The sequence below is a fragment of the Metabacillus sp. 84 genome, assembly GCF_050107715.1.
In the GTDB taxonomy this organism is placed as follows: domain Bacteria; phylum Bacillota; class Bacilli; order Bacillales; family Bacillaceae; genus Metabacillus_B.
This window is the reverse complement of record NZ_JBNILN010000007.1, coordinates 1-57,671: the sequence shown is the minus strand read 5'-3', so window position 1 is coordinate 57,671 and position 57,671 is coordinate 1. Positions and strand designations below refer to the sequence as shown.

At 46.0% G+C, this 57,671-nt stretch carries 53 protein-coding genes and 3 pseudogenes (1 of these 56 running past the window's edge); 18 read left to right on the top strand and 38 right to left on the bottom strand.

Annotation, left to right across the window (positions count from 1 at the left end; genetic code table 11):
• Positions 1–29: pseudogene (locus ACQCV8_RS13505) on the bottom strand (RHS repeat domain-containing protein) (its annotated part extends 1,018 nt beyond the left edge of the window); the annotation flags it as partial.
• A gap of 128 nt (positions 30–157) precedes the next feature.
• Between ACQCV8_RS13505 and ACQCV8_RS13500 the strand changes: the two are divergent.
• Positions 158–502 (top strand): hypothetical protein, encoded by a 345-nt coding sequence (locus tag ACQCV8_RS13500; protein ID WP_426845172.1) that lies wholly within the window; start codon positions 158–160, stop codon positions 500–502.
• 364 nt (positions 503–866) lie between these two features.
• On the opposite strand, the gene ACQCV8_RS13495 is transcribed toward ACQCV8_RS13500, so the two are convergent.
• The 7 genes and pseudogenes from ACQCV8_RS13495 to ACQCV8_RS13465 all read right to left on the bottom strand — a co-directional run bounded on the left by ACQCV8_RS13495 (position 867) and on the right by ACQCV8_RS13465 (position 5,661).
• On the bottom strand, positions 867–1,514 hold the full coding sequence (locus ACQCV8_RS13495) for a hypothetical protein (protein WP_426845170.1): 648 nt from the start codon (positions 1,512–1,514) through the stop codon (positions 867–869).
• Between the two features lie 521 nt (positions 1,515–2,035).
• The gene (locus ACQCV8_RS13490) at positions 2,036–2,458 is read right to left on the bottom strand and encodes a putative toxin (protein WP_426845316.1); all 423 of its coding nucleotides are present in this window, start codon (positions 2,456–2,458) and stop codon (positions 2,036–2,038) included.
• Positions 2,435–3,285: pseudogene (locus ACQCV8_RS13485) on the bottom strand (RHS repeat domain-containing protein); the annotation flags it as partial. The gene ACQCV8_RS13490 and the pseudogene ACQCV8_RS13485, both read right to left, overlap by 24 nt.
• A 110-nt stretch (positions 3,286–3,395) precedes the next feature.
• Positions 3,396–3,896 carry a hypothetical protein gene (locus ACQCV8_RS13480; protein ID WP_426845169.1) on the bottom strand — a complete coding sequence of 167 codons (501 nt, stop codon included), beginning with the start codon at positions 3,894–3,896 and terminating at the stop codon, positions 3,396–3,398.
• A 350-nt stretch (positions 3,897–4,246) separates the two neighbouring features.
• Positions 4,247–4,921, bottom strand: coding sequence for a DUF2750 domain-containing protein (locus ACQCV8_RS13475; protein WP_426845168.1), 675 nt, complete (start codon positions 4,919–4,921; stop codon positions 4,247–4,249).
• A 232-nt stretch (positions 4,922–5,153) separates the two neighbouring features.
• A pseudogene (locus ACQCV8_RS13470) lies at positions 5,154–5,354 on the bottom strand (GNAT family N-acetyltransferase); the annotation flags it as partial.
• A 163-nt stretch (positions 5,355–5,517) separates the two neighbouring features.
• On the bottom strand, positions 5,518–5,661 hold the full coding sequence (locus ACQCV8_RS13465) for a hypothetical protein (protein WP_426845167.1): 144 nt from the start codon (positions 5,659–5,661) through the stop codon (positions 5,518–5,520).
• A gap of 5 nt (positions 5,662–5,666) precedes the next feature.
• Between ACQCV8_RS13465 and ACQCV8_RS13460 the strand changes: the two genes are divergently transcribed.
• Positions 5,667–6,722, top strand: coding sequence for an alkene reductase (locus tag ACQCV8_RS13460; protein ID WP_426845166.1), 1,056 nt, complete (start codon positions 5,667–5,669; stop codon positions 6,720–6,722).
• A 141-nt stretch (positions 6,723–6,863) separates the two neighbouring features.
• Here ACQCV8_RS13460 and ACQCV8_RS13455 read toward each other — a convergent pair whose 3' ends face one another.
• The gene (locus ACQCV8_RS13455) at positions 6,864–7,730 is read right to left on the bottom strand and encodes a helix-turn-helix domain-containing protein (RefSeq protein WP_426845165.1); all 867 of its coding nucleotides are present in this window, start codon (positions 7,728–7,730) and stop codon (positions 6,864–6,866) included.
• Between the two features lie 123 nt (positions 7,731–7,853).
• On the opposite strand from ACQCV8_RS13455, the gene ACQCV8_RS13450 reads away from it, so the two are divergent.
• The gene (locus ACQCV8_RS13450; protein WP_426845164.1) at positions 7,854–9,221 is read left to right on the top strand and encodes an MATE family efflux transporter; all 1,368 of its coding nucleotides are present in this window, start codon (positions 7,854–7,856) and stop codon (positions 9,219–9,221) included.
• Between the two features lie 69 nt (positions 9,222–9,290).
• Here the strand turns inward: ACQCV8_RS13450 and ACQCV8_RS13445 are convergent, their stop codons facing one another.
• Entirely contained in the window at positions 9,291–9,482 is a 192-nt protein-coding gene (locus ACQCV8_RS13445; RefSeq protein ID WP_426845163.1) for a hypothetical protein, read from the bottom strand.
• A gap of 180 nt (positions 9,483–9,662) precedes the next feature.
• Here ACQCV8_RS13445 and ACQCV8_RS13440 point away from each other — a divergent pair, with 180 nt between their 5' ends.
• From ACQCV8_RS13440 to ACQCV8_RS13430, 3 genes are read left to right on the top strand one after another with little or no spacing between them, the layout of a single operon-like run.
• Positions 9,663–10,448 (top strand): carotenoid biosynthesis protein, encoded by a 786-nt coding sequence (locus ACQCV8_RS13440; RefSeq protein WP_426845162.1) that lies wholly within the window; start codon positions 9,663–9,665, stop codon positions 10,446–10,448.
• The gene (locus tag ACQCV8_RS13435) at positions 10,417–11,073 is read left to right on the top strand and encodes a lysophospholipid acyltransferase family protein (protein ID WP_426845161.1); all 657 of its coding nucleotides are present in this window, start codon (positions 10,417–10,419) and stop codon (positions 11,071–11,073) included. Before ACQCV8_RS13440 ends, ACQCV8_RS13435 begins: the two co-directional genes overlap by 32 nt.
• Before the next feature lie 16 nt (positions 11,074–11,089).
• The gene (locus ACQCV8_RS13430) at positions 11,090–12,565 is read left to right on the top strand and encodes a phytoene desaturase family protein (RefSeq protein ID WP_426845160.1); all 1,476 of its coding nucleotides are present in this window, start codon (positions 11,090–11,092) and stop codon (positions 12,563–12,565) included.
• A 280-nt stretch (positions 12,566–12,845) separates the two neighbouring features.
• On the opposite strand, the gene ACQCV8_RS13425 is transcribed toward ACQCV8_RS13430, so the two are convergent.
• The 6 genes from ACQCV8_RS13425 to asnB form a co-directional block, all read right to left on the bottom strand.
• A complete protein-coding gene (locus tag ACQCV8_RS13425; RefSeq protein WP_426845159.1) occupies positions 12,846–13,988 on the bottom strand; it encodes an MFS transporter in 1,143 nt (380 codons plus the stop codon).
• Positions 13,989–14,214: 226 nt separating this feature from the next.
• Positions 14,215–14,565: a DUF1516 family protein gene (locus tag ACQCV8_RS13420; RefSeq protein WP_426845158.1), complete on the bottom strand. Its 351-nt coding sequence runs from the start codon at positions 14,563–14,565 to the stop codon at positions 14,215–14,217.
• 72 nt (positions 14,566–14,637) lie between these two features.
• Positions 14,638–15,471 carry a phytoene/squalene synthase family protein gene (locus tag ACQCV8_RS13415; RefSeq protein ID WP_426845157.1) on the bottom strand — a complete coding sequence of 278 codons (834 nt, stop codon included), beginning with the start codon at positions 15,469–15,471 and terminating at the stop codon, positions 14,638–14,640.
• Positions 15,464–16,930, bottom strand: coding sequence for a phytoene desaturase family protein (locus ACQCV8_RS13410; RefSeq protein ID WP_426845156.1), 1,467 nt, complete (start codon positions 16,928–16,930; stop codon positions 15,464–15,466). The genes ACQCV8_RS13415 and ACQCV8_RS13410 overlap by 8 nt, the downstream gene beginning before the upstream one ends.
• Positions 16,927–18,453, bottom strand: a complete 1,527-nt coding sequence (locus ACQCV8_RS13405; RefSeq protein ID WP_426845155.1) for a phytoene desaturase family protein — start codon at positions 18,451–18,453, stop codon at positions 16,927–16,929. Before ACQCV8_RS13405 ends, ACQCV8_RS13410 begins: the two co-directional genes overlap by 4 nt.
• Before the next feature lie 484 nt (positions 18,454–18,937).
• Positions 18,938–20,779, bottom strand: a complete 1,842-nt coding sequence (asnB, locus tag ACQCV8_RS13400) for an asparagine synthase (glutamine-hydrolyzing) (protein WP_426845154.1) — start codon at positions 20,777–20,779, stop codon at positions 18,938–18,940.
• A 158-nt stretch (positions 20,780–20,937) separates the two neighbouring features.
• On the opposite strand from asnB, the gene ACQCV8_RS13395 reads away from it, so the two are divergent.
• Positions 20,938–21,498: a DUF2777 family protein gene (locus ACQCV8_RS13395; protein ID WP_426845153.1), complete on the top strand. Its 561-nt coding sequence runs from the start codon at positions 20,938–20,940 to the stop codon at positions 21,496–21,498.
• A gap of 39 nt (positions 21,499–21,537) precedes the next feature.
• Here ACQCV8_RS13395 and ACQCV8_RS13390 read toward each other — a convergent pair whose 3' ends face one another.
• A complete protein-coding gene (locus ACQCV8_RS13390; RefSeq protein ID WP_426845152.1) occupies positions 21,538–21,900 on the bottom strand; it encodes a YisL family protein in 363 nt (120 codons plus the stop codon).
• Positions 21,901–22,237: 337 nt separating this feature from the next.
• Here ACQCV8_RS13390 and ACQCV8_RS13385 point away from each other — a divergent pair, with 337 nt between their 5' ends.
• Complete coding sequence (locus ACQCV8_RS13385; protein WP_426845151.1) at positions 22,238–23,431, top strand: ornithine--oxo-acid transaminase; 1,194 nt, start codon at positions 22,238–22,240, stop codon at positions 23,429–23,431.
• A gap of 1,146 nt (positions 23,432–24,577) precedes the next feature.
• On the opposite strand, the gene ACQCV8_RS13380 is transcribed toward ACQCV8_RS13385, so the two are convergent.
• On the bottom strand, positions 24,578–25,480 hold the full coding sequence (locus ACQCV8_RS13380) for a fumarylacetoacetate hydrolase family protein (protein ID WP_426845150.1): 903 nt from the start codon (positions 25,478–25,480) through the stop codon (positions 24,578–24,580).
• A 118-nt stretch (positions 25,481–25,598) separates the two neighbouring features.
• The gene (locus tag ACQCV8_RS13375) at positions 25,599–26,450 is read right to left on the bottom strand and encodes a radical SAM protein (RefSeq protein ID WP_426845149.1); all 852 of its coding nucleotides are present in this window, start codon (positions 26,448–26,450) and stop codon (positions 25,599–25,601) included.
• Between the two features lie 93 nt (positions 26,451–26,543).
• On the opposite strand from ACQCV8_RS13375, the gene ACQCV8_RS13370 reads away from it, so the two are divergent.
• On the top strand, positions 26,544–26,840 hold the full coding sequence (locus ACQCV8_RS13370; protein ID WP_426845148.1) for an aspartyl-phosphate phosphatase Spo0E family protein: 297 nt from the start codon (positions 26,544–26,546) through the stop codon (positions 26,838–26,840).
• Positions 26,841–26,865: 25 nt separating this feature from the next.
• On the opposite strand, the gene ACQCV8_RS13365 is transcribed toward ACQCV8_RS13370, so the two are convergent.
• Positions 26,866–28,026, bottom strand: a complete 1,161-nt coding sequence (locus ACQCV8_RS13365) for a DUF418 domain-containing protein (protein ID WP_426845147.1) — start codon at positions 28,024–28,026, stop codon at positions 26,866–26,868.
• 119 nt (positions 28,027–28,145) lie between these two features.
• On the opposite strand from ACQCV8_RS13365, the gene ACQCV8_RS13360 reads away from it, so the two are divergent.
• The 6 genes from ACQCV8_RS13360 (at position 28,146) to ACQCV8_RS13335 (ending at position 30,157) form a co-directional block, all read left to right on the top strand.
• A complete protein-coding gene (locus ACQCV8_RS13360; RefSeq protein WP_426845146.1) occupies positions 28,146–28,367 on the top strand; it encodes a spore germination protein in 222 nt (73 codons plus the stop codon).
• Positions 28,368–28,378: 11 nt separating this feature from the next.
• Positions 28,379–28,606 carry a spore germination protein GerPB gene (locus ACQCV8_RS13355; RefSeq protein ID WP_426845145.1) on the top strand — a complete coding sequence of 76 codons (228 nt, stop codon included), beginning with the start codon at positions 28,379–28,381 and terminating at the stop codon, positions 28,604–28,606.
• Positions 28,607–28,699: 93 nt separating this feature from the next.
• Positions 28,700–29,314: a spore germination protein GerPC gene (gerPC, locus tag ACQCV8_RS13350; RefSeq protein ID WP_426845144.1), complete on the top strand. Its 615-nt coding sequence runs from the start codon at positions 28,700–28,702 to the stop codon at positions 29,312–29,314.
• Positions 29,311–29,487 carry a spore gernimation protein GerPD gene (locus ACQCV8_RS13345; protein WP_426845143.1) on the top strand — a complete coding sequence of 59 codons (177 nt, stop codon included), beginning with the start codon at positions 29,311–29,313 and terminating at the stop codon, positions 29,485–29,487. The genes gerPC and ACQCV8_RS13345 overlap by 4 nt, the downstream gene beginning before the upstream one ends.
• A 2-nt stretch (positions 29,488–29,489) precedes the next feature.
• Complete coding sequence (locus ACQCV8_RS13340; protein WP_426845142.1) at positions 29,490–29,897, top strand: spore germination protein GerPE; 408 nt, start codon at positions 29,490–29,492, stop codon at positions 29,895–29,897.
• Between the two features lie 41 nt (positions 29,898–29,938).
• Positions 29,939–30,157, top strand: coding sequence for a spore germination protein (locus ACQCV8_RS13335; protein ID WP_426845141.1), 219 nt, complete (start codon positions 29,939–29,941; stop codon positions 30,155–30,157).
• A 43-nt stretch (positions 30,158–30,200) separates the two neighbouring features.
• On the opposite strand, the gene ACQCV8_RS13330 is transcribed toward ACQCV8_RS13335, so the two are convergent.
• Genes ACQCV8_RS13330 through addB form a run of 5 tightly spaced genes read right to left on the bottom strand, consistent with a single transcriptional unit; the run spans position 30,201 to position 42,287 of the window.
• The gene (locus ACQCV8_RS13330) at positions 30,201–30,503 is read right to left on the bottom strand and encodes an HNH endonuclease (protein ID WP_426845140.1); all 303 of its coding nucleotides are present in this window, start codon (positions 30,501–30,503) and stop codon (positions 30,201–30,203) included.
• Positions 30,504–30,520: 17 nt separating this feature from the next.
• Positions 30,521–33,886: an AAA family ATPase gene (locus tag ACQCV8_RS13325; protein ID WP_426845139.1), complete on the bottom strand. Its 3,366-nt coding sequence runs from the start codon at positions 33,884–33,886 to the stop codon at positions 30,521–30,523.
• Complete coding sequence (locus ACQCV8_RS13320) at positions 33,883–35,064, bottom strand: exonuclease SbcCD subunit D (RefSeq protein ID WP_426845138.1); 1,182 nt, start codon at positions 35,062–35,064, stop codon at positions 33,883–33,885. The genes ACQCV8_RS13325 and ACQCV8_RS13320 overlap by 4 nt, the downstream gene beginning before the upstream one ends.
• 16 nt (positions 35,065–35,080) lie before the next feature.
• Complete coding sequence (gene addA / locus ACQCV8_RS13315) at positions 35,081–38,797, bottom strand: helicase-exonuclease AddAB subunit AddA (RefSeq protein ID WP_426845137.1); 3,717 nt, start codon at positions 38,795–38,797, stop codon at positions 35,081–35,083.
• Positions 38,790–42,287, bottom strand: coding sequence for a helicase-exonuclease AddAB subunit AddB (addB, locus tag ACQCV8_RS13310; RefSeq protein ID WP_426845136.1), 3,498 nt, complete (start codon positions 42,285–42,287; stop codon positions 38,790–38,792). The genes addA and addB overlap by 8 nt, the downstream gene beginning before the upstream one ends.
• A gap of 124 nt (positions 42,288–42,411) precedes the next feature.
• On the opposite strand from addB, the gene ACQCV8_RS13305 reads away from it, so the two are divergent.
• On the top strand, positions 42,412–43,554 hold the full coding sequence (locus ACQCV8_RS13305) for an MFS transporter (protein WP_426845135.1): 1,143 nt from the start codon (positions 42,412–42,414) through the stop codon (positions 43,552–43,554).
• 10 nt (positions 43,555–43,564) lie between these two features.
• Here the strand turns inward: ACQCV8_RS13305 and ACQCV8_RS13300 are convergent, their stop codons facing one another.
• The gene (locus ACQCV8_RS13300; protein WP_426845134.1) at positions 43,565–44,182 is read right to left on the bottom strand and encodes a TVP38/TMEM64 family protein; all 618 of its coding nucleotides are present in this window, start codon (positions 44,180–44,182) and stop codon (positions 43,565–43,567) included.
• 238 nt (positions 44,183–44,420) lie between these two features.
• Here ACQCV8_RS13300 and ACQCV8_RS13295 point away from each other — a divergent pair, with 238 nt between their 5' ends.
• Entirely contained in the window at positions 44,421–44,774 is a 354-nt protein-coding gene (locus tag ACQCV8_RS13295) for a hypothetical protein (protein ID WP_426845133.1), read from the top strand.
• On the opposite strand, the gene ACQCV8_RS13290 is transcribed toward ACQCV8_RS13295, so the two are convergent.
• Complete coding sequence (locus ACQCV8_RS13290; RefSeq protein WP_426845132.1) at positions 44,771–45,298, bottom strand: competence protein ComK; 528 nt, start codon at positions 45,296–45,298, stop codon at positions 44,771–44,773. The two genes, ACQCV8_RS13295 and ACQCV8_RS13290, sit on opposite strands and share 4 nt — an antisense overlap.
• Before the next feature lie 258 nt (positions 45,299–45,556).
• Between ACQCV8_RS13290 and ACQCV8_RS13285 the strand changes: the two genes are divergently transcribed.
• On the top strand, positions 45,557–45,793 hold the full coding sequence (locus ACQCV8_RS13285) for an IDEAL domain-containing protein (protein WP_426845131.1): 237 nt from the start codon (positions 45,557–45,559) through the stop codon (positions 45,791–45,793).
• A gap of 85 nt (positions 45,794–45,878) precedes the next feature.
• Here the strand turns inward: ACQCV8_RS13285 and ACQCV8_RS13280 are convergent, their stop codons facing one another.
• The 11 genes from ACQCV8_RS13280 to ACQCV8_RS13230 form a co-directional block, all read right to left on the bottom strand.
• A complete protein-coding gene (locus tag ACQCV8_RS13280) occupies positions 45,879–46,031 on the bottom strand; it encodes a hypothetical protein (RefSeq protein WP_426845130.1) in 153 nt (50 codons plus the stop codon).
• Positions 46,032–46,047: 16 nt separating this feature from the next.
• Positions 46,048–47,343 (bottom strand): isocitrate lyase, encoded by a 1,296-nt coding sequence (gene aceA / locus ACQCV8_RS13275; RefSeq protein WP_426845129.1) that lies wholly within the window; start codon positions 47,341–47,343, stop codon positions 46,048–46,050.
• A gap of 23 nt (positions 47,344–47,366) precedes the next feature.
• The gene (gene aceB / locus ACQCV8_RS13270) at positions 47,367–48,959 is read right to left on the bottom strand and encodes a malate synthase A (RefSeq protein ID WP_426845128.1); all 1,593 of its coding nucleotides are present in this window, start codon (positions 48,957–48,959) and stop codon (positions 47,367–47,369) included.
• Between the two features lie 275 nt (positions 48,960–49,234).
• Positions 49,235–49,771, bottom strand: coding sequence for a GNAT family N-acetyltransferase (locus ACQCV8_RS13265; protein ID WP_426845127.1), 537 nt, complete (start codon positions 49,769–49,771; stop codon positions 49,235–49,237).
• A 113-nt stretch (positions 49,772–49,884) separates the two neighbouring features.
• Positions 49,885–51,051 carry a GNAT family N-acetyltransferase gene (locus tag ACQCV8_RS13260; protein ID WP_426845126.1) on the bottom strand — a complete coding sequence of 389 codons (1,167 nt, stop codon included), beginning with the start codon at positions 51,049–51,051 and terminating at the stop codon, positions 49,885–49,887.
• 158 nt (positions 51,052–51,209) lie between these two features.
• The gene (locus ACQCV8_RS13255) at positions 51,210–52,472 is read right to left on the bottom strand and encodes a M48 family metallopeptidase (protein WP_426845125.1); all 1,263 of its coding nucleotides are present in this window, start codon (positions 52,470–52,472) and stop codon (positions 51,210–51,212) included.
• Between the two features lie 71 nt (positions 52,473–52,543).
• The gene (locus ACQCV8_RS13250) at positions 52,544–52,852 is read right to left on the bottom strand and encodes an AzlD domain-containing protein (protein WP_426845124.1); all 309 of its coding nucleotides are present in this window, start codon (positions 52,850–52,852) and stop codon (positions 52,544–52,546) included.
• Positions 52,845–53,564: an AzlC family ABC transporter permease gene (locus ACQCV8_RS13245; protein ID WP_426845123.1), complete on the bottom strand. Its 720-nt coding sequence runs from the start codon at positions 53,562–53,564 to the stop codon at positions 52,845–52,847. Before ACQCV8_RS13245 ends, ACQCV8_RS13250 begins: the two co-directional genes overlap by 8 nt.
• Positions 53,565–54,058: 494 nt before the next feature.
• Positions 54,059–54,835, bottom strand: a complete 777-nt coding sequence (locus tag ACQCV8_RS13240; RefSeq protein WP_426845122.1) for an enoyl-CoA hydratase-related protein — start codon at positions 54,833–54,835, stop codon at positions 54,059–54,061.
• Entirely contained in the window at positions 54,832–56,394 is a 1,563-nt protein-coding gene (locus ACQCV8_RS13235) for a fatty acid--CoA ligase family protein (RefSeq protein WP_426845121.1), read from the bottom strand. Before ACQCV8_RS13235 ends, ACQCV8_RS13240 begins: the two co-directional genes overlap by 4 nt.
• A gap of 129 nt (positions 56,395–56,523) precedes the next feature.
• Positions 56,524–57,168 (bottom strand): hypothetical protein, encoded by a 645-nt coding sequence (locus ACQCV8_RS13230; protein WP_426845120.1) that lies wholly within the window; start codon positions 57,166–57,168, stop codon positions 56,524–56,526.
• Positions 57,169–57,671 lie beyond the last annotated feature (503 nt).

The window sequence follows — 57,671 nt, the reverse complement described above, 5'->3', positions numbered from 1 at the left end:
TGCTCGTCATAGTCGAAACGGTAGGTGCTGTTCCGTCCTTAACGGTCGTATTCTATGTTGCGGGAAAAATGAACAATTTAGTAAAATAGGGGTACGGAATGAACTCAATTAAAGATACAGTTTTATTACAATTATTTTCATTGGAGGTTGTAATGTTATGTCAGAACAAACATTTGAGAATCTTGAAGAAGCATCTATGAATTTTGATATAGAGTATGTTACTCTTTTTTTGAAACGCATAGTCCTTTTGATTGAATCAGGTTTCTCAGAAACCGAATGTAAACAAGTCCAAAATAGGTTAGAGAGAATGGAACATGATGAAGAACTTGAGGTAGGTAGATTTGATATTGTTTACCAAAAGCAAAAAACCACACTTATTATCAATGCTTTTATGGACAGCCCTGAATCTCCGGATATTTACATTTACACTAAACCTGGTTTTGCTGGAAGGATACAAGAAGAGATGAGTAGATTTGCGGATGAAATAGAAGATGGATATTGAATAACTCCTTATAGAATGTCTTAATTAAATTATTAAACGTTTTTTAACTATTTACCTTTATTGTTAGAGTTTTACATAAATTCATAATTTTTTATTAAGCAATCTCAAACCTTTAAATTTAGATAAAAACCAAACCATATGCAGAGTAACTGGCTGCATATGGTTTGGAAAACAAAAACATTATCAACATACCATAATAGCCTTTTTGGATCAGTTTGTTAGCACAGCTACTTTATATATCCCTTCCACATCATTGATTTTTGGGCACCTTCCTTCTAATTCAATTAGAATCTCCTTATGGTTTTATCTAGAAGCATGACCCTTTAGGTTCTCATTAATCCTTTTTCGCTATATCGAAAGATTTTTATTTAAGTATTGAGCTTATCTTTTTATTTTCTTTATCAAAAAGCTGTTCATATTTTTCTGTTTTATCTTTAATGTTTAGCCATTTGGAAATATGCATGGCATCATGTAACTCATAAAGGGACAAATTTTTTTTAGTTTCTATATTTTCTAAAGCGCTCTTTACATCAGAATGTTTTCGTAGCCATTCCATTCCATCTACAGAAATAACTTCTGCAAGATTATTTATAACATGGTTTAAATTTGAGCCATCTTCCTCAATCCACCAAATATCATTTCTACCTCTATCTGCAGGAATTTCTAAAGTGTTCGTATATTCATTTTGATTAGAGTTGCACATCAAGGTTTCTTGAAGATGAGACTGGTAATATCTAGGTGTAAGTTGGCCGTCTGAACTCTGTTTGATAACGTCTTTTGTATTTAGTTCAGGAATAAAAGTAAAATAAATTGCACATTTTATAAAAAGAGACATAGAGGGCCAGCCTGAACCTTCGGAAAATCTCTTTCCTACAGGTTCATAGTCCATTATCCATATGCAATTATCATTATACTTCCAGCTTCCGCGGGAAGTTATTTTTGTGAACCCGCATTCTTTTAAAACTGGATAAAGGGTGTCTCTCAATTCTTTATTTAATTCTTTAGCTTCCATATTATTTTCACCTCAAATATTATGTTTAATTAATATTATCTTATTAAATTTAAAACTACTTTTAGGACAAAATTATCCCAAGAAACCGGGCAAGGGAAGCAAATTCATTAAGTTATTTATTGGTGTTTAAACGATAGATTTGGATAGAGAACTCTAACAAAAAGACTATATTTTTTCAGATAGAAAAGGATTTCTTGTGTAAGTATAATTTTATATCATTTTGAAGAAGGGAATGAAAGCATGCCTACTAGTTTCAATACAGCATATTGGCATTTCCTCCCCTATCACCGTAAAAACATTAGAGTCTTACAAACCGACGACTGGCTGCATAGGCATTAGTTATTAGTTTTTTGCAACTTTTTGGATAAGAAGAATAACTGGGGATTTTAGTCAGTTATTAGTTGTGATAAGTGATTATCCAATAAATGGTTATTTCGATTTATATATAATTTTGCAAAGATTCTACAACACAATTCACAAATAACTTCTCCGATGTTATCTACTTACTTGTGAGTTTGATCTTACTTTTCTCTAATAATGTACCCACCACTTTTTTGAATAGCTTTTACTAACGGCCCTGAAACTTTTGTATGTTTTCTGCAGATTAATATTATTGGCATCTTTGCGTTAACATAGCCCCTAAATTGACTTGATAAGTAGACTTTTTTAGCATCTTTAATTTCATAAATTCTTCCCCATTTTATACTGTCAGGTATACTTTCTCCTTTATGGACCCTTTGTGTGTTATTCGGAAGATTATATTTCTTCTTAATTGTTTTTTCCCATGCAATTCCTCTTAATAGCTGTGGTGGAGACCCTGACTTTTTAACATTAGGGTTCTTATTTGAAGGAACACTTCTAGGTGTTCGAACTGGAAAAGCTCCTCCACCAGCACTGCCCGTAACTTGCTTAGCTTGTCGACCATCTGAATCAAAATACTTTATCGGGTTGTTATGGGCGTAGTTGTAGCCATTTTGAGAAAGGAGATCATCATCCATTCCGGATTCAGGATCGATTGATAAAAATACTGCTTGCTTCGGCTCATAATACCGGGCAATCAGATAATACATCCCTGTTTCTTTATCATATTGATACCCCGCATACCGGGAAGGATTGTCCTTTACCGAATCCTGCTCCACTTCTTTCAGTACTTTTCCCCATGCATCATACTCGTACGAAGCCACAACATTGCTTTGGGCGTCCGTTAAAGCGATGACGTCCCCGCGTGCATTGTAATGATAGAAGTATTGGCTTGACCCTTTTTTCATCGAAAGCAGCTGGCCGCCTTCTGAATACGTGTAGGAGCGGACGACCTGGTTGCTGCCGTTGGTTTCGTACAGGACGTTCAGGCTGTCCCCATCGTAGAAATAGTTGGTGACGGTTCCGTTCACTGTTTTTTGGATGCGTTTGCCGTCCTCGTTATATTTGTACGTGGCAAACGGTTGGGATTCGCCTTTTTTCGTAACGGCGGTCAGCTGGTCGCGGCTGTTCCAGGTGTACTGGTATCGGCCATCCTGGGTTCGGTTTCCGTTGAGGTCATAGCTGAGTACTTCAGAGCCGAAACAGGTCAGCTGATTGGCCAGGTTGTACTGGGCATCGACCGTGGTGGTTTGTCCACCGTTTGTTTCTTTGATTGAGATGCGGTTCCCGAATCCGTCATAGCTGTACTCTTTACCGTTCCATTCGAGTAGGTTTCCTTCGTCAGCTGATCGAGTTCATCATATTGATAGTTTACATTGGACCCGTTGCCGTATTCAATTTTCGTCCGGTTCTTATCTGATATACAAAAAGAAAAGCCCCGTAGAGAGCTTCTCTCTTTTCAGAGCTTTCCTAGGGTGGGACAAGGAACATGTCCCCTTGTCCCTCTCATATATCTTCATTTTAGTCCTCTATACCATTTCCAGTAACTACCAAATCAAGATTTGCATCACTTCGATTATGAATCCTCCAAAATTCCTCATCTCCAGATTCATCAGGAAATATTTCTAATATCATTCTATTACTTAGGTAAATCTTTGCACCACCTAATTCATCTGCAGAAATTGAGACTACTTCTATGGGAAAAACACTTTCTGTAACTAATTTAATCTTTTCATCAAATAGGTTCATATCTTCTTCCCAATTAAATTCCTGATTTTCTATTTCTCCAGATGAAGGTAAATATAGGTCATGTGAGGCTGTAATAATTTTCGAAGAATTTGAGATCCTCCAACAACATTGGATGTTTAGTGACCATTTAGTCTCTTCAGTCTCATTGCCCCATTTATCCGTACCTCTCGTTACTTCTCCAAACTTAAAAACAGCCATAGAACCTGCTCTTGATGCAGCGCTGAATGGTAATCCAATCAATCTGCTTAAACCTTTTTCAATTTCTTTCTTCATAGCAATCCCCTCCTCTATGTTTACCACCTGCCTCTTTTTATTTCTCCTGCAATAGAATCTATTTGCTTCTATAAAGTAATGCTGGGGTTCCCAATAAAGGTCGAGGGAATTGAATTATACCGATGCTGTATAATACTTTGCATTCTTTGAGTGTAAACTGAACTTAATAGAGATCTCCTTCCTCGGAGATTTTTCACTAAATATTTGTTACCACGCTGAAGTTATACTCAAAAATAGTATAATCAATAAATTTAATCATAAGTTAAGGTCAATTGTTCTTTACTATTGGCTGCTTAGATTCATTTTTATCGTGTATCTGACTTGGATTTCCGTTTAGTATTGGTAAGTTTTTATTGGTCATCCAAGTACTTTAGTTGCTCTTGGATTCTTTCAAATACTTCGTTTGGAAGCATTTCATGTCCTATTAATTCCTTCCCGGACCAATTGATTCCTAAAAGGTAGTTATCTTTTTTCAGATCACCTATCCAATTGTTTAAAAAGGCATCCAATGGTATTTCCTTCAATTGATAATTACGGTAAGCCGGAACAAGATTTATTATTTTCTCAGCTTTTGTTATGTCAGACCAAAACGGAATGATTAATTCCCCTTCGTCATTGCTTGCGATAGAAAACCCCTCATCTATTGCGATTGTCCAAACCTTTAGCTGTTGAACAGCTTCCTCAAAAAAGGCACTGCCTTCATAATAGTCATCTACTAATCTTAACCCTTTATTTTCGGCTTCTAATTCATCGAATTCCCTGTCTTCTATCCATTGTCTGTAATGAACGATCTCGTGAGCAAAACTATTTAAAATTGCATAAACAGCGTTTATTTCTCCTTCTTCCTTTACTAATTCATCATAGTCTCCAGCAGCGACTCTGATATACGGTTCGACATTCTTATCGTATGGAGCAAAAAAGGAGGCACTAACCCACTCTTTTGTATAAAGCGTTTTTATTTGTTCATCTTTTTTTACATAGACAACGACTCGTATTGGGAACTCTAAATTCAGGCGAAGCCACACCGCAAATTTCAGACAGGCTTCTCTTACATTTACATCTACACCTTTTTAACACCTTACTCTTAAACCCGAACGGGATTTCATCTGCTTCACCTTTTCCCATCTAGTAAGATTTTGCGTTTATTTTAATTCACTGATTTCAACATTCTTTAGCTTTATGCTGTCAGGCAAAAAGCACGGTAACAACAATTCCCAAACCTTTTTCTGGAAAACATATCTTACCAGTCAAAACAGCGGCGCACTTCATCCTTCGCTCATTGCCGGACCATGTGGGAATCCCGACACGGGGTATGTCCATCGAAGCAAATAAGTGTTCAATCTAAATGGATAGAGCTTCAGAGCCTAAGCCTCCGCTCCAGTATATGACGATTCCAGTCTCAAGATGGTTAGGCATATGCTCCCGGCAATATACAACGGTTCCAATTATACTTCCATTGGCTGCTGGGATTTTGGCTTCCATACCCGCAGGTTTTTGAGACATTTGGTGCTTGTATCGATTTCTAGCGGAAAATAGGGGGCATCCCACTTTTTCCATTCCGGTTGTTCTTTTCCGATTAAAAGTCTTCCAAATCCTTTTCTTCAATCCGGCTAACGCTTATTTACTTTCCTTTTGCAATCGTTCCTTCACCTCTTTTTAAGGACTTCTCTTTCCCTGATGAATTTCCCTCTAAAATCAAAATAGTTGGATTGAAGATTTCTCCCTGATAAACTATGAAGTATTCTTTTAGATAAAGGAGCTGCATCACTAATGACTGCTTACCATAAATTATTTGAACCAGTGAAAATAGGAGCATTTGAATTAAGAACCCGCTCAGCTATGGCCCCGATGACCCGCTCTTTTTCGGATGATGAAACAGGAGTACCGGGCCCGGAGGTGGCTGAATATTACCGCAAACGGGCAGAAGATGGAATTGGCCTGATCATTACAGAAGGCGTCGTCATCAGCAATCGTGCGAAGGGGAATCCCGGGGTTCCCGGACTCTATACACAGGAGCAGATTGAAGGCTGGAAAAAGGTGACGGAAGCTGTTCATAAAGAAGGCGGCACGATTGCGGCACAAATCTGGCATGTCGGACGCCTCAGCCATCCTGAACTGATTGTCGGCCAGCAGCCTGAAGCCCCTTCTGCCATCGCAGCGGAAGGTCAGGTACCACGCTTTCGCAAGCCTTACGCGGAGCCGGAAGAGCTTTCGAAAGAGGACGTCAAAAAAGTCATTGGCCAGTATGCACAGGCAGCCCGAAATGCGATCCAAGCAGGCTTTGACGGAGTCGAAATTCATGGGGCACATGGATACCTCATTGATCAGTTCAACAGCTATCAATCCAACAAACGAGACGATGAATACGGCGGAGAGCTTGCTGAACGGTTAACGTTCATGAAGCAGGTAATCCGGGCCGTCATTGATGAAATTGGAGCAGAGCGCACAATCATCCGCTTTTCCGCTCATAAGGTGGATGCCCCGGATTACCGGTGGGAGGATGCGGATGCTGCAATGAAAACGTATGTGGAGGCATTCAAGGAGACGGGGATCCAAATCATCCATCCATCGATTATGGATGCGGAAGAGCACATTGCTGCAAACATGACGCTTTATGACTTGGCGAGAAAATACTGGGATGGCCCAATCATCGGCGTTGGCAGCCTGGATGCAGACAAAGCGGAAGCGGTGCTGCAAAAAGGTGTGATGGATGTGGCAGCGTTCGGACGCCCGCTCATCTCTAATCCAGACTTTCTGCATCGGGTGAAAGAGGGAAAAGAACTGGCTGAATACGAGCCAAAAAAACATTTAGTTGAACTTGTGTAATCGATTAACCCGCCCTGAATGAAGTTCAGGGCGGGTTTGTTGTGCGGGAATCCCTCAGCGGGCAAGAGAGTATTTCCGTATTTTCTGCGATTTTCCAGATACATTCTCCAATATTTCCGCAAACTTCCTATCTAACGGCCTCTAATCCTTCAGCCGGGTAATCGCCTTTCGGTATTCATTCGGTGTCATGCCTTCTATTTTCCGGAACAGCTTGGAGAAATAGGTGGCATCGGCAATCCCCGTTTCTTTCGCAATAAATGAAATCTTATCATCAGTTGTTGCAAGAAGCCTTTTCGCCTGGGACAGCCTGTATTGATTTAAATATTGGGAGGGGGTCAAACCAAGTGTTTTCTGCATGCAGCGCGTGATGTAGTCCGGGTGGAAGAGGATGCTTTTTGAGAGCTCATCCATCCGAAACTCTTCACCATAGTGCTCCTGTATGTACTGGACAGCCTCATTTGTGACTTGCTCGGCTGCTGAAGGGATGTTCAGGGCTTCTTTTTGTAAATGGACCATGAGCTCCTGAAAATAGAGCTGCTGTCGAAGCGGAAAATCAGCAGACTCGGTTGTAATGCTCACCAGATTTTCGAGCAGCTTTTCGGCCGCAAGCGGATGTTCAAGGCGGGCTTTCTGCTTGATCCGGAACTCGTACTGTGCAGCGTGTTCGAAATCTGCCTCTTGTTTACGGGCATCCAGCCAATGATCGTGTCCCTTTTCACCAAGCTTGAACTCACCTTCTGTCTTAAAATGAACCCATACGACTTCTGTGCTGACCATACTTTCCTTATGGCCGTAATGCTCGAGTCCGGGAATCAGCAGCATGTATTCTCCTTCCTGCACGCGGTAAGGAACTCCGTTTTCTGTCATGTACAGCTCGCCCTTTCTTACATAAAGCATATCAAATACACTAAAGGTTCTTTTAAAATGGCGGTTCCCTGCCTTGAAGGTAAACTGGCCGGCTTTAATGAAGGTAGGGAACGGAGGAATGCGAAAAGTCAGAAAAGACATACAATATCAAGCCCTCTCAGGTCGTATTTTTCCAAGTTTAATCGGTCTGCTCTCTTTCTATTATAACCGAGCCGCTGTAAACTAGGAATCGCTGTGTTACTCACAGCAAGGGAGGAATACAGATTGTCTAAAAATATAGAGAAAAAACAACTCACATTATTTGTCTTAACTTGGCCTATTTTTATTGAAATTTTTCTGCACATGCTTATGGGGAATGCCGATACGTTTATGCTGAGTCAGTACTCGGATGAATCCGTTGCAGCTGCAGGCGTTGCCAACCAGATTCTGAACCTAGTCATCGTTATGTTCGGATTTATTGCAACAGGGTCAGTCATTTTAATAACACAGAATATCGGGGCCGGCAGGGAGCAAACAGCGAAAGAAGTAGCCATCATGTCGGTTATTGCCAATTTGCTGATTGGAGTTCTGATCAGTGGTGTTCTCTTTTTATTCAGCGAGCCAATCTTGAACATGATGAATCTCTCATCGGCGCTTATGGAGGAGGGGCATAAATACTTAGGTGTTGTCGGAACCTTCATTTTCATCCAGGCGCTAATCATGACAGCCGCTGCTGTTTTACGAAGCTATGGCTATACGAAGGATACAATGTACGTCACAATCTGCATGAACCTATTTAATATTGCAGGGAACTATGTGCTGATTTTCGGCGCTTTCGGACTGCCTGAACTCGGAATCCAGGGGGCAGCTATTTCAACTGTCATATCCCGGGTATTCGGACTGGCTGCCGTCTCGATCCTTCTTGTGAAAAGAATCCCTGCCCTGCGGACAAGCCTTGACTTAAAATGGAACCATCTTAAAAGTCTTTTAAAAATCGGTGTTCCATCCGCAGGTGAGCAGCTTTCCTATAATATGTCCCAAATGGCGATTACGTTTTTCATTGCCATGATTGGCACCGAGGCCTTAACAACGAAAATTTATGCGCAAAATCTGATGATGTTTATTTTCCTGTTCAGCATCTCGGTAAGCCAGGGAACCCAAATCCTCGTCGGGCGCATGGTGGGGGCGAAAAAATACGAGGAAGCGTTCAGGCGCTGCATGAAAAGCCTATACCTCGCACTTGGCGCGTCCCTTCTAATGGCAGTCATTGTAAGCGCCTTTTCAGATTCTCTGTTTAACTTGTTTACAAGCAACGAGGAAATTATTCAAACAGGAGGCTTGCTGATTCTGCTTACTGTCCTGCTCGAACCGGGCAGAGCCTTCAATCTTGTCATCATAGGGGCTCTTCGGGCGGCAGGGGATGTTAAATTCCCTGTTTACATGGGGCTCATTTCAATGTGGGGCATCAGCGTTCCCGTCGCCTATTTTCTTGGAATCCATCTCGGCTACGGTCTTGCCGGCATCTGGGTTGCCTTCATCCTGGATGAATGGACTCGTGGAATTATCATGTATTTCAGATGGAAATCAAGGGTCTGGGTGAGCAAAGGATTTGTTGAAAACGAAAAAACCGCCCTGCGCGAGCAGACGGCTTAAGGAAGGAAGCGCCGGCATGTATTGTGCCGGCGCTTCTCTCATTCCTGAAGACCAAAACGCTGAAAACCTCTACTCCTTCTTTTCCTTGGACAAAATCCGATCCATCTTTTTTTCCATTCGTTCAAGACGGTTACTCCGTTTACGTGCATGCTGGATGAGGAGAATGACTCCAGCACCCATTCCGGTCACCATCAAATAGACAGTTAGCTGAAATAGCACATCGCCGCTGTTAAAACCACTTAGAGCGAAAGAAAACATCATGATGGTCCTCCGGCTTTATTCGCTTCATTATCTTATTCCTTTTCCGCCTGCCACTGACCTGATAGCCCTATTGGTCTGGATTCGATTAGAAAGAATATCAATTAAGATGGGGAAGAACCGCTCATTTCTTGTACTGTCCCCCCTGCTCTGCCTATAATGACGGTAAAGAGGTGAAAAAAAGTGAAAGCAGATCATGGGCTGTATATATTTTTTCTTATTTGGTACGGATGCGGCGTCATCCTTCTCGGGTTTGATATCCTGCCATCATGGCTTGAATGGGCAAATGTCGTCTTTCTTATCGCAGCCGGGGTAATCGGCGGTATTTATTTGTATCATACATATGGAGTAAAGCTTGGAGTTTTGCTGTCGCTTACGGTCATTGTCCTATCCATATTCATTGAGCATTTAGGGGCTGAATACGGGTTTTTATTCGGTGATTATGACTATACGGAAGGTTTTGGCCCGCAGGTGTTTGGGGCACCGATTACGATAGGATTTGCCTGGCTGATGGTGATCGGCGGGACTCATGCGATTGTGAAAACCCTCCTGCCTGAAGCGTCTGCGGTGGTCTTCAGTGCTGCAGGGGCGCTTCTGGCGGTTATGATTGACCTGATCATTGATCCTATCGCCTATGAAGTGAAGGAGTATTGGATTTGGGAAGCGGACAGCTTTTACTACAACATTCCCTTCTCGAACTTTAGCGGCTGGTTTATCCTGGCGTTCTTCCTTCATATGATTATTCAGCTTACAGGAAGAGCGCACTATAAAAAGAACCTGCTCTGGGAGAACCGAATGGCGACCGTTTTCTTTTTAATCCTTTTTATGTTCGTCCTGCTGGCAGTGATTAATTCGCTTTGGCTTGCTGTTGCGTTTTCCATTGTACCGGCGCTTCTTATGCTCGGGATCTATATGTTAACGGTAAAGAGGGGTTCGCATGATCAAAGCAAGCAAAACCAGGTGGTTTGATTTTGGATTTTCTCAGTATACGAAACATTTATTTAAAAAGCATTTCCGGGGAATTTACGTGCACACAGACTCAGAGCTCCCAGCGCATGCGCTATGGTGCGCAAACCATTGTTCATGGTGGGATGGTCTTGTTTTGCATTATCTGAACCGGGCAGTACTTAAGCAGGATTTTCATGTGATGATGCATGAAAAAGGGATGCGGGAGTTCCCTTATTTCAAGCACCTTGGCGCTTTTTCCGTTAATCGGGACCATCCCAGAGATATCATCCAGTCGGTCAGATACGGAGGGGAGCTGCTCCGCCGCGGAAAGAGTGTGGCAATTTTTCCGCAGGGAGATGAGAAGCACCTTGAGCAGCGTCCACTTGCATTTCTTTCCGGGCTGACGGCCATGGCGGAGATGAGTCCGGAAACTCCCATACTACCGATTGCCCTCTATTATTCATTCGGCTCCGAGAAAAAACAGGAGCTTTATATTCATGTAGGATCCCCGCTATCTTACCAGTCTTTAAAGGGCAGCCGAAAAGAAAAAACGAAAACAGTAGAAGAGGTATTCACAGCCCAGTTAGATGACCTAAGAGAAAAGGTGATATCGGGACAGGTGAAGAATTTTTCCAATGTTCTTTAAGGAAGAAGGGAAAACGATGAAAAAAGCGGTTGTTGCAGGGGCAGGTCTTGGCGGTCTGGCCTCAGCCATCACTCTGGCCAGCAAAGGCTGGGATGTGACGGTTATTGAAAAGAACAGCCATCCCGGCGGCAAGCTGATGCCGGTGGCGCTTGGTTCGTACCGGTTTGATTTCGGGCCGAATACCATTACGATGCCACAGGTTTTTGAACGGGTATTCCAATATGCCGGAAAAAGAATGAGCGATTACTTAGAATTCATTAAGCTCGATCAGCATACCGTAAATTTCTTCCCTGATGGAACTCATTTTTATTTCAGCAGTGATGCAGATGCCATGAAAAAGCAGCTGAAGAACCTTGATCCAAAAGGCTATGAAAATTACGACCGGTTTCTTGCAGAAATCACCAGGCTGTACAAGCTGTCTGAAACGCATTTTTTCCCGCGTATGTTTAAAAGTGTGCTCGATTATGCTTCTCCGAGCTTAAGCTATGCGTTTATGAAGGTCCGTCCGCTAGAAACGATGGATCATTTTTTCAGAAGGTATTTCGGCAATGAACATGTCGTTCAGGCTTTTAACCGGTATGCAACCTATATCGGTTCATCCCCTTATCAGTCACCGGCCACATTTGCGATGATCGCCTACCTGGAGCTTGTGCAGGGCGTATTTTATGTAAAAGGCGGAAATACAAGGATTGCGGAAGCATACTTCAGCCTCGCAAAAGAAATGGGCGTTCAGTTTTTAATGAATACGAAGGTTCAGGAGCTTCAGGTTTCCAATAAGAGGATTAATACGGTGCTGCTTGCAAACGGTCATGAGCTGACAGCGGATGAAGTGGTGCTGAATGCCGACTTGCTGAAGGCTTACCCTGAGCTGATCGCTGAGACAGACCGCCCGAAGTTTACTGATAAAAAACGAAACAGCTACTCGCCATCCATTTCCGCATTCGTTATAACCGCAGGGATAGAAGGCAAAATAGAAAAGCTGGCCCATCACAGCGTCTTTTTTTCAAGCGATTACCGAAAGGAGTTTGAAGACCTCTTCAGCAGCCAATCCTATAGTGAGGATCCGACCATATACATAAGCAACTCATCATTCAGTGACCCTGCGCAGGCACCAGATGGGAGCAATTTATTTATTCTTGTAAACGCCCCTCCCCTTACAGAGGAAGGACGGCTGCAAATTTCCCCTCAGCGCTACAAAACGCTCATCTATGAAACACTCGAAAAGAGAGGAATTTCCCTGACCGGCCGAATAAAAGAAGAGAGGCTTTTCACCCCGCTGGATATTCAGGATACATTTGGGGCTTACCGCGGGGCACTTTATGGAATTTCAGCCAACAAGAAATGGGATGCCTTTATGCGTCCGGGCAATTTTCCGGCGGACATCCAGAACCTCTCCTTTGCAGGGGGCAGTACTCACCCCGGAGGCGGATCACCGATGGTCACAATGAGCGGGATGAACGTTGGAGAAGAGATTGCAGGCAGGAAGAGATAAGGAGCCTGCTAAACGAGGAGCAGCGTGTAAAATCTTAATCTTAGACCTGAAAAATAAGACCTGAACAGGTGTCCATTGCGTCTCAGAATGGAACCTTTCAGGTCTTTCATTTTTTAGTTTTCCTGGCTTTCCTATTGCTGCTGTTTATAATAGGGTATTTTTCTGACCCGTGGCATACCTGAGCAGAATTCTACCGGAATCTTATTCCTGCAGCACTTCTGGAAATCCGCTATCCGACCCTTCGCTCAGGTAAAAGATTCGTGTAGAGAAGGCGGCCGGCCTAGCGCAATCTGAAAAAAACGAGCATCACAAGAACTAGAGCCAGGAGCTGAAACGCAAATTGGACCCCATACCAGTCTGCCGCATAACCGAAGCTGATGCCGATCAGAATGGACAGCACATTGCAGATAAAGGCGTCGATCGAGGCTACGGTCACTCTGTAATCATCTGCTGCCTTGTCCTGCACCATCCCCGAAAGAATCGGACTGATCATTTCAAGCAGAGCGATGGCACCGATCACAAATAAAATGGCGCTCCAATGAGTAAGAGACCCGAATAAAAAAACACAGACGGCGGCTGCAGCAAAAACCGGCCGCAGACCATATCCGCTAGTTTGATAATAACCGGATATCAAGTTGGCGGCTGCGCTTGAACCAGTGATGGCAAAACTGATATATCCGAAGTATAAAACAGAGATTCCTGCAGCGGGATACACAAGCATACTCATCTCATGCAATTCGCTGTGAAGCACCGTCCCTGAAATCCCGCTTACCAGCATGATCATAAGCAGGCGTTTACTTCTCACCGTATAGGCAATAGCTGCTTTCAGCTGAATCCATACATGTTTTTGAAAAATAGGTCCATCTGATGATTCTCTTTTCGGCTCTTCTAAAGAAAGGGCTAAATAGAGACAAAGGGGGAAACCGGCGAGAGATAGCCAGTATACTGCTTCAAACGATGTATAATATGCGATATAGCCCCCGGCGATTGAGGACAGGCCGAGCGCAGCATTTCCGGCAAATTGGCACCGCCCGTTCCATTTCACATACTCTTCTGCCCTGCCCTCTTCCTTTAAAGACATATATAGAATAGACTCCGTCACACCTGATTTCATCGATCCGCCTATTGCAGCGGCCAGATAGGCCAGGCTAAACCCGTACATATCATAAGCAAAAATAGAAAACAAAAATTCAAAGTAGCAGATAAATAACCCTGCAGCGAGCATGTATTTCTTTTTCCATATATCCGCCAGCGCCCCGCTCGGTATTTCCAGAAGCGCACTGATCAAAGCGTATAGGATTATCAGGTTTTGCATATCTAAAATGGATAAGCCGCGCGACTCTGCAAAGAGCCGCTCGATTACATAAGCAAATACGAGTGCTTCACATATTGAAATCCCCAGCAGTTTCCAAGTATTTTTCATCGTTTTCGTCCCCCTGATTTTTCTTTTTGCTAAAATCAATCAGGCGGACCCCGCACACGCGGTCAAAATCAGCTGCTGGATTTATTGCGGATCATCCTGCATCTCCTCCTTTTTCCTTTACTAAGCATTTATTCTGGAATGAACGGGATATTCCTTCTGGTTAAGCAAAAGAAAGAAACTGCCCTGCCTGCGTTAAGGGCGCCCTTTTTCCATTCATAGACTCCAGTCAGAAATGAATCCCAAAAGGGAGAATGAACCCCAGCAGCAGCGTGGCTCCAAGAAGGGTCAGACAGATGACCCAGAGAGCCTTATACGTTTCTCCCTTTACTTGATGGACTAGAATGATTTCCATAATTGCGATGGTTAAGCCCCCAAGAGCGGTCTTAACTAGATGGCCGAAGGAAATGGGAATTTGGGCAACCAGGTAGAATCCTGTAAACAGGACAAACATGTAGAGGACACGCAGCACGTAGTGAAGGAAAGCAGCCCTTTTTTTCAGGCCCTTTTGATTGAAACGGTAAACGGCAAAAAAGAGCAGGACTGCTGCCAGCCAGCTCAAAATATGATAATTTGTCACGTATTTTTCCTCCAATATTTGATTCTGACACAAGCTTACCATGAAAAAGGAAGCGTCCAAGAAACGCTTCCTTTAAATTTGTGACAATATAGAGATTTTCTCGTCCTGAGTCACATAGTTTCGTTTGCCGAAAACTTGATAGTGATTGCCACGGACCTTGTTTAATATAGCTTTGTAAAAAAATGCAGCGGCTTTTACAGGTGTTCTTGAATGGAGTGGATATTCGCTGATTGTGTCCATCGCTTCTTCGTAATAAGCTTCTGCTTCAAAAGCGAGGTATTCCCACACAGAAATAAAAGAATCGCTGATTATCCCTGATTCAAGCTCTCTTTCACTGTAGCCGAACTGATCCATTACTTCTTTTGGAAGATAAATCCGGTCACGATCCAAATCTTCCCCGATATCCCTTAGGATATTTGTGAGCTGCATCGCGATGCCAAGTGCTATAGCTCCGTTGCGCAGTGATTTCTTCTTTTTGGGAGCAAGAATCGGCAAAAGCATAAGTCCGACTGCACTGGCTACATGATAGGAATAGTCAAACACTTCTTCCAGCGTTTCGTATCTTTTTTTCGTCAAATCCATTCGCTGGCCTTTAATCATATCCCAAAATGCTTCCTCATCCATATCATAGCGGCTGAATGTGTCTTCGAGAGCGAGCCATATGTAGTGGCCGCGATCATGCCCGTTGTTTAAGAACCGTTTAAACTCCTCCTCGAACGCCAGCAATTCCTTTTCGGGATTCGTCCCTTCATCCACGATATCATCTACTGTCCTGCAAAAAGCATAGACGGCCCAAACCGCATTTTTCTTTTCTGAAGGGAGAAGAGAGAATGCTTTATAAAACGACTTGGAATGAATTCTAATAAGTTCTTCACATTGTGCATATGCGGTTTTAATCTTATCCACTTAAGCTCACCCCTTTATGTTTTTTTACATCTTCAAGCAGCTCGGATACCATCATTTTCGCACCCTGCATAACAAGCGGAATCCCGCCTCCTGGGTGAATGGATGCACCGGCTGCATACACATTTTTGAGCCTTGATGGCCGAACCTGCGGCCGGAACACACCGGATTGGAAGAGCGAAGGGGCAAGGCCAAAGCTTCCGCCTTCAAACAATCCCTCTCTATTGGCATCATTCGGAGTCTTGATTTTTTTCCAGATGATGTGCTCACGCAAATTTGGAAATCCTCTTTTTTCAAGACTGCTGATTATGCTTTCAACAAACTCATTCTGCTGTTCCCAGTCAATATGATTACCGGATGGAACCGGAACAAGGGCATAGAGGACGCTTTTCCCTTCTGGGGCAAGAGATGAATCAATAATCGATGGATGAAACGCATAGATGGATGGATCCGATGGAACTGTTTTTGAAGCAAATACCTCCCGCATATGCTTCTGAAAATCAGCACCCATAAAGAATTGATGCACAGAAGCCTCCTTATACACTTTGTCCAATCCCATGTACAGGAGCAGACAGCCTGATGAAGGCGTGTAGTCACGCTTCGGTACGTGCGGCTCCAGCATGTGGGAAACGGATGGAAAATCCCCGTTCATGATCAAGTAGTCGGAAGGGTGGTATTCTCCATTCACATAAAGTCCTTCAGCCCTTTCCCCATTGGAGGAAATAGACTGGACAAGGGCATTTTTTCTGATTTCAACCCCTGATTCAATGAGCACCTTTTCCAGAATCTCCACAAGGCGAGCATATCCGCCTTTCATATAATAAACCCCATGCTTATGCTCACTGTAGGAAACCAGGGAATACATAGCTGGTGATTCAAAAGGATTCCCCCCGATATAAAGGGTTTGCAGGGAGTAGGCCTGTCTAAGCCTGTCATCACGGAAATATGTTTTCAGCGAATGATGGACATTCCGGTATGCTTTGAGCTTCAATAGTGTTCTGATGTTATGTTGTGTCCAAAAGGACCGCCTGTCCACGAAAGCTTTCTCGAGAAACTGATCCTTGCCGAGCCGGAATCTTGTATCCATATCCTCCATAAATCTGGCAAAGCCCTTTTCTTCTCCTGGAAAGTTTGTTTTAAGCTCGTCCATTTGTTTTTTAAAATCTGAAAACTTGGAATAGGTTGTTCCGTCTGCAAAGTGAAGTTTGTATAGAGGGTCCAGTGAAACAAGCTCGTATTCTTCGTCCTCAATGCCGGATTCCCTTAAGATGCTCTGGAGCATCTCAGGCAGGAGAACGATTGTAGGTCCTTCGTCTACCTTGTAATCTCCCTCACTGACATAGGAGAGTCTTCCTCCAAGCCTGTCACTCTTTTCAAATATCGTAACATTAAACCCGTTCTTTTTCATCAATAAAGCGGTTATGAGCCCGCCTATTCCGCCGCCTGCTATACTTGCTTTCATAATGCATTCCCCAGTCTTTTGTCAGATTTGAAATCAGCCGGCTTTCCTCCATGCCGCTCATGAATCATATTCGTTGTAATCCGTGCTGACTCAAGGATGGTTGGCAGTCCGCTCCCGGGGTGAGTTCCCCCTCCAACAAGCCAAGCGTGCTCGAGCTCTTCAAATTCATTATGGGGTCTTAGAACCATCATTTGTGTCAGGTTGTGTGCTAGGTTAAAGGTAGCTCCCTTATATACGAAAATCTCTTTTTCCCATTCCTTCGGGGTAAGGACCCGTTCAGTTAGTATATGCTTATCCAAATCTTTAAATTCCGTACGCTCATGCAGGGTCTTCAGCATAAGGTCCCGAAACGCACCCTTTTCTTTATCCCAGTCAATCCCGCTCTTGTTGCTTGGAACAGGCGCAAGAATATATAGAGCGGACTGACCTTCAGGAGCAAGAGTCGGGTCTGTCACACTTGCATTCTGGATGTAAATCGAAAGATCATCAGGAAGGGAAAAATCTTTTGTGATTTTCTCCACATACTGTTTATAGTCTTTTGAAAACAGGATCGTATGATGCGGAAGATCGTATTTTTTATCCACTCCGAGATAGATCATAAATGTGGAGCAGGAGAATTTCTTCTTCTCAAGCTTTTGTCTGCCGTATTTTTTCAAAGCCCCATCTTCTACCAGATTTGTAACAGCATGCCCAAAGTCACCGTTAATGACGACCTCGTCTGCATAAACTTCCTCGCCGGATTCAAGCTTTACACCTTTTACCTGCCGTCCCTCCATAAGAAGCTTATCCACACCCATGCCAAGATGAACCTTCCCCCCAAGTTCTCCAAAAGCCTTCGCCATTGCTTTCGGAAGCTGGTTTACTCCTCCGATTGGATGGAAAACTCCATGTGCATGCTCCATATATGAAAGAATGGAGAAAGCACCCGGACATTCCCACGGAGACATCCCAAGGTATTTAGATTGAAACGTAAAGGCGAGCTTAACTCTTTCATCCTTGAAGTAGCTTGAAAGCACATCATATAAGCTCTTCGTTAACGTCAGCTTTGGAATGGCTTTTAAAACCCTCCAGCTTAAATAGTGGCGGAACCGGTCCATTCTGCTTTGCAGGATCGGGGTAAGCCTGTCCATCTTCTTTTCAGTATCTTTCATAAATGACAGATAGCCCTCCCCGTCTCCAGGGGCAAACTCTTCAATTCTCCGTTTCATCTCGTCCCGGTTCCTTGTCATATGCAAACTCTCATCCTCAAAAATGAGTTCATACATGTCATCAATCTCTTTTAATTCAAGGTAGTCATAAAGGTTCTTCCCTGCTGCTTCAAATATCTCTTCCGCCAGATGAACCATGCTCAAAAACGTTGGTCCTAAATCAAAGGTAAAGCCATCCATTTCCAGTGAAGAATTTCGCCCGCCTATATACTTTTGCTTCTCGTAAACATCGACATCGTAGCCTTTGCCTGCAAGCTGAAGCGCTGCAGCCATTCCGCCCGGACCAGCGCCGATTACGATTATTTTCTTTGTCATGATGGGTCGTCCCCCTGAAATTATACATTAGTTATACAAATATTATACGAATTAACGAATTAAAACACAACGAATAACTATTCTCTTCCACTATACCCTACCCTGCGCACAAGAGTTCAATTATGGCTGAACGGTCTTACCCGGAAATTTCATCCATAAGATCTTAGCCCTGAAACCGATTGAACGGCAGGAAGGACGGGCGAAATCTGATTGGGCCCTAAACGATTTATGCGGAGAATCAATAAAAGCTTTTTGAATCCGTTTACCCAGGTTCCGGGATGATGTGCGGTGGTGTTGCCTCCGACCCTGTTTTCCGATCTGACAGGGACGGAGAGGATACGCTGCAATGTACCGAACAGAAGGGGGACAGAGTTTAGTGCCCTGCCAGATTGGGGCCAGGAGGAAAAGGCAGAGGAATCATAAAATCATAGAATCACTGCCTGAGTGCGCGGGACCCAATTGGGAATAACGGCGGCCTGAAATCTTATAAACTGATTTGAACCCGGTATTTCTCTGCCCATACATGAATTTGACCAAGATGGGCAAGAAGCTGCGGACCGCTCATCAGCTGGCCGAACCAGGGAGTCCCAAAATCGCTGCCATTCGTTTCAATGAGGCGGTTTAGCTTTTCTTTTTCAAAAAGCTCATGAAGAATCGAATCCTTCTGCTTTAAAGAGTTCTCAAGCATAACCCTGACTGCTTTTGTGTAGGCAGGATGATACGTTTTCGGATAAGGACTTTTTTTCCTGTACAAAACCTCTTCAGGAAGAACGCCCTCCAATGCTTTTCGCAGAATCCCTTTTTCCCTGTCTCCGTGCATCTTCATTTCCCAAGGAATGTTCCACACATATTCTACAAGCCGATGGTCTGCAAATGGCACCCTTACTTCAAGGCTTGCTCCCATACTCATCCGGTCTTTTCGGTCAAGCAGAGTAGTCATGAACCAAATCATGTTTAAATAGAAAAGCTCGCGCCGCTTGGCATCCGTTTCGCTTTCCCCATCAAGTGCAGGAGTTTCCGCAGCTGTTTCATCAAATCTCGATTCGACATACTCAGCGAGATGCAATTCGCCCTTCCATTTATCATTGAGCAAACCGGTTCTTGCTGCAGTTGACCTCATCCACGGAAACACATCCGCTTCACCCGGGCGGTGAAACCAAGGATAGCCGCCGAAAATTTCATCCGCACACTCTCCGGAAAGCCCGACTGTGAAATCTTTCTTTATTTCACGGCAAAACCAGAGAAGCGAGGAATCAATATCCGCCATCCCCGGCAGGTCCCGGACTTCAACTGCCTCTTGTAAAAATTGGGCAAGTGTTTCCTGGCTGATGATACATCTGTGATGCTCCGTGCTGAATGCATCCGTCATCTTTTGAATCCACGGCCCGTCAGAATTCGGCTGGAAGTCGTTCGCTTTGAAAAATTTTTCGTTTTCCTCGTAATCAATGGAAAACGTATGCAGCTGTCCTTTTCCTTCTTTTTTATAAGATTCCGCAGCAATCGCGGTAATCGCACTCGAATCCAGTCCTCCTGACAGAAAGGTGCAAAGCGGAACGTCTGACACGAGCTGTCTTGTAACCGCATCGGTAAGCAGAAACCGGACTTTTTCTACCGTCTCATCAAATGAATCGGTATGAGGCCGGCTCACAACATTCCAATACCTCCATTTCTTCAGACCATCCCTGCTCAGGATTAAGGCATGGGCCGGACGAAGTTCAGAAATTCCGCTGTAGACCCCGTGCCCGGGAGTTCTGGATGGTCCGAGACCCATAATCTCAGCTAATCCCTCCCGGTTCATGACCGGTTTTGCATCCGGATGGGCAAGAATTGCTTTTAACTCGGACCCGAACAGCAGCGATCCATTGTCGTACCGGTAAAACAGCGGCTTGACCCCCATACGGTCCCTTGCGAGAAACAAACGTTTTTTGCTTGAATCCCATATCCCAAAGGCAAAGATTCCGTTTAAATGGTCCAAACAGTTTTCTTCCCATTCCATATAAGAGGCAAGGAGGACTTCCGTGTCTGAATGTCCCCTGAACGTATACCCTTTGCTTAAAAGAACTTTACGGATGTCCTCTGTGTTATACAGCTCGCCGTTATAGCAGATGGTATATTCTTTTCCGTCTCTCTCTTTTGTCATCGGCTGGACTCCGCTCTCCGGATCCACCACCGTCAGTCTCTTATGTCCGAACCAGACATTCGGCTGCCACCATAGGTTTGTGTCATCCGGCCCCCGCTTTGAAAGGGTTTCTGTCATGGCAGAAACGACACTGCGCTCTCCTGAAAGACTCCTCTTATGATCAGCCCACCCTGTAATACCGCACATATCCGCCATCTCCCTCAATCATATTTCATCAGCTGTTCCTATCCTATTCACAGTCTATGATTGATTGAATTGTCCTCATGAAGAACTTGTTGAATAAAGTTGTCCGATTACGGGTAAAAAGATATGTACATAGACAAATATGCTCTGGAGGGAACAACATGGCTTCTTCATTAAGAAAAAAATTGCTTCATACCCAGGAAAGGTCATGTATGATTGGCAGCATCTGCAGCTTAGAAGGAGAATGGCTGTTTTTTGAGGAGGATGCCGATGAAGGCAAGCTGATTGATTCAATGGATTTAAGCGACATGCATGTCATGAAAGACGGAAGGTGGACGCAGGCAATTTGGCTTTCTGATGGAAAAGTAAAAACTGATTCTGAAGAACTGATTTTGACAGATTCTCACTTAATCAGCGTTCGCAGAAGACTCCCCTTTGCTTTTGAACAAATGCTCCGCTCCCTTGATGACGATTCCTTCATCCGCTTTACAGGAGAACTGAATAATCTTGGTTTCTCCACATATGATTGCATTTATTGCTACAATCACCTTTTATTCGCCAATAATAAATTGAAAACATCCTGTACGTCCTTTTATCAATTTGATAATGAAGACAGCATTTGCGGGGTACAGCACCACCGCATGCCGGATCATGACATAATGGATCGTTATGAATTCACAACAAGCCTTGGGAAGCGGGCCATCCTGCTTTTAAAAAAATAAAAAGTCTGCCCCTGGATACTGCCGGGTGCAGACTTTTTTTCAGACGCCCATTTTGAGAAAACCAAGCGGCAATCGCCAGCCGAGCAGCAGAACGAGAACAAGCGCAATGATCAGCTGAATCCAAAAGCTGCGGACAGGCTTTCCTTTTTTCGAACGGACAAGAATCATCTCCATTGAAGCAATCACCCAAAGACCGGAAACGCCTTTAATAATATACTCGGCGTACATTCCATAAATCCCAAGTACTACAATAACCCCGGATACAATGATCAGAATATAGAACACCCGCAAAATCATATGAACAATTTTGGAAGCCTTCGCGTTCCCTGAAGTATGTAGGTAATACGCCGCAAAAAATAAAACAAGCCCAAGAATCCACGAAGTAATGTGCAAATGAATCATTCAATTCCCCCCTTTTTTGTCAAAATTCTACACACTCATTTTACCATGAATCAAACAGGCAGATAAAAAATTCGCAAAAATCTGCAAACAGATCCGCAAGGACGTCACCTTTGGCGATTACGGGCAGACTCCCGGGTGCGGGCAGCTTCTTGTCAGCCATTAAGCATGCATAGCTGATTTGACTTTGCTCCATCCCTTCCTATTAAAGTATGACCTTATCACTCTTCTTGCTGCTCTATTGTCATCTCCCTTCTACTAAGATATTGTATAGATAGGTGTTAATTTTCTAATTATTGAAAGCGCTACACACTCTATTCATATTAACGGAGGGATTTGTATGACGACCAAAACATCTCACGTCATTGAACAAACCGAAAAATTCGGAGCCAACAACTATCACCCGCTGCCGATCGTTCTCTCAAAAGCAGAAGGGGTTTGGGTGGAGGATCCTGAAGGCAACAAATACATGGATATGCTTAGCGCGTACTCCGCAGTAAATCAGGGGCACAGACACCCAAAAATTATTCAGGCGCTGAAAGAGCAGGCAGACCGGATTACGCTTACCTCCCGTGCTTTTCACAATGATCAGCTTGGTCCCTGGTATGAAAAGGTGGCGCAGCTGACCGGAAAAGAAATGGTGCTTCCGATGAATACAGGAGCCGAAGCAGTAGAAACCGCTGTAAAAACAGCACGGCGCTGGGCCTATGATGTGAAAGGTGTAGCTTCAGATCAGGCTGAAATCATCGTATGCGAGGACAATTTTCATGGCCGGACTATGACTGCGGTATCCATGTCCTCAAGCGATGAGTACAAACGGGGCTTCGGACCAATGCTTCCAGGCATTAAAGTAATCCCTTACGCAGATCTGGAAGCACTTGAAGCCGCCATCACGCCTAATACAGCAGCCTTTATCATTGAACCGATCCAAGGCGAAGCAGGCATCAACATTCCGGAAGACGGCTTCCTGAAAAAAGCGAGCGAATTATGTAAACATCACAACGTACTGTTCGTAGCAGATGAAATACAATGCGGACTCGGCCGTTCAGGAAAAATGTTCACATGCAACTGGGAACAGGTTGAACCGGATATGTACATTCTTGGGAAAGCGCTTGGAGGAGGAGTCTTCCCAATCTCCTGTGTAGCCGCAGACAAAGAGATTCTGGGAGTGTTTAATCCCGGCTCTCATGGCTCAACTTTCGGAGGAAATCCGCTTGCCTGTGCAGTATCTATCGCTGCATTGGATGTCCTGATTGATGAAAAGCTGGCAGAGCGTTCTCTTGAACTGGGAACCTACTTCCAGGATCGGTTAAGAGAAATAAAGAATCCGGTTATTAAAGAAGTTCGTGGAAAAGGTTTGTTCATTGGAGTAGAGCTTCACGAAGCAGCAAGACCATACTGCGAGAAATTGAAAGAAGAAGGACTTCTCTGTAAAGAAACCCACGATACCGTCATTCGATTTGCCCCGCCGCTAACCATATCCAAGGATGACTTGGACTGGGCGATTGAAAAGGTTTTTGCCGTTTTATCTTAAAGCGGATTTTTAGGAAGACCATTTCTGAAGATTTAAGCTGCCGGGAGAGCCGCTTCAATCAGGCAGAAGGTAAAAATAGGTTTTGCCGGGCATACATTTGAGGTCGGAGCACAGCTCCGGCCTGTTTTTGTATGGTCAGGACACAGCAGGGTATTAAAACTCGCTGTTTTTCCTAAATCTCGCTCGCTTTTTTTTGATTGGAAGCTTAATTTTTATTTTATTGTCCGTATTTTGATTTTATTGTCCGTACTTTGGTTTTATTGTCCGTACTTTGGTTTTATTGTCCGTATTCTGGTTTTATTGTCCGTACTTTCAATTTATTGTCCGTATCTATGAATATAAAGACTTTTCGACAAAATTCGCTATTTTACGAGCAGGCGCAAGCCGGGTCACCGACCGCTAAGCTGCGAGAGGCTCTCCTTGCTTGCTCTGTCACAGGAGCATTAAACCGGTTCCTTTTCAAAATCAAATCCCATTTTCGACTGAAAGTGGCAGTGATTCTGGCTGTTCTTACTTTCTACCTTGTATTAACCCCCATTTATAGTACCAGTCTCCCCCGCTTTTGTTCTGATTGGAAGCTTAATTTCTATTTTATTGTCCGTACTTTAATTTTATTGTCCGTACTTTGGTTTTATTGTCCGTATTCTGTTTTTATTGTCCGTACTTTCGATTTATTGTCCGTATCTATGAACATAAAGACTTTTCGACAAAATTCGCTATTTTACGAGCAGGCGCAAGCCGGGTCACCGCGAAGCTGCGAGAGGCTCCCATTGCTTGCTCTGTAACTGGAGAATTAAACCGGTTCCTTTTCAAAATCAAATCTCATTTTCGACTGAAAGTGGCAGTGATTCTGGCTGTTCTTACTTCCTACCTTGTATTAACCCCATTTATAGTACCTGTCTCCCCCGCTTTTGTTCTGATTGGAAGCTTAATTTTTATTTTATTGTCCGTACTTTCGATTTATTGTCCGTACTTTGAATTTATTGTCCATATTCTGGTTTTATTGTCCGTACTTTCGATTTATTGTCCGTATCTATGAATATAAAGACTTTTCGACAAAATTCGCTATTTTTCGATTGGCGGCTGCTATCTTAAGAACAAAAATAAAAGACCTCCTTCCATGGCTGGAAGAAGGTCAAACAAGTGTCAGTTCACACCGTTCTCAAGAGTACCGATTCCTGTAATGGATATTTCAACCATATCTCCTGATTTTAAGTACCTTGGCGGATTGAAACCCTTTCCTACTCCGCTTGGGGTACCGGTGGCAATGATATCGCCGGGTTCCAGTGTTGTCCCTTGAGAAATGGTGGAAATAATCGATGCGATGGAAAAGATCATATCTTTTGTATGGCCGGATTGGCGGACTTCTCCGTTTACCCTCGTCTCAATTTGCAGTTCTTGCGGATCGGGAACTGCAGATTTATGTACGGCATAAGGTCCGAATGGACAGGAAGTATCCAGACTTTTTCCGAGCAAAAATTGTTTATGGTTTGCTTGCAGATTTCTAGCGGTTATGTCGTTTACAATGGAGTAGCCGAACACATAATCCATCGCCTCTTCAACCGGGATTTGCTTCCCCTTTTTCCCTATGATCACCGCGAGTTCTCCTTCGTAATCCAGCTCCTGCGTCAAATGCGGATGCGGATCAATCAAATCCCCATGGGCGATTACGCTTGTCGGTGCTTTGGAAAACAGCATGACAAATTTTGGTATATCCGCCTCACTGCCCATTTCAACAGCGTGATCGCGGTAGTTTTTCCCGACACAGAAAATATTTTTTCCGGGTCTTGGAATCGGTGCGAGCAAATCTACGTCAGACAGCGAGTAAACCAGTTCCTGGTGCTCATCTGACTTTTTAAATCTCTGCTCCATCAGCTGAGCCTGACTGATAAATTGATCCCCGTCTTTAATACAGTCCTCAAGATTTGCCGGAATGGTGTCCATATCAAAAAACTTCTTTTCTGCTCTTTGTAGATCCAATATCTGCTCGTCTTCCAGAACCAATCCAATAAACGTTCTCCCATTAAGCCTGGCTGCAGCAAATTTCATATACGTTTACCCCCATTGCCGTTCTGTCTGTTCTCTAATCATTCCAGAATCAATCTTACTCTGTATCTATTCTTTCGACATTCTCCTCTTGATTTCCTTCTTCCGAAACTTACTGCACTTAATCCTTCGTTCGAAACGGAGCAAATCCATCCTGGCTGATGCGCACATTGTTCTTCCCGAAAACAGCTTCGAACCTTTTCTTCTCTTTATTAAGCCGTTCCGGTTTAAACCACGCCTCTTCATTAAGCTCCTCCAGGATGTTACGGACTCCTAAAGAAACAGATCGGCGCCCGCCTGCTCCATCGCCCTGGAAGAAATCATCCAATGTAACGATCCCGGCCGCCTGTTTAAGCGTTTCGGGGAAATCATCTGTGAAAGGAAGCATAGGCGCAACAGCCGCCTGTGACGGGACTCCCGCCTCTGCCACCTGCTTTAATGCCCTGATTCTGGCTGCAATCGGAGGAGATGCCGGAGCGAATGCTTTGCGGACTTCGTCACGGTCTGTTTCAATCGTCATGCTGAATAACATGCCGCTGCCAAGTTTTTTAAACAAATCAAGATCTCTGGCAGCGAGAGGACTTCTCGTTTGCACGAATAGAAAATCAGGCTTTTCTTCCGTCATGGCCGAGAGCAGGGTCCTGGTAATCTCTTCTTTTGCCTCCTCACCCTGATAGGGATCTGTGCTGGAAGACATAAAGATACGAAGCGGGCCTTTCGCTTTCGCCCTCTTTAATTCGTTCTTAAAGCGTTCCTTTTCCGCCTGTTTAATATCGACCCACGTCCCCCACTCTTCACTCCGGAACAAGGAGACAGGCAATTTTCTTACATAGCAGTATGAGCACCCGAACGCACATCCTGTAAAAGGGTTTAAGGAGTGGGTATAATCATGCAGAAATCCACTCGTCTTCGTTAAAAATGCTCTGGGAGTCTTTTTTGTGACCTGCACATTTTCATCCCCTTTTTGTAACATTGTGTAACATTTTATGTTTTTTTATCGAAACTGGATACTTTTTCAAATTCCATTGTATAATAGTCTTATCCATTTTTTAGGACGAGCTGTTTGGTGAAGAAGATAGGTTTGCAACCGATTTCCCGCTCCTGTGTTTCCGATTTGAAAAGGACGGCTTGCCTGCAGCTTCTGATTAACGAAAAAGTACCTTTGAAAGTTGGAGAAGAAATGGCCTTTTTTAATGAAATTGAATCGAAAAGAAAAAGTTTAATTGATCTCGCATTAAAGCATGGTCTTAATTCCGACGTGACTCTCAAGTGCAGCCAGGAGCTGGACCATCTTCTTTTGCAGGAAATCAAACACCGGCAATCTCATCTGCAGAACATACACAAGAAATCCAAAACGAGCTGAAATCAGCCAATTTCCCCTAGTACAATCACACGTTTCGGTAAGTAAACCGCCTCCACCACTTTTCTGCCGGTCCCTGTTCAAAGCGCTTAAACCATAGAAAACTCATAAAAACCAGCACTGCATAAACAGATAGACCAATGAGAAGCGCCTGCAGTGAACCGGTTTTTCCATACAGTCCCAGTCCATAAGAGTAGAACAGGGCCGTACAAATCACTGACTGAAGCAAATAATTGCTCATTGAAGCTCTTCCCGCATATGTGAACAGCTGAAACAAAACGATCCGCTTCTCTCTGAATGTGTAAGAAGCGAGAAGAAGGATGGAAATATAAAAGAATGCCAAAAGAGGTCCCCCTATGGATTGGTGCATGTAGCTCCAAAAGACAGAGGCAGGAAAAAAGACCGGCATCCCTTTGATCAGCAAGCCTGCAGGACCCGCTGCGGCTGCAATCTTTATCCACTTCTTAGCCGTTTCCACTGATGGATTTTTCTCAAACCACCCGCTTTTCATGGCATATCCTCCAAGCAGGAACATCGGCAGGATCGAAAGAAGCAAAAATGGCGCCATTAAAAAATTGTTTACATAATACCAATCCTCTGCCCGCTGCCTGATCAGCTCTAAAAAGGTGCCAGTTTGATAAACATCCGTTATTCTTTCCGTTCCATTTTCTTCCACCTGTAACCCGTCTTCCCCTATCATCAATAAGCCGAATAGGGAGGAAGGAATCAAAATGAGCGACAGCCCCCATTTTGCCAAAGATCGGGCACTTCTCTGGATAAACAGCATAAAAATGAATCCGATAACCGCATATGTAATGAGAATATCTCCATGCCATATCAGAAAAGCGTGCAGCACCCCGATAATGAGCAAGCCTGTCATTCGTCTGGAAAAATAACGGCTGGGGGATTGCCCTCTTGCTTCAAGCCTGCTGTAGAACATAACGGCTCCAGCTCCAAACAGAAAAGCAAACATCGGATAAAAGCTTGTCTGAGCAAAAACGAATACAAAAACTTCTGCGATTCTGTCTGCTGCTCCTGTACTGTGAATAAGAGAGTTACGGTACAGTGCGGGTCCTGAAAAATCAAGAATGTTAACCAATAAAATTCCTAATAAGGCAAACCCTCTTAATAGATCCAGCGATTGAATTCTCTCCCCCTTTGAAATGGAGGCTGCTCTCTCATTTCCCATCTTTTCATCACCTCCGCGTTTATCACAAGTCTCCGCTCTTGTCATAAGATAAAGTAACTTTATGATTCATTCTACATCTGCGGCCGCCGCCCTTCAAGAAAATGAAAAGGATGTTAGCCATGCCAGCCATTGTCGGTGTTTTTAAGGTGAACAGTCTTGGTTCAAGCAGTGTGCTTCACATTGGAGACGTGTTTACGATTGCCCCCGTCAGCAGCGTCAAGACTTTCTCAGGGGCAGGTTCTTTCAATACAGGAGACGGGATGACCATTTTTAATCAAAATAGTGTCACGAATACATTTGACCAGGACGTAGTGGATCAGCCTGTTGTTGGAAACGCATAGAGGTGAAATGGATGAACTTTTATATTAATCAGTCAATTTGTATTAACTACCTGCGTGTAGGAGCTGTCAATAACTCATCCGTCCTCCAGATTGGAAGTGCCGGTTATATCAAATCACTCTCCAACCTCTACAATACCGGGGGATTTTTTGAAACAGCTCCGCCTGCGACCAGACGCGCAGAGCTTGGGCAGGTTCTCTCAAGGCCGCTAGTCCCTCTCGCACCTCCTCCCTCCAGATAGCAGTGAACCGTTTAACCTATAGGCATTCACCCAATTTGCTTTCACTGCATACGATGCATTAAGCAATGATCGTAGGATTGAGAGGTGTTTGCTATGTATTACGGTAACGATGTAGGCTCCTATCTTCAGCAGCTGTGCCAATGCATTCAGTCCCAGCAGAATAAAATCCAGCAGCTGGAGACGATGATTGTGCAAATGTCTGCCGATTTGAAGGCCCTCAAGGATAAACCTTCCACAAGCATTGAGAAAATCGAGTACAAATTCGACCAGCTCAAGGTTGAAACCTTGGAAGGGACACTGAATATCGGCTTAAATCCTACTGATCCTGAACAAATTGAAAATTTCGAAGTCATCCAAAAGGGTCAGCAGGTTGGAAAATTGGAGCGTGAGTACAGCGGCGAAACGTATGCTATAGCACTTGACCAGCTGAATACGTATTTAAGTGAAGAATGCATCATGATGCTTGAAGCGCAGGAGCAGCGCCATAACCGAAAACTGAATGATGAGCAGCGGAAAATGGTCATTGAAGATATCCGCAAGCAAATAGATACGAGAGTCCAATATTATCTAAAAACCGCAAACTTCCAGGAGGGCGATCCAGAGGCCCAGGCCGATCAGATTACTGCAAGAGTAAAGGAAGAGATTGCTCAATCAGTTGACCATTTTATTAAATACCTTCCTGTCGAAGTGAAAGGAGATCAGCCGTGAACTTTACCGTCGTAAACAAGGATATCAATGTTGTGTTCTGCAGAGTAGCCGCTGTTGCTACTTCGTCTGTATTTTTAATCGGGGATGCGAACAGCATTGCAGGTTCTGCTGTATTTGACACTCCTCCGGAATCGCTGATTATCGGACCTTTTGTCCCGCTGGCGCCGCAATAAGAATGTATAACCGGAATTCGATTGTCGACGCGGCCTATGTAAATACTCTTGGTCTTTCTTCTGTCTTTCAAATTGGCGACTCAAGGGAAATTGTTCCTAAAGCCAATGTTTTCGCCGTGCAGCGGGAAGCTGAAATCTTCTATGACAACGAGGGGGATTTCAGCAGGTATGAAATTTTCCAGATCCCTATTCCAAGACCGGTTAGGACGGAGACCGTCATCCCGTCTTACTTCCATGAAAAACCTTTTATCCGAGTCAAGTTTGTAAAATTGCTGGCCGTTTCGACCTCCGGTGTCTTCCAGATTGGTTCAACCGACTTAATAGATGCGGAAGCAAGGGTGAAGCATACGCGCCAGCTTTTCCGGCCGGGCGGAGCATTAGATGCGGAAGCACAATCCGGCCAGGACTGAATATACTGGTCATATGACTTAGAGAATAAAGGGTGCTTGCCATGCCAGCTATCGTCGGTCCTATTAAAATCAACACCGTTGCCGGCGGGGTCGTTAACTTTGGTGATACGTTTTACCTATCCCCTAAAAGCTCCTCCAAATCAGCTGCAGGCTCGGGCGGAGGAAACACAGGTGACTTCTGGATCTTAAATAATGGAATCAGTGCCACAAATATGATTGATCCGGATGTGGCGGATCAGAATATTGTTGCCAATAATTGATGAAAAAGAGCACCTGCGCAAAAAAGCGGTGCTCTTTTTCATCCTATTTACGCTTCCGTCTTTCAGCGGATTTTCTCGTCTGGATCAGCTTTGTAGACGGCTGCTTCCGGATCCATTTAATAAACTTGGACAGCTTTTCATCGCGCTGCAGATCCTCAATGGCAGAGAGCCTTGCTGCCAGCTCATCATTCGTGTAGAGGGCATGAATTTGCTTATGGCATGGTATGCACAATGGAGCTGTCGGGAGAAACGTCCCGCCCATTTCTTTCGGAACAAGATGGTGGATGGTGATCTCCACGTCCTTTCTTCTGCAGAGCCTGCATGTTCCAATTGTTTTTTTAGCCATATGCTGCCCCCTCCCCTTTACAATGTTTCCAATGCTACTGATGTCCCGTTTCCAGCTGGATCAGCCGGGGTTACGACCAGTTTTTTTGAAAGCCGCGCCCGAAGCTCCGGCACGTGGCTGATGACTCCGACAGACAGATTGTTTGATTGCAATTTCTCAAGCGCTGTCACGACAGTGTCGAGAAGGTCTGTATCCAGAGTGCCAAACCCTTCGTCAAGGAAGAAGAATTGCAGAGGAAATTCACCGCGCAGCTGAATTTGCGTCGACAGGGAAAGAGCCAGTGCAAGTGAAGTCAGGAAGGTTTCTCCTCCGGAAAGACTTGTTACCGGTCTTCTTACCCCGCCGTTTGCATCATCTCTCATAATGAACCCGCCCTGCGAATCGACTTCAATCGCATACCTTTGCCTCGTCAGCAGCCCCAGCCGTTCGGAAGCATCTCTTGACACATGGTGAAGCTGTTCTTCTGCAATGTATTCAACAAAGCTGTTGCCTTTAAAAACCGCCTGCAGCTGTTCGAGATCGGCTGCTTTTCCCGATATTTCAAGCCGCTGCTCCTCTAATTTTTCATAGCGGCTGTGCTTTTCTTTTAAAAGCTCAAGGGATTTTAACGCTGCTCCCCTGAGTCCCTCAGCCTCACTTACAAGATTCTCATACTCCTCTGCAAGCTGATTGGTTTGCTGCCACGCTGCCTCATCCAGCGTTCTGCCGTCAAGTTCGCCGCTGATTCGTTTTAAGTCTGCCTTGCATTGCTTCCAATTATCCAGGAACGCTTCCGTTTTAGCGGTATAGCTTTCTTTTACCTGATGATTGAGAAGACTTTGCCGGACATCGAGGATGGAGTTCATAGCAGATTGACTCAGCTGTGCCTGCCAGCTCTCTCTGGCCTCCTGAACGGTTTTCACGGCATCCTGAAGGCTTTTGAGGGCGGCTGAATGTTCTTTTTCAGCATTCCGCAGCTTCTGAGCTGTTTCTTCATATTTCTGCGACAGCTGTTTTTCCTGTTCGCCCAATTGGACCAGCCTGCTTTGAATGGCTTTAAGCTGGACTGGAATCGGGTCATTTCCCGCTTCTTTTGCAAGCATGGCTTCCTTTTCAGCCAGCCTCTCCTTGACGGACTGCTTCTTCTCGGATGTTTGGATGTATTTTTTTTCGAGCTCTGCCAGCTGATCACCGGCATTTTGACGTGCCTTCTCCTGCTGATCAATGTATTCGACACTCTTGTTTACTCGCAGCTGGAGGCTTTCAAACCGGGCGTCCTTCTCCTCCATGTCCTTCATTAACTCTGGGAGCTGCTCCAGGTTAAAATCAGGGTGAGCCTTTTCCCAGCTTTCCTTCAGGCTCTCTTCCTTCTCTTTCGCGCTCTGAAATTTTCCTAATGCATTCTGAACTTCCAGCCTCAACCGCTCTTCCATTTTCGCCGACTGCTGCTCCTCCGTTTGGAGCTGATTGAGAATTTTCATATGAGAGGATGCTTGTGTCCGAATGTGCAGAAAATCCTGCTTCAGCATCTTTAGTTCAGGTTCCTCGTTTTCCTGAATCTGTTCCATGGAGGCTGCACTCTCTTCCTGCAAGGACATTTCATGAAGCCATGGAAAGTCGCTGATCAGCTCAGAAGACAGTTCTTCCATTTTCAGTTTAAGATTTTCTGCTTCCATAAGCCAGGCGCGGCTTGCTTCCAGCTTTACTTCCTGCTCTTCAAGATGGTGTTTGCCTTCATCGCGGGTTCCGCCTTCGACTGGTGAGGGATGGCTCAGCGATCCACAAACCGGGCAGGCTTCTCCTGCTATCAAAGAAGCGGACAGCTGGATCGCAATCGAGTGAACTCTCTGCTGCTCCAGTTCAGCCCGTGCCTTTGCAGCCTTCTCCTGATAAGAGGTGATCTTCTTTTCCAGGCGGTTTCTGAGTTCGCTTGCTTTGGAAAACATCTGAAGCAGTCCGCTGTACATAAGCGTCACCTTCTCTTTTTCCAGTTCCTGTTTTTTCTGCCGGGCCCGTCTCTCTTTAGAGGCTGCTTCTTCCTGCTGACAGGCATAATCATAAACCTTTTCGGCTTCTCTCCGCTGTTCCTCTGCGTAATTCCATTCCTTGCGTAAATCTGCGGCTGAATGGACACTTTTTCTGTAAACCGATGAAACGGTTTGGGTTTCAAGCTCCTGCTTTATTTCTTGCTGTTTTTGCTTCGCTTTTTGCAGGAGATTGCCAGCGCGGGCAAGCTCGTGCTCAGCCTGTTTCCGTGACTGTTCAAGTTCAGCGAGCTCCATGCTGAGCTTTTCCATTTCACTTTTCCGCTCATCGCGCTCTTTTTCTGTTTGAAGCAGCTGGGTTAGCTGCTCTTTCCTCACAGCGAGAACCGGTTCACTTTTCTCTTTTTCCATTTTCGCCTGCTCGTAGGAGCCCTTCGCTTCAGATGTTTTTTCCTTTTGAAGCGCCTGCTCGGCTGCCCATTTTTTTTCGGTTTCCAACAGAGCGTTATGCTTTTTTTCAGCCGCTTCAAGGTATTCCAAATAAGGACTCAGCCGTTCTGCCTGATCCGAAAGCTTCAGCTGTTCCTTCATTCTGCTGATTTCTTCCGACTGGCTTTCAAGCTTCCTTTCCTCTTCCTTCAGCCGCTCCAAATCGAGCTGGAGTTCCCAAATTCTCTGCTGCTGAGATAGCTTTTCACGGACGGCTCTTCTTTCCGCTGTCCTTTTTTCAAGTAAAAGCGAATGGTTCTGCCACTCTATTTCTGCTTGTTTCAGCGCTTCCTTAGAGGCATCCCCGAGACCTGCCTGCTCCGCTTCTGTTTCCCTGAGCCGGGATTTGGCCTGTCCGAGCCTCGTGCGGAGCTTTGAAAGCAGCTCATCTCCATACTGCTCCAGATGAAAAAGCCGCTGAAGCATCTGTCTCCGTTCCGATCCTTTAAGAGAGAGAAATTCTGCAAATTTTCCTTGAGGCAAGACGACGGCGCGGGTAAAATCATCGATTGTCAGTCCGAGCAATTGGTGTACCTTTTCATTCACTTCACTTGCTTTATCTGCTAGAACAACGGGTTCCGCCTCCAAATCAATCAGGCGTGAAATAGAGCCTTTTACCCGGTGCTCATCCGTTCTTTTATAGGTTCTCTCCACCTTGTACCGTTTTACTTTGGCTCCATTTCGAAGCTCGAATGTGTAGGAAACGGAAAGCTGGTCTTCTGCGTGATTCAAAATGCCATGCGTATTATTTGCAGCCCGTTCCACTTTTCCATACAAAGCGAGAGTGATGGCATCCAGAATGGAAGACTTGCCGCTTCCCGTCGGACCGAAAATCCCGAATACACCACCGTCACACAGCTCTTCAAAATCAATGGTCTGTTTTTCTCTGAAGCTATGCAGTCCGGTTATCGTCAGCTCTATCGGCTTCATGCAAGCTCCGCCTCCTCTTTTTCCCCTTCGCTCACGAGCTCACGAAAAAGGGTAACGAGCCTCTCGTCCGGTTTCGCTCCGCCGGTCTGCTTTTCATAGAAACGGACAAACAATTCATCAATCGGAACACTCGACCTCGATTCCGGCTGAAGAGCTTCTTCTTCTGAATGGAAAACCGGCCGGATATGAACAATGCCCGAATGGTTTTTTCTCAGATTCTGAATCTCTTCGATTGAAAGTGCTTCTGTTAAATGAATCTCTAAATCTACCCATGCATTTCTATCTTTTCCCTGATTAAACCATTCATGCACCTCGGCCAGCCCTCCTGAAGCCTTCCATCTTACAAGCGGCTTTCCGCTTGTAAGAAACACCTCCGTTACCTTAGCCTCCTGGCCAGGATCTGCATCGATAATGGTCACGGATTTTGCATATCCTGATTCGGAAAAACTGTAGGCAAGCGGAGATCCCGAGTAACGGGCATGGGTGAGGGCCCGCTTTATGGTTTGCGGTCTGTGCAAATGCCCGAGTGCCACATACTGCGCTGAAGCAGGCAGGCTGTCTGCCGCTACAGTATAAGCCCCTCCTACTTCAATCGGGCGCTCAGAGTCAGAGGTACTTCCACCGGCAACATGAAGGTGGCTCATCGCAATGTTAACTGCGCCGGTGCTGAACGGACTGCACATACTCTCAAAAAGCCCTTTAATTTTGGCATCATAATGGTTTCTCATTTGAAGCTCGTCAAAATTATCTGACAACACCTGTTCAAGTCTTGATTCTGAAGGATAGGCGAGGGCAGCCATGTTCATCGTCTGCCCTGCGATCGGTACGTCTACACGGAGCAGTCCTCCGGCTGGATAGCCGATTAGATGAATGCGGTGATCCCCGGCAAGGGGTGCTGCAGCTGCAAGCCGTTCCGGGTTATCATGATTACCCGCGATAACAACCACCGGACGTTTCCCTTTATCGGACAGTCTTGCAAGACTTTCGTAAAACATTTTCTCCGCAGCGGACGGAGGATTTACCGTATCGAACACATCACCTGCCATAATGACCGCATCGATTTTTTCTTTTTCCACGATTTCAGCAAGCTCGTCCAAAAAGGCGGCCTGCTCAGGCAACCGGCTCCGTCCCTCGAGACTCTTCCCGAGATGCCAGTCGGCTGTATGCAAAATCCTCATTGTCCATTCCCTCCTTTTACACGTCCAAAATACTGCCGGTATCAAAGAAAAACAGCACTCTTCTAATGACCGGTCTTCTATATATCGCTTCTATCGCTTCGCTGTAAAGCCTGAGCTGAATTTCGTAACGGTCTCTCATTGTACTCTCCGCATCCGCAAAGCCCCCTGGAAACCTTCCTTTTATCGCATCGGTTTTGAAATCGACGATCGTTAAGCCTTCTTCATCTTCAAAAAGACAGTCAATGACCCCTTGTACAAGCACGTTATCCGGGACAGCTTCTTGCTCTGGTGCCCGGGCATAGCTGAAAGGCACTTCTCTTAGGATCCTTTTAGCTGAGAGCATGGTTTTCCCGATTTCCGAGGAAAAAAAGGCAGCAATCGCATCTGGATCTACAGCATTTGCCTGTTCTTCTGTCAGCAGCTCCCTGATTTTCATGTCTTCAGCAGTTTGAAGAACGTCTTCACGTGAAACGGGGGCTTCCAGGGAAATATGCTGCATAACGGCATGCATGGCCGTTCCGCGTTCCGCTGCCGTCAGCACTTTCTGCTGCAGAAACTTTGGCCGCTCATAGCTGATGCTTTGGTTTCTTCTCCCGCCTGGTATATGCTCTGCATATTCGTCCTTATAGGCTTGCTGTCTTTTAATCTCTGATACGGACTGCTTCGACCGCTGCCTGGACGCAGCGGCATAAGGATACGACCAGGTCAGTTCCTTCTCAACCGCTTCTCTCCATCCGGATATGACAGGAACTGGACGGTTTTCGGAAAGGGCTTTTAAGATTTCCGCTTCCATATCCTCCCGCTCTGAACCGGATTCAGTCAGTTCGCTCTGATGGACAAATTGCACTTTCCATGCAGACGAGTGGCTTGAAAGCTCATTCATGCCTGCCTCTCCCTCATGGAGCTCATGTGAATCGCGGTGGCGGACAAGAGCAGGTCCAATCCAGTCCAGATAGGATTTTGCCTGCAGCCGGTCTCCATCAGGCAGCAGCCAGTCCTCCTTGAGAAGTGCTCTCTTCCAATTTTGTAGTGCTTTTGCTCTGTCCTTGACCGTTCCGATCAGATACAATTTTTCCTTCGCCCTTGTTAACGCTACATACAGGACTCTCAGCTCCTCTGACAGCAATTCAATCTTCAGTTTCTTCTTCATCGCAAGCAGCGGGAGGGTCGGATAGCTGAAGCGCAGTTCAGGATGAATATATTTCGTGCCGAAGCCCAGATGCTTATCGAGAAGAAAGCTTTTATTCATGTCCATCATATTAAATTGCCTTGCAAGTCCTGCCGTAAAGACAACCGGAAATTCAAGTCCTTTGCTGCTGTGAATCGTCATAATCCGGACGACATCCTCTTGCTCTCCAAGAGCTCTGGCAGCCCCTAGATCATCCCCGCGTTCCTGCATTCTTTCAATAAACCGCAGGAACCTGAATAATCCGCGGAAGGAGGTTGCTTCATATTGGCGGGCACGGTCATAAAGGGCGCGGAGGTTCGCCTGGCGCTGTTTCCCTCCAGGCATGCCGCCTGCAAAATCAAAATATTTGCTCTCTCTGTATATTTTCCAAACCAGATCAGACACCGATCCTTTTCTTGCATCGCTCCTCCACTCATGCAAGCGGCTGAAAAAGCGGTTCAGCTTTTCTGCAAGCGGCTGATCGGAGGCTATCGCGTGCTGCATGGCCGCTTTGCACGCTTCGTAATAGGTGCCTTTTTTGTCGTAGGTCCGAATGGCTGCCATCTCCGTCTCGCTGAGTCCGACGATTGGCGACCGCAGGACAGAGGCAAGCGGAATATCCTGTGACGGGTTATCAATCACCTTAAGCAGTGACATCATGATGTTCACTTCTGTTGCTTCAAAATACCCGCCTGAAAGATTGGCATAAACGGGAATGCCCTGCTTTTTAAGCTCTTCGATCATTTGAGGGGCCCAGGGCATTGAGCGCAGCAGGATCACAATATCCCGGTACATGATGTTCCTCGTCCCGCCTTTTTTCCGGTCATAAACCTGAAACCGGCTGTCCGTCAGCTCACGGATTTTTCTAGCAATCAGCCTTGATTCAAGCTGAACCGTTTCAGCCTCCGGCTCATTAGGAATGCCTGCTGCCTCTGTTTCTTCCGTATCATCCAGCCCGCTTCTGTCCGCAAGCAAAAGCTCAGTTTTCATACCGCTGCTTTCAGGATATGAGGCACCAAGCTTCAGTTCAGCCTGCTGGTCGTAATCGATCTCTCCCACCTTTTCACCCATGAGCTGTTTGAAAAGAAAATTTGTGCCATCCAATACTTCTGAACGGCTCCGGAAGTTCTTATTTAAATCAATTCTCTGGCCTGTAAGCTCTGGAACCGGCATAAATCTTTTATATTTCGCCAAAAACAGCATCGGCTCTGCCAGGCGGAAGCGGTAGATGGATTGTTTCACATCCCCTACCATAAATAAATTCCCGGTTTCTTCTGTCTCTTTTTTCACGAGCTGGAGAATGGCCTCCTGCACCAGGTTGGTGTCCTGGTATTCATCCACCATCACTTCCGTGAATTGCCGGCGGCAGGCAAGCGCAGGCTCACCGGGCAGAAGACGGCCAGCTTCGTCTTCTACAGACAGAATGGAGAGGCATAAATGTTCAAGATCTGAATAATCCACAAGCCCTTTTTCTTTTTTCTTTTTCTGAAAATTGGCCCCGAACTTTTTTACAAACTGAACGAGTGTCTCCATTACCGGCTTCAAATCCCCCAAATCCTTCATGGAACGGCGGATATCCCTCTGGAACCAGTCTTCTTTGACTTTATCCAGGTGCTTTTTGGCGCTCTCTCTTAACGCCTTCACTTCCTCCGTCAGGGCAGGATCATATTCGTCCCCTTTGACGGGTTTCGCGCGCTTAGGTTTTAGGGCCTGAAATCCTTCTGAGAGTTCGTCCCACGTACCTTCCTTTTCCAGGAGCCTGTTTACCTGGTCCAGATAATCCGATACATCGTCCGCTCTCGGTGCAGGTCCCCCAGGCATTCTGATGAGTCTCATCGCCTCTTCAAGCCGCTCTTTAGCCAAACCTGTGCTGATGGCAATGTCTTCTCTGATTACCGGAAAATACGGCTGCTCTTCCAATCTGGAATCTTCGTTCACATCATAAAGCTGAGGAAGCCGGTCAAGCCATGCATCCGGATTCGGATTGGATCTTGAAAAATCATAGAGAGTCCGAATCAAGTCCTGCAGGGCTAAATCACTCCTGTCAGAGGAATAGCGGTCGGCGAGGTCGAAAAATGGTTCATTGTCCTCTTTCCCATACTCCTCTTCAAACAGATCATCCAGGACTTCATCCATCAGGAGCGCCCCCTCAGTCTGATCAGCGATCCGGAAGCCCGGATCGAGGTCAATCATATAGTAATATTTCCGGATCATGTTCAAGCAGAAAGAGTGCAGGGTCGAAATGGATGCTCTGTTCAAAAGGCTGAGCTGCCTTCTTAAATGCAGAGAGGCCGGGTTGCTTTTTAGGGCCTGTTCCAGCGCTTCCCCTATCCGGTTTTTCATTTCGGCAGCGGATGCGTTAGTAAAGGTTACGACAAGGAGCCGGTCCACATCGGCCGGGTTATCTCTGCTTGTAATTTTCCGGATCATCCGCTCTACCAATACAGCTGTTTTCCCTGAACCTGCTGCAGCCGCTACAAGAATATCCCGGCCGGAGGAGGCAATGGCCGACCATTGATCATCCGTCCACTGGCTCTCTGCGGGCTTCGGTATGTGATTAGTCATGATAAACGCCCTCCTCCTTTAAGCGCTGCAGAACCTGTTCGTTCTTTTCATCGGGCAGCATCCGGTATTCATTATCCTTGAGAGACTGGTCAAATTGACAGACTCCTTTATAAGGACAAAATGTGCAAGGCACTTTATCCTTCATTCGGTAAGGGCTGATTTCAGTCGTTCCATTCGTTATCTCTGTGCCGATTTTTTTAAATTCGTTTCGGACATGACTCCGAAGCAGGCCGAATTCTTCGCTGCTGGCAATGGCTGAAGAAGCACTGAATCCGCCGCTTTTCTTAAATCCCGCGGATATGATGCTGGAAGAGGCTCCGCTCTCGAGCGTCTGATCCATCAGCTGGATGGCTTCTTCTTCTCCGAGAAGAAGGCCCTTCATTTTATATTTCTTAAAAACCTCCTCCTCCAGATCATCGAGGGAAAGCGGAGAGCCGGTCTGGATCATTGGATCATGAACATGGAAATACAGAACGCCGGCCGGGCTTGCTTCAACACCAAGCCACGACTTGGAATACGAGATAATGACATCCAGATACGTAAGCATCTGCAGAGCAATGCCGTAATAGACCTCGCTCAGGTTTAGGCCCCGGTCACTTGACTTGTAGTCAACAATCCGCAAAAGGAGCCCCTGGGAGCTCTCAGCGGAATCGACCCGGTCAATCCTCCCGGTCAGCTCCATTGTATAGCCGTTTTCAAGCTTGAATCTCATCGGCGGGAGCGGCCCGCCTTTTCCGAAGCCGAGCTCGAGGCCGATTGGCGCAAACAGAGAAAGCTTTGCCTGTTCCGCTATGGCGCCTGCTGCCCTCGCAATGATTTTTTCAAGCTTCCGCTTTAAATATTGATGGCGGCTGGAGCTGAGGAGCACTTCCTTTTGAAGCATTGGTGCAAGACGGGTTACAGCTTCATTTGACAAGCTTTTGCACTGCTCTTTTGTCAAATCCCGCCATGGCACCTTTAATTCCGTGATCCGGTCTGAGATCATCTTTAAAGCCGAATGGAACAGCTGTCCTACATCCGGCGCTTCAAGCCTGAACTGCTCCCTTTCCTTCAGCTTTAATCCGTGGCTTGCGAAGTGTGAAAAAGGACAGCTTCTGAACTGCTCCATCCTTGAGACACTGCCGAGAATGTGCCCGCCGTAAAGCTCTTTTGTTACGTCCGGCTTCAGAGGCTTCGCTCGGTTTTCGTAGAATAAACTGCTGACCACCATCGCTGCGCTGCCGCTTGGATCATTCTCTATGAGATAGTTGTAGGCGTCCCACCAGCTGTCATGCACCGGGTATTGTTTTTTCCATGTTTGAAGCTGGGCGCTTAAATAGGTAAGCGCGATGGATTCGTTCGGCATAAACGTGAGCTGCTCCTCTTCCGGCAGCGATTCAGGTTCATTGACCAACCACTCCCTGGAAGCCTTCGGGAACAGCTCCTCCAGCCTGCTGACCATCATAGACGGAAGCAGGGTTTTCCCTTCTGGATCTGCAGCCGGGTAGGAGACAAAGAGATGCTCTGATCCGCTGACAAGCGCCATATAAATAACAAAGTTTTCATCCAGAAGCTGCTGTCTTGCAGAAGGTGCCATAGCAACACCGTTTCGTTCCAGAAGTTCCCTGTCTTCATCTGACAGGATGCCGTCTTCCACCGGTTTTGCAGGTATCACTCCATCATTCACCCCGGCCGCAAATGTATACTTCAGCCCATAGAAACGTGAACGCTCCATATCTCCAATCAAAACCTGATCCATTGCTGGAGGGACGAGGGAAAACTTGAGGCTTTCGAGACCTGTATCCATCATGTCGGCAAACTGTTCGGCTGATACGCACTGCTCCCCGATCATTTCTGCAAATTCATCCAGCAGCCCCATAACAGCGTCCCATACTTGCGCATGCTCGCGTCCCTCAATAAGCCGGCCGCCGCCTTCTGCCTCTTCCCGCAGCTGCTCAAGCTTCGCCGGAATGTTCAAATTCTCAAGAAACATGTAAAGTGCAGAAGCTTTTCCCACTCCAGTTTTTGCTTTCCTGAGACCGTCGGCCAGTCCTTTGAGCGGCTCGGATACCATATGTTTCAGTTCGTTAATCTGCTCTTCTTTCTCCAATTCTTCATCTGTTACAGCATTGCCGCCTTCTAATGAACGGAACCTTCTGTAAGTCCACCTCTTATCTGAGGTCCACCTTGATCCATTGATTCCGTAGGCAAGCACATAGTTTTCGAGAAAATCCATTTTTTCACGGTACAGCTGCCGGTCTGATCCCTCCGGAAAAAGAAGATCCGTTTTGACGGCCCGGAAAACAGCTTCATATCTAAAGCTTCCAGTCACCGCCTCTACAGCAGAGCGGATCAGCTCTATGAGAGGATGATGGAGCATGGAGTGCTTCTGGTCTATGAAAAATGGAATCCCGTAATCTGTAAAAACCTGTTCGATTAAATCCTGGTAGCTGGAGGGGTTTCGCAGCAAAATTGCCACTTCCCGGTAGCGGATCCCTTTTTTCCGGACAAGATAATGAATCCGGCGCGCAATTCCCTCCACCTCCGCACGGTGGCTTGCCGCCTGGCATATCGAGACATCTGCGGCTCCCTTAAAGGGCACCGAAGGCCTTGTATCGTAATTCTGCTCTAAATGCTCAAGCGAAGGAGAGTATGCGAATCTCGGGAGTTCTTTCAGCAGAACGGGTTCTTCTATTTCAATATGAAGCTCCTCTGCCATCCTTTTAAAATCCGCATATGTCATCCCCGTCATTCTGAAAAGATGAAGCTCATGCGGCAAATGCCGGTCAAACAGCTTGTCTGCTGTTATCGTAAGCGTTACCCGTTCCGCCTTGGCAGCCAGGCTCTTTACTGCCTCCCTCTCCATTGGCGTAAATTGATGAAATCCGTCTATGTAAACTTCCGCCTTTTCCAGATAGGCAGATTCTTCAATTCGTTCTGTAAGCATCCTCAGTGTATCCTCAGAATCCACGTACCTCTCTGCAAGGGCTTCCTCAAGCCGCCCGTAAATGATATGCAGGTCCTCAAGCTTTCCTGACAGCACTCTTTCTTTTTCATCCATATGCTGCTGGATGGAACGGATGCTCCCAATCAGCCCATCAGGATCCAGGTTATACCGTTTAAATTCAGTCAGCATCGTTTCCACATGCTGAATAAAGCCGGCTTTATCACTGGCTTTGCCATATACGTTAAAATTCTGCTTTTCCTCTTCAATGATTTTCCTAAGCATCATCTGCACGCCCGAAGACGTGATCATCTGCTTGGCCGCTCCGGATGTTTCCTGAAGAATCCTTAAACTGAGACGTGAAAAGCTGAAAACCTGCGCCCTGATCATTCCGCTCAGACCAGGGGTTCCAGCCAGTTCATATTCCATTGCGAACGTCATTTGATCAGGGACTAGAAAAATAATCGGCGGTCCATCAGGCCGTTCCATCAACTTTTCCCTGATTTCATTCAGAACCATCGTGGTTTTGCCGCTGCCTGAACGGCCTGCCAAAAACCGGATTGTCATTCCATTTGCCTCCTCTGGCCTTAGTCGTTTCTTTATATTATATACGAATACACGTTCGATTTCATCTGGTGGAAAACCGGACAGAATCTGCTGCATATAGTGTAACAGAGATGGGGGGATGCCAGTGAACGCATCAGGCCGGATTGCCGCGTTCTTCCTGCTTGCCGCTGCCGCCGCTGCAAGCAACCTGTATTTGCTTATCCCTATTTACGCTGAAGTAGCTGCGGGGCTTCGCGGGAGTCCCGAGGAGATTGTGTGGAGCGCCTCTCTTTTTACCTTTTTTTATTCGATCGGACTGCTCTGCTTCGGCCCTGTTTCAAGTCTTTTCGGACGAAGGAGGACGATGGCGGCCGGGCTGCTTATCTGCGCTGTACTTGCCTATTTGCTGACAGGCTCGCAGTCTCCCGCTTCCTTCCAGATGATAAGGGGGCTGCAGGGATTTTTTCTGGCAAGCTTTGCGCCAGTTGCCTACTCCTACTGCTTTGAGACATTTACAGAGGAAGTCAGAACTCATCTTATCTCCTTGATCAACGGCGGGTTTCTTTTAGCCGGTGTCGCCGGCCAGATGATAAGCTCGCTTCTCACTCAGTTCTTCGGATGGCAGGCCGTATTCTGGTTTTTCTGCGCTGCTTTTTCAATCATAGCCCTAACGGCAGCGCTGCTCCTTCCGGCCTCCAAACGACGTGCTTCGGGAGATGCTCTTGATTTATCGGTTCTTTTCCGTTCGGATCTTTTCCCATGCTATGTACTTACGTTTAGTCTGCTGATGGCCTTTGCAGCCTTTTACGATTCGTTCAGCCGGTATTTCTCAGATGCAGGCGATGAGATTCTCTTTTTAAGCCGTACAGCGGGACTTGCAGGGGCCCTTCTTTCCTTTTGGAGCGGTCCCATCATGAGGAGAATCGGCATCAAATCGGCATTGACCGGGTCAGTCGCTGCCCTTTCTGCTGTTCTCGCTGCAGCCGCCCTGCTTCCTTATCTGCCTGTGGCAACGCTGCTTTCAATATGGTTAACCGCCTCTATGGCCATGTTGCTTCCCGCTCTTATTACCAGGATTGGAGAACTTGCGGGGGACAGCCGTGCCTCCGCGATTTCCTTTTACTCCTTTATTCTTCTGGCGGGTGCTTCAGCAGGCCCGATTCTGGCTTATCATTTTCCGTTTAAAGCCCTGACTGCCGGATTCAGCCTCTTTTTTGGAGCATTCGCCCTATTCTTTTTTAAGCAGGCTGCCGGGCCGCTGCGGGAAAGAAAAAACCCGGACTCATAAGTTCCGAGCTTTACTCCCTGTCCAATTTTTGCTTCATTTTCGCATTGAGTCTCTTTTCAAGAATTTTGCCGACAATCCACATGAGGATCAGCACGCCTGCAGCGGTCAATGACTTAACCGGATTTGTAAACATGGCGTGTAAATCCTGCCCAACGTAGCTCACAATAAAAATCATGACGAGCTTTCCCGTAAAAACCGCCAGCAAAAAATTCCAAATGCTGATTCTCGACAGGCCTGCCACCACATTCACTGCAGCCGATGGAGTAAATGGAAAGCAAAGCAGAATGAACAAGGGCCCAAACCCTTTCTCTTCCACCCAGTCCACCATCTTTTTGATTCCTTTATGCCTGCTTAAAAACCGCATAAACCGCTTCTGTCCGTATTTTCTTACAAGCAGAAACACGATAAATGCCCCTGCAGAAGCCCCGATCCAGGACAGAAAAAAACCAAGCCCGAGCCCAAATGAGTTCACATTGGCTACAATGAAAACCACTAGCGGCAAAAAGGGCAGAAACGCTTCTAAAAGCGGCAAGGCCACTCCAAGAAGGGGACCGAATGAGCGATACTGTTCAAATAGCTTCATCATGTTTTCGAGCGTAAACGAATCAAAAAACGCATGCAGGTCCATCCCGAACTCCTTAACAATATGAGGTATCCTCTTATTTTACCGTTTTTCGGGAAAAACTTAAATAAGCAGGTGCTGGAAAACAAATCCCTCTTGAAAAATTTTTTAAATCGGAATAGAATAAGTTACGAACAAACGTTCTATACTTAAGAAAGACCTTCTCTGTATGGAAAATCCGCACCAGGCGGCGCAATGCCTGTCAAAGAGGAAAAAAACAGAGGATAAAGCGAGGCCGTGAACTATGACAAGAATACCCGAAGAAGTGAGAGACATCATCGACCAAGCCATCTACCTGCCTATGACCATCTCAATCCTGAACCGCGATCTCTCCGTTGTGGAAAAGAGTCCATTTAAACTGAAACAGCCGTATCTCCATCTTATTGAAGAGTCCCTTAAGCTTGCCCAAAAGGATCTTCAGCAGGTAAAGCGCGAATTGCACCGCCAAAAAATAAAAGTCAGCAAAATCAAGCATGATGAAGCCTTCACCATGTACTCCTTCCTGTATCAGGGGTATGAGGAGCAGCACAGCTACTTTAACCCGAGAATCCGGAACAAAGTATGCGAGCTGCTGCAGGAGTATTTAATCAAGGTTTAAGCATGAAACGTTTCACCCGGACTTCTGCTGTATAAAAGCTGGGTGAAGATCCGCTTTTCATTTTCAACGCGTGAAGTGATGACGGTCCGGAGCTGCGCGGTTCTGTAAAGCTGGTTTTCAAAGGAGTGAATGGAAACCGGGAGAACAAGCGATTTTCGGTTCGAAAAGGTCACAATCGTTTCCGCATCGCCTGTAGAGGAATAATCTTCAATGTACTGGTGGGAAATCCACGAGCATTGGGGTCTTGATGAAGCGGCGGTCGGGAACAGGTAAATAGCGTTTCCGGCATCTACCACTATCGGGGGCTTATGCGTGATTCCGATGGTATCTTTTGTGCCCGTTTTTCTGCCCTGGTAGCTGGAGCCGAAATAACGGCAGCTTCTATCCACTATATCAAGGGGCTTCATGGAAACCTCATACTCTTTTTCCACTTCTAATACGCAGGAAGTCAAGCCTCCGTTCTCCGGACTGCTTACAATGGCCATTGTTAAACGATTCGCTTCATACTGACTGATTTTCTCCATGCTACAATCACCTCAAATTTGTTAGGTATATTTAACCAAGAAAAATTTACCATGCCTTCTCACTGAGTTTCTACAAATTTACAGAAAGCAAATAAAAATGTAATGTTTTAACAAATAACCGTCTGAAATTGCCTTTTTTCCTATGCTTGTCCACCGGAAATATACCCTGTAGGTTAAATTATCTAAAAATTATAAATATTTAGTTGATTTTCTCTCCCTCAGTCCATATAATAAAAAAAAGGCATCAGGGGTGATCCTATGAAAAACAAAAAATCGTATGCAGAGCTTATGAAGTCCCGCCACAATATGAAGGTTGAAGCAGAAGCCGCGACTATGCTGGACATCTACATTCAAATGATTCTGGACGAAGCAGGACTGAAACGAAAAATGGCGCTCCTCGAATCTCAGATCAACGATGCACTTGACCAAAGAAACAAACCGCTGTTTATGGATTTGTCCAAGCAATATGCTGACGTGGTTCACTGTCTAAAATAACGAAGCCAATCCTCCCCGGATTGGCTTTTTATTGCTTTCAACGGCTCAGGTTGAAGTGTTGACTGGGTTTGGCCCTGCTTTTCCGCTAATGGCTGATATTCGACAGAATCCCGATCGTATTCGACAGTATCCCGATCGCAATCGACAATATCCCGATCGTATTCGACACTTGTGTACGCTCTTTGTGGCCTGCGGCTTTTTTCGGCTGGTGCAGGACGGCAGAAAAGGCGGGCCCCATCCGGCCCGCCTTTTACTCATACCCGTGAGGTTTCTGACGTGAACTGCTCGGCTTCTGTTGACCCTTTCAAAGCAGTTGTTGAGGATGTTCCGCCGCTCACCGTTTGGGACACTTCATCAAAGTAGCCGGTTCCGACTTCACGCTGATGGCGGGTTGCGGTGTAGCCGTACTGCTCACTGCCGAACTCAGCCTGCTGCAGCTCGGAGTAGGCCGCCATGCCATGATCTCTGTATTTGCGTGCCAGCTCAAACATGCTGTGGTTCAATGCATGGAAGCCCGCGAGTGTTACGAACTGGAATTTGTAGCCCATTTTGCCGATTTCCCGCTGAAACGCTGCAATGGTTTTTTCATCCAGCTTCTTTTTCCAATTGAAGGAAGGCGAGCAGTTGTAGGCGAGCAGCTTGCCCGGGTACTGCGCATGGATGGCATCAGCAAAGGCTTGAGCCTGCTCCAGGTTCGGCTCGCTCGTTTCACACCAGACGAGGTCAGCGAAGGGAGCGTATGCAAGGCCGCGTGCAATCGCCTGATCAATTCCGGACTTCGTACGGTAAAATCCTTCAGGTGTGCGCTCTCCAGTGATGAACGGATGATCGGCAGGATCGACATCACTTGTTATCAGGTCCGCTGCATCCGCATCTGTGCGGGCTATGATTAATGTCGGGACGCCCATTACATCCGCTGCAAGTCTTGCAGAAATTAGGTTCTTCACAGCTGTCTGAGTAGGGAGCAGCACTTTTCCGCCAAGATGGCCGCATTTTTTTTCAGAGGAAAGCTGATCTTCAAAGTGAACTGCTGCAGCCCCCGCTTCGATCATGCCTTTCATCAGTTCAAATACGTTCAGCTGACCGCCAAATCCTGCTTCTGCATCCGCTACGATTGGGGCAAACCAGTCAATGTCTCCTTCTTCCTCCAGGAATTGAATCTGATCTGCACGCTGCAGCGCCTGATTGATCCGTTTGACAACGCTTGGCACACTGTTTGCAGGGTATAGACTCTGATCCGGATACATATGTCCCCAAAGGTTGGCGTCTGCCGCCACCTGCCAGCCGCTCAAATAAATGGCTTTCAGTCCCGCTTTGACTTGCTGAACCGCCTGATTGCCAGTAAGAGCGCCAAGAGCGTGCAAGTAATCCTCTGTGTGAAGAAGATTCCATAGTTTTTCAGAGCCGCGCCTTGCCAGTGTATGCTCAATATCCAAAGATCCGCGCAGTCTGATTACTTCTTCTGCTGTATAGGTGCGTGTTACACCTTCCCATCGTTTATCCATTTCCCATTGTTCATTCAGCTGCTGAATCCGTTCATTTCTCCCCATTTTTCGCATCCCCTTTGCTTTCATTAAATTTTTTCGTAGCTTGGCAGTGTCAGAAAATCAATAAATTCGTCCGCTTTTACCAACTGATCAAATAAATCAGCGGCTTCAGGGAACTTCAGCTTCGCATAAAACGAATCTCCCAATTCGTCTGCGATTTTTGCCGTCTCTTCTTTCTTCAGCTGTTCGTACAGCTCTGGCGTTACCGGTCTTCCGTCCGCCAGCACCCCTCGTTCATGGCGGATCCATTGCCAAACCTGCGCTCTGGAAATTTCAGCCGTCGCCGCATCCTCCATCAGGTGATGAATAGGCGCGGCCCCCCTTCCGCTAAGCCAGGAGGCAAGATAACGGATGCCCACTTCAATGTTCATTCTGAGCCCCTGCTCAGTAATGGTGCCTTCTGGAACCTCGAGCAAATCAGCTGCGGTGACGTGCACGGAGTCCAGCTGTTTGGAAAGCTGATTTGACTCCGGCATATAGTCATCAAACACTTCCATGGCAATTGGGACGAGGGCCGGATGGGCAACCCACGTTCCGTCATGGCCATCACTCGCTTCACGGAGTTTGTCCGCCTTGACCTTGTTCATAGCTGTTTCATTGGCTTCCGGATTATTTTTAATCGGGATCTGGGCCGCCATTCCACCCATTGCCGGGGCCTTGCGTTTATGGCACGTTTTAATGGCAAGCAATGAGTAGGCTCTCATAAACGGCGTGGTCATCGTCACCTGCGCACGGTCTGGGAGGATAACGTTCTCCCGGCTGCGAAGCTTTTTCAAATAGCTGAAAATGTAATCCCATCTGCCACAGTTTAACCCTGCAGAGTGCTCTTTTAATTCATATAGAATTTCATCCATTTCAAACGCCGCAGGCAAGGTTTCAATTAAAACGGTTGCCTTAATCGTCCCCTGCGGAATTCCCAATTCCTCCTGCGCAAAAACGAAAACATCATTCCAAAGCCTTGCCTCCTCATGACTCTCAAGCTTTGGCAAATAAAAATAAGGTCCGGTGCCGTTTTCAATCAGCTGTCTCGCGTTATGGAAAAAATAAAGGCCGAAATCAAAAAGACTCCCTGAAATTCGTTTTTCATTCAGCAGCACATTCTTTTCCTCCAGGTGCCAGCCACGAGGCCGGACCTTCAGCACGGCAGGATTGCTGTTAAGCTTATACACCTTTCCGTCCGGCTGCTCAAGATGAATGGTTCTTTTCACTGCATCCCTTAGATTCAGCTGCCCTTCCATCAGGTTTTTCCATACGGGTGAAGTGGCATCCTCAAAATCGGCCATAAAAACCTTTGCACCCGAGTTAAGGGCATTAATGATCATTTTCCGGTCAACAGGCCCTGTGATCTCAACCCTCCTATCCTGCAAATCAGCAGGGAGCGGAGCGATTGTCCATGTTCCATTGCGAATATCCTCTGTTTCCTTTAAAAAATCCGGAAGAATTCCGTGATGGCTGATCTGATTTTGGCGTTCTTTTCTTTTTTCAAGCAATGCCTTGCGCACAGGTCCAAATCTTTCCTCCAGCTTCCCGATAAAAGAAAGTGCTTCAGGTGAAAGCACCTCCCGGTATCGGTCATTCCATTCTCCTTTAACACGTATGCCCGCTGTTTCCGTTGCCACATAATCACCTCTCTAAATTGTTATAATACAGATTAGTAAATCTAAGATTAATATATAACAGTTGATTCAAAAAAGAAACACTTTTTTTGAAAATATCCTCGAATTTTCAGAAAATGCACAAAATGGAGCTGTTGAACTCTCCCAACTGTCTGAGATAGCTAACAGCTTCCTTGCCTTTCCTAAAAATAGCCCCTCCCTATAAAACTCTCGAAACGTTCAATGCAAAAAAAACAGCTGACGGAAAGAATCTGTCAGCTGCTTTTCTAGACCTCATGTCAATCAGCAGGGTTAATGATCGCCAGCAGCTCATGATCCTCCCAGCGGCCGTTGATTTTCACATTTTTTCTTGCAAGGCCTTCTTTATGGAAGCCCGCTTTGAGCAGCACCTTGATCGAAGCAGCATTACGGGGCATGACGCCCGCTTCTATCCGGTGAAGCTTCAGCTCTTCAAATCCATACTGCACCATTTGCTTTACTGCCTCTGTCGTATATCCTTTACCGTTATGCCTCTCATCAAGAAAATAGCCGATAAATCCGCTTTGGATGGCTCCACGGGCCACAAAAAACAAATTGATGGTCCCAATCAGCTGATGTTCCTTCGTGTAGATTCCAAAGTGATACTCCTCATCGTTTTCCCGGCCGTGAATCTGCTGTTCAATTATTTTCCGCTGTCCTTCGAGCGTATAAAAGCTGTCCTTCCGCTCCATGGAATACTGTTCAAAAAAGTTTCGGTTTTCAGCCTGCAGACGCAGTCTTTCAGGAGCGTCCTCCAGGGTGAAAAACCGGAGATAAACCGAATGACCGTGCAGCATGATTACTCCCCCTCAATCATGGCGATTCCCGTCCCCAGGTGTTTTTGCTGTTTGCAGGGAAGAAGCGCCCTCCAGTGAATTTTGTGCAAATATATTTTTCTTTCACAAAAATATTAAAAGAAATCGTAAAAATAAGGGGTATGTTCCGGCAAGGTCCGCTCCAGCTGCCGGATTTCTTCCGCGTCTCCCTCGGCAAGGCCCAGCTGTGCAAGCGCAGAAGGAGACTTATAGCCAAATAGAATGGCAGCAAGACTATTGATGGACAGGTCCACCCCTTTTCTATCTGACTCCAGCGCCTCTTGATCTGACAGCCTTTTGGCTGTTCCGTCTTTGCTAATCAAGTAGGAACCGTTATTCCATTCAGCATGCGGATCGGTCACATGGATGAGCACCTCTGCACCTTTAAGAAACTCATAGGCTTCCAAAAAGGCCTCTGCGTCAATAATCCGTGCCATAAAGTAGGGCTTGCGTTCGGATTTGAGCCTGGGCTCCGGCAGAAGGAAGAAGAGCGGTTCACCTTCATGCGTATCCATGACCGCTTCTGTTACCATGGAATCGTGCTGGCAAATAAAATTCCAAAGTCCGTGCCTCGCCTCTGTATTCAGCGGAACAAATTCATCAACCATCAGCTTTTTATCCTTAAACTGATATAGAATATATCCTTGCGGCTGTCCTGTTTCGTCGTAGTAGACTGCGGTGGTTTCTTCATCGTAAATGGCGCGCATCCACCATTCCCGGTCACGGACAAGCATCCCTGTAAAATTGGAAGCGAATTGGTCATAGATTCGCTCAATGTCTTCGTTATGTGTTTCTTTATCGAAGCGCTTAATCGTTCCGCTCACCTGCCGCTGGATTTTAAAGTCACTGGCAGGCACCGTTGTCTTCTGGCGGCTGCTGAACAGCTCCCAGCCGTACTTTCTGTAAAAGGAGACATTAAACGGATGAAGCATGGAAACGGTCATGTTCTCCTTTTTCATTTTTTCAAGGACAAACGAAAGCATTTCCCTCACGTGTCCTTGTCTTCTGTACTCTGGATAAGTGGCAACACCGGCGAGACCGCCCATCTTTAATTTCTCCCGGCCAAAATAAACCTCATGAGTAAGAAAATGAAATTTCGCTGCCAGCTTTTCTTTCTCGATGATTCCGAATACCTGGTGATGCTTTTCCATATTCCTGTAATTTTCTTCAAGATCCGCTTCCGGCACCTTGTAAATAAACGCATATTCAGACAGCTTTGTCGCTTCCTTAAACCACTCTTTTCCAAGCTGGACAACCTTCATTATGTATTCCTCCTAGTTTGATTCGCTCAGCTCCCACCTGTACTCCTCTCAAGCACCGCCATCTACTACTTTCTTCCTTTCATCCTTTAAATCCTTTTTCTTTCGGCAAAAACCACCAAAAAACGCCTAAACGGCTGTCTAAGCGTTTTTGATCATTATTAATTTCCTCTTGTTTCAAGGTCTTCCATATACATAATCCTTTCAGCCATCGTTGGGTGGGTATACCTGAATTGCTTCACAAGCTCCGGAGGGTTCACCCGGCTCAATCCGCTCCTGCTAAGCTCCTGAAAGGTTTTAACAGCGGAGTCTTTGTCACTGGTCATTTCAATGGCATACATGTCAGCTGATTTTTCCTGGATGCGGGACACCCAATTGGTCAGCGGACTGGATGCAAAGGAGAGCACGCCGATCAGCAAAAAGAAAAGCGGCAGGGCTGCCAGCTGCCGGGAGGATTCAAGGCCGAGCCTTTTTCCTCTTATATGGATGATCCAATCCATCAGCTTTTGGACAGCATACAGTCCAACTAGCGACAGGAGGAGATAGCCGCCGATTCCTATATAAATATGCTTCATCACATAGTGGCCCATTTCATGTGCCATAATAAACAGAATTTCTTTATCATTAAGCTTTTGAAGGGTGGTATCCCACAGAACAATCCTCGAATTGGAGCCGATGCCTGTCACATAGGCATTCATTGCATTCGTTTTCTCAGACATGTTCACTTCATACACGTGCTCGGCAGGGATATCCGCCCGCTTCGCTATTTCAAGAATTTTCGTTTCCAGCTCCTTGTTTTTTAACGGATAAAAATCATTGTATAGAGGATCCAATACAACCGGCTGCAAAAACATAAGAAACAGTGTAAATGGCACCGAAAGCGCCCAGGCTGCGAGCCACCATCGTTTCTGAAATTTACGGATCAGAAAAACGAGTACGGTGATGACGAGAACCATAATGGCATAATTCGTCCAGAAATCAATCAGCTGATCCTTCATCCAGCTGGAGAAGGTCTGGGTGGAAATATGATACTGCTTGGATAACGAATAGCCGATATACTCAACCGGGAGTGAGCATGCCGTAACCACTAGAGAAACCCAGAACCAGAAGACAGCTGTGTGTAAAGCAAAAAAACGGACGGTTCCTTCTGCCCATTTTTGAAATTTAACTGCGAGCCCGGTAATAAGCATCACTAAAAACAAGAACCATTCAAATGGCGCTGTGACAAAAAAGAGAAAGTCCTTTATCCGGGAGTACTCCTCTGAAAGGATAAGCTCCCTTCCGGTCATAAACGTTTTCGGATCAGCAGGAGTCCCTTCCAGATGCGGAGGAAGCGTCCCGTCTGACATCATAAATAAGTACCAATAAATAAAAAGGCCGTACAGAAAATACCCCAGTACCGCTGCTGTAAGCCACCTGCGCATGCTGCCTTCCCCCTCAATAACCAAGCCCTCTTTGTACTAGTTTAAGATAAACACCGCTCGAATAGAACCGTTCAGCCGAAAAAGAATCCATAACCCATCACTGCAAGAATCGAGCACAAAACAACGAAAATGACATTCCACCCCAGGTATGCGGCAGCAAACGCAGCAGCTGCTCCTGCAGCACCAAAAGCAAAACCACCTTCTGTCATAAATACAGCGGGAACAATCAAGGCACCCAAAATAGCATACGGCACATTTTTAAGGACATTTTGCCAAAAAACGGGCAATACCGAACCCCTGAAAACAAGGAAAGGCACAACTCTTGGAATATACGTAACGATCCCCATGGCCAATATCAGAAGGATCATGGATTCATTCATCAGTTGAAACCTCCTTTTTCCTCCAGATGACCTCAATGCCGATGGATGAAATGAGAGTGGATAGTACAATCGCCCAGCCAGCTGAAAATAAACCGGAAAGTACAAAAAATGAATTCAGCACGGCAGCGGAGACTGCAAGCACCATAACTTTCCGACAGGCTTTCAGGGAGGGAACGAGAAGGCCAATGAACAGGGCATACAGGGCAATCGACATGCTTTCCTGTAGTAACAAAGGAAGCAGCTGCCCTGCCCAATGTCCAATCCCGCTAAACGCGACCCAGCTGGAGTAGGAAATAAAAATCAGGCCAAACAGGTAGGACGAGGAGAGGGTACCGGGCTTTACCGAAGCAACAGAAAAGGTCTCATCGGTAATGCCAAAGGCGTACAGCGCTTTTATCCAGGGACGCTCTTCTTCAGCCCTTTCGTTCAATGAAGCTGCCATCAGGAAGTGCCGGATATTCATAATAAATGTGGTTAAAACAATTTCAAAGGCTCCGGTTCCAGCAGCGATCAGGTTCAGGGATATGTACTGGGCGGCACCGGCAAAAACAAACAGACTCATCATGACCGCCTCCGCAATCGATAAGCCGGTCGATTTGGCAATCAGTCCAAAAGCGAGAGCTACCGGCATGTATCCAACTGCAATGCTGATTCCTGCCTGCAACCCTTCTGAAAACGAAGACTTTCTCTCAACCGCAGCGGCTGGCTGCATCAGATCTCCTCCTAACAAGCATCGTTTTTATAAGCCTGTCTCCCGAGTATATGAAACAGAGCTCCGTTCAATTGTTCCTCCTGTAAATAGTTTAACAAAGAGGGACTGCCGGCAGCAGACTTTGCCCGGGCGTCACAGGAAAAGAGGGTAAAAATAGAGACGTGAAAGGCATCCCTTAAATAGCGTTCAAGGATGCCTACTCACGTCTTGGAAAAGACTAAATCAATTATTAAGTACAGGGGACTTTCAGAAAAATGGAAACCATACACTTAAAAAGGCGGTGCGTACGGAGCCCTGGCGTTATATGACTTGGAAAATATACGCCTGGAGCTGCGTTGCCGGGAATCACCCATCTGTCCCCTGCAGACAATCCCATACAGCGAGTAGAGACTATCCAAAAACAGGGCCGCGTCCAGCACCCTGCTCCCATTTGCTCCAATTACTGCTGCCCTGTTAAAAAATCAGGTGAGCTGAGACCCCTAAACCAAAACCAGTCATCTTCCCTTAAACTCAGGTTTTCGCTTCTCGCTGAAAGCATGAAGAGCTTCAAGGCGGTCTTCTGTAGGGATGGTGATTTCATAGGCTTTGCGTTCGATTTGCAGTCCTGTTTGCAAATTTGTGTTCATTCCATTGCTGACGGCAAATTTTGCTTGCTGTACAGCGATTGGTGCATTGCCGGTAATCGCTTCAGCCCATATTTGGCAGGTTACCATCAGCTTTTCAGCTGGAACGGCTTCGTTCACGATCCCGTATGAAAGAGCTTCCTCTGCACTAAGCTTCTTAGCTTTTACAATGAGCTCGAGTGCTTTTGATGCACCGATTAGCCTCGGCAGACGCTGTGTCCCGCCTGCCCCCGGAATGATTCCGAGACTTGTTTCTGTCAGTCCGATTTGCGTATGAGCAGCCATTATGCGGAAGTCACAGGCCAAAGCAAGCTCCAGTCCGCCTCCAAATGCAAATCCATTGATTGCGGCAATCACTGGCTGGGGCAGCTGTTCCAAGCTGGTCAGCACTTCGCCCATTTTGAGCAGATTCCGCTTGACCTGTTCATCTGTCAGGGACCTTCTTTCTTTAAGGTCCGCTCCGGCACTGAAGGATTTTTCTCCCGCTCCTCTGACGATGACGGTGCGGATGCTATGGTCAATACGGATTTCTCCCACCGCCTCTTCCAGCTCAAGGAGCGTTTGGTAGCTTAGGCAGTTTAGGACATCCGGCCGGTTAATTGTTATGAGAGCTGTCCGGTTTTCCTTTGTAATGAGAATGAGGCTCATTGCCGCGATCTTTCCGCTACTTGTTCCTTCAATGCCCGGCGGAGAATTTTTCCCGTTGTGTTTTTAGGGAGCTCATCTAAAAACTCGATGAAGGACGGCACTTTGTATTTAGCCAGCTGTCCTCTGCCATATTCTTTTAACGATTCTTCTGTTAAAGCCTGATTATCTGTTACAACATAGCATATGACTGCTTCACCCTGCTCGGGATCCGGAATGCCAAGAACCGCCGCTTCCTTAATATCCGGATGGCTGTAATACACTTCCTCTACTTCACGGGGATACACGTTATACCCCCCGACGATGATCAGATCTTTTTTGCGGTCTACTATGTAGAAGTAGCCTTCCTCGTCCCTTCTCGCAAGGTCACCTGTATAGAGCCAGCCGCCCCGGATTGTATGGGCTGTTTCCTCAGGCATTTTGTAATAGCCTTTCATAACGTTTGGCCCTTTTACAATTAATTCGCCTACCTGATTGGGCTGAACCTCCTCTCCAAGCTCATTCACGACCCTGTTTTCAACATTCAGGATGTTCATGCCAATCGAACCAGCCTTTCTTGGCCGGTCAAGAGGATTAAAGCACGTAACAGGGGAAGCCTCGGATAGTCCATACCCTTCAGAGATGACGACTTTGAATTTTTGCTCAAACCCTTTCAGCAGCGCAACCGGCATTGAAGCGCCTCCTGAGATGCAAAGCCTTAATGAAGCTGCATCTTCCTGAGTGCCGCCCTCATGCTGAAGCATAAAGTTATACATCGTCGGAACACCCGCGAACACAGTTGCCTCATACTCTTTGATGAGCCGGAAAACTTCTTTTGGACTGAATTTCGGCACGATTATCAGCGAAGCACCGCTCATAAGCGGAGCATTTAAAGATACAGTCAGGCAGAAAACATGGAACATCGGCAGGGTAGCGATGACTTTGTCACTGTTATTCATTTTTAAATAGGCCCCGACATCTGAGGCATTGCTGTAAATATTTTTATGTGTAAGCATAGCACCCTTCGGTTTTCCTGTTGTTCCGGATGTATAAAGGATCACGGCGGTATCTTCGTCGCTGAGCTCTGGTCTTTGGAAGGAATCATCAGCTGACAGCATAGCTGTAAACGATTTCATTTTAGAGCTGATGCCTGATTCCTCTGCGTTAAAATCCCGTTTCTTTTCAGATGGCGGTGTGTCGCAGACAATCAGATGTTCAAGTGCAGGTAGCTGTGCATCCATCTGCTCAAACATTGGGATAAGCAAATCGAGAGCAATGACCCCTTTAACATCTCCATTGCCTAAAATGTACCCAATTTCTGCAGGTGTATAGATTGGATTGACCGGGATAACGGTCGCCCCTGCCCTCAGAGCCCCATACATTCCAATCACAAAATAAGGAGAATTCCCCAGCAGCAGAGCTACATGATCTCCTTTTTGTATCCCCATCGACTGGAGGTTCGCCGCAAATCGGGTCACCATCCCATCAAGCTGTGCATAAGATACAGCCTGTCCCTCAAAATAATAGGCTGGCTTATCCCCATATTGGCCAGCTGTTTCTGTTAACCGTGAACTTACATTCATTCTCCCACCCCTAACAATGAATGAATAGTCATTCATTATATTTTAAAAAAATTCTAAATATATTATATTAAAAGAAAACCATTCTAACAAGATGGAAACAGACTTTCCTCCTAAAAATCGTGAAAGGATTCAGTTTGCATCGCATGCAATCCCGTCATTATCCCTGTCTAAATCATGAGGATCCTTTTCTGGTCCTCCAGCTGCTTCATATACGGTTTGAGCATCTTCTTGAGCTGCAAAATCCCCACAGTCCAAATCAGGACCAAACGGGTCATACTCTGAAGGCTTGTTGGAAGGTGTTTCCGGTTCCCCGGATATATCATCTTCCGCCTGAACAGGCGCTGCTTTTTCAGAAGAATTTTTGAAAGCTGTATCCAGCACTTCTTTCATTTCTTCTTCATGTGCTTTTTCCATTTCTTCCTTTGCGCTGCTAACAGCGGTCTCTATCTCTGCTTCCCTGCTTGCATCCGCTTCCGCGAGCTCATCCTTCAGCTGATCGGCTTCTTTTGCTTTCTCATCCCGTTCTGCCTCAAGCTTGCTTACCTTTTCCTCCAGCAGCTGAAATTTCTCTTCAGAAGCCGGACCTGCTCCTTCCTCTGTCTTTTCAGACACAGCCGCAGACTGGCCTCCGCCACTTTGACCGATCATGACGAAGATAACAGCTAATACGGCAGCGCCTCCAAGCGCCAGTTTCTTTTGAGGTGCAGTACTGACACGAATAATCATGAAGATCAGGACTGCAAGCAGCAGCATTCCAATCCATGTTAAAAACATCCCTTATTGCCTCCCCTTTTTTCATAATTCTATTTTAACACGAAAAAAGACAGAATCTTTCCTAAATTTACAAATTTTAAGTTCTCATCCTATCAGGCTGAGATTCCTGGTGTTTTTCCACCTGTACATGAACGGAGGCCCTGCAGCGGGACAGGTTGATCCAGCAGGCGCTGATGAGGCAGTCCTTCCCCGGGTATACAACGGCTTCAGCAGAAAATAAGCCTCGTTTAACAAAATCTAAAAAAGGCCGGACCGCTTTGGAACGATGACTTCCATTAGCGGGCCAGCCGGTGTTAAAACAATCTTTTCAGGCTTTTTCCAATCGGAGGGAGACTGACGCTTTTATCCGAGAAAAATTTCTTAACCATATATTCTGTTTGAGACTCCCACGGCTAAAGCCGCAAGCCCTACACCTTACGGTGTGACGGGTGGGATTCTTGAATGACTAAACGTTCGCAGTCCATTTCTGTTTTGAACAGCCTTCAAGACAGGGGCATCTCATT

Bases quoted from the DNA above. Each gene is read 5' to 3' on its own strand.
- ACQCV8_RS13500 (WP_426845172.1), top strand. From the start codon at position 158: ATGTCAGAACAAACATTTGAGAATCTTGAAGAAGCATCTATGAATTTT.
- ACQCV8_RS13495 (WP_426845170.1), bottom strand. From the start codon at position 1,514: ATGGAAGCTAAAGAATTAAATAAAGAATTGAGAGACACCCTTTATCCA.
- ACQCV8_RS13480 (WP_426845169.1), bottom strand. From the start codon at position 3,896: ATGAAGAAAGAAATTGAAAAAGGTTTAAGCAGATTGATTGGATTACCA.
- ACQCV8_RS13465 (WP_426845167.1), bottom strand. From the start codon at position 5,661: ATGCAGCTCCTTTATCTAAAAGAATACTTCATAGTTTATCAGGGAGAA.
- ACQCV8_RS13460 (WP_426845166.1), top strand. From the start codon at position 5,667: ATGACTGCTTACCATAAATTATTTGAACCAGTGAAAATAGGAGCATTT.
- ACQCV8_RS13455 (WP_426845165.1), bottom strand. From the start codon at position 7,730: ATGTCTTTTCTGACTTTTCGCATTCCTCCGTTCCCTACCTTCATTAAA.
- ACQCV8_RS13445 (WP_426845163.1), bottom strand. From the start codon at position 9,482: ATGATGTTTTCTTTCGCTCTAAGTGGTTTTAACAGCGGCGATGTGCTA.
- ACQCV8_RS13435 (WP_426845161.1), top strand. From the start codon at position 10,417: ATGATCAAAGCAAGCAAAACCAGGTGGTTTGATTTTGGATTTTCTCAG.
- ACQCV8_RS13430 (WP_426845160.1), top strand. From the start codon at position 11,090: ATGAAAAAAGCGGTTGTTGCAGGGGCAGGTCTTGGCGGTCTGGCCTCA.
- ACQCV8_RS13425 (WP_426845159.1), bottom strand. From the start codon at position 13,988: ATGAAAAATACTTGGAAACTGCTGGGGATTTCAATATGTGAAGCACTC.
- ACQCV8_RS13410 (WP_426845156.1), bottom strand. From the start codon at position 16,930: ATGAAAGCAAGTATAGCAGGCGGCGGAATAGGCGGGCTCATAACCGCT.
- ACQCV8_RS13405 (WP_426845155.1), bottom strand. From the start codon at position 18,453: ATGACAAAGAAAATAATCGTAATCGGCGCTGGTCCGGGCGGAATGGCT.
- asnB (WP_426845154.1), bottom strand. From the start codon at position 20,779: ATGTGCGGTATTACAGGGTGGGCTGATCATAAGAGGAGTCTTTCAGGA.
- ACQCV8_RS13395 (WP_426845153.1), top strand. From the start codon at position 20,938: ATGGCTTCTTCATTAAGAAAAAAATTGCTTCATACCCAGGAAAGGTCA.
- ACQCV8_RS13390 (WP_426845152.1), bottom strand. From the start codon at position 21,900: ATGATTCATTTGCACATTACTTCGTGGATTCTTGGGCTTGTTTTATTT.
- ACQCV8_RS13385 (WP_426845151.1), top strand. From the start codon at position 22,238: ATGACGACCAAAACATCTCACGTCATTGAACAAACCGAAAAATTCGGA.
- ACQCV8_RS13380 (WP_426845150.1), bottom strand. From the start codon at position 25,480: ATGAAATTTGCTGCAGCCAGGCTTAATGGGAGAACGTTTATTGGATTG.
- ACQCV8_RS13375 (WP_426845149.1), bottom strand. From the start codon at position 26,450: ATGTTACAAAAAGGGGATGAAAATGTGCAGGTCACAAAAAAGACTCCC.
- ACQCV8_RS13365 (WP_426845147.1), bottom strand. From the start codon at position 28,026: ATGGGAAATGAGAGAGCAGCCTCCATTTCAAAGGGGGAGAGAATTCAA.
- ACQCV8_RS13360 (WP_426845146.1), top strand. From the start codon at position 28,146: ATGCCAGCCATTGTCGGTGTTTTTAAGGTGAACAGTCTTGGTTCAAGC.
- ACQCV8_RS13355 (WP_426845145.1), top strand. From the start codon at position 28,379: ATGAACTTTTATATTAATCAGTCAATTTGTATTAACTACCTGCGTGTA.
- gerPC (WP_426845144.1), top strand. From the start codon at position 28,700: ATGTATTACGGTAACGATGTAGGCTCCTATCTTCAGCAGCTGTGCCAA.
- ACQCV8_RS13340 (WP_426845142.1), top strand. From the start codon at position 29,490: ATGTATAACCGGAATTCGATTGTCGACGCGGCCTATGTAAATACTCTT.
- ACQCV8_RS13335 (WP_426845141.1), top strand. From the start codon at position 29,939: ATGCCAGCTATCGTCGGTCCTATTAAAATCAACACCGTTGCCGGCGGG.
- ACQCV8_RS13330 (WP_426845140.1), bottom strand. From the start codon at position 30,503: ATGGCTAAAAAAACAATTGGAACATGCAGGCTCTGCAGAAGAAAGGAC.
- ACQCV8_RS13325 (WP_426845139.1), bottom strand. From the start codon at position 33,886: ATGAAGCCGATAGAGCTGACGATAACCGGACTGCATAGCTTCAGAGAA.
- ACQCV8_RS13320 (WP_426845138.1), bottom strand. From the start codon at position 35,064: ATGAGGATTTTGCATACAGCCGACTGGCATCTCGGGAAGAGTCTCGAG.
- addA (WP_426845137.1), bottom strand. From the start codon at position 38,797: ATGACTAATCACATACCGAAGCCCGCAGAGAGCCAGTGGACGGATGAT.
- addB (WP_426845136.1), bottom strand. From the start codon at position 42,287: ATGACAATCCGGTTTTTGGCAGGCCGTTCAGGCAGCGGCAAAACCACG.
- ACQCV8_RS13300 (WP_426845134.1), bottom strand. From the start codon at position 44,182: ATGGACCTGCATGCGTTTTTTGATTCGTTTACGCTCGAAAACATGATG.
- ACQCV8_RS13295 (WP_426845133.1), top strand. From the start codon at position 44,421: ATGACAAGAATACCCGAAGAAGTGAGAGACATCATCGACCAAGCCATC.
- ACQCV8_RS13290 (WP_426845132.1), bottom strand. From the start codon at position 45,298: ATGGAGAAAATCAGTCAGTATGAAGCGAATCGTTTAACAATGGCCATT.
- ACQCV8_RS13285 (WP_426845131.1), top strand. From the start codon at position 45,557: ATGAAAAACAAAAAATCGTATGCAGAGCTTATGAAGTCCCGCCACAAT.
- ACQCV8_RS13280 (WP_426845130.1), bottom strand. From the start codon at position 46,031: ATGGGGCCCGCCTTTTCTGCCGTCCTGCACCAGCCGAAAAAAGCCGCA.
- aceA (WP_426845129.1), bottom strand. From the start codon at position 47,343: ATGGGGAGAAATGAACGGATTCAGCAGCTGAATGAACAATGGGAAATG.
- ACQCV8_RS13265 (WP_426845127.1), bottom strand. From the start codon at position 49,771: ATGCTGCACGGTCATTCGGTTTATCTCCGGTTTTTCACCCTGGAGGAC.
- ACQCV8_RS13260 (WP_426845126.1), bottom strand. From the start codon at position 51,051: ATGAAGGTTGTCCAGCTTGGAAAAGAGTGGTTTAAGGAAGCGACAAAG.
- ACQCV8_RS13255 (WP_426845125.1), bottom strand. From the start codon at position 52,472: ATGCGCAGGTGGCTTACAGCAGCGGTACTGGGGTATTTTCTGTACGGC.
- ACQCV8_RS13250 (WP_426845124.1), bottom strand. From the start codon at position 52,852: ATGAATGAATCCATGATCCTTCTGATATTGGCCATGGGGATCGTTACG.
- ACQCV8_RS13245 (WP_426845123.1), bottom strand. From the start codon at position 53,564: ATGCAGCCAGCCGCTGCGGTTGAGAGAAAGTCTTCGTTTTCAGAAGGG.
- ACQCV8_RS13240 (WP_426845122.1), bottom strand. From the start codon at position 54,835: ATGAGCCTCATTCTCATTACAAAGGAAAACCGGACAGCTCTCATAACA.
- ACQCV8_RS13235 (WP_426845121.1), bottom strand. From the start codon at position 56,394: ATGAATGTAAGTTCACGGTTAACAGAAACAGCTGGCCAATATGGGGAT.
- ACQCV8_RS13230 (WP_426845120.1), bottom strand. From the start codon at position 57,168: ATGTTTTTAACATGGATTGGAATGCTGCTGCTTGCAGTCCTGATCTTC.